Genomic DNA, 57671 nt, shown 5'->3' on the forward strand with positions numbered 1-57671 from the left:
TCGTCCGAATATGGCGGACCAACTTCTTAGCCGGTGCTTCGCCTTGATCTGCTGCTTTCTTGACTTCCGTCATCATTTGATTGGCAAACTCGTTTAATTGGTCAAATACGTTTTTCATGAAAAATTCCTCCTTGGATGTAAGTTCATTTGTGTGTTTGGGATTAAACGGTCGATTAGTGGCGTTTTTGATCGAGATCCTTCCAATCGGCTTCAAAATGCGTCGAAGTTGTCGAACGACGGCGGGCAAATAAAGTATTTAAATCAACACGTTGCATTTTCATTCGCATGTATCCGATGTAAAGAGCGAGAGCGGCAGCAATCCCGATGATGGCCCAGATGTTAGACAGAGCTAAACCGATGCCAAGAGCGGCGAGTAATCCGAATCCGATTTTTGCTAACACTTTTGATGTTTGGACAAACTTACCGATGGCATAAAATGCTATAAGCGCACCGAGCCCGAGTCCGATCATGTGTGGTAATGTACCGATGACGACAGCGAGAAGGGCGAGACCGGCAAGTGCCATCAAGACCTGTTTTCCTTTTGATTGCTTCATGATGAAGCCTCCTTTTCTTGATACTCTTATCTTACGGCAGCTGAATGTGAATCACGACGCCCTTCGGACCGTAATTCTCTCCGACTTGAGGCGGAGAGTGAAGGTCTGACTTTAGTATGCCTGCTATGTCTGACTTAAATAATATGGTAAAATTCGACTATCAGAAACGAGAGGAGTGGTGTTTGATGAGTGCGACTAGCCACGTAATGAATCAATCTATCGGAGTACAGGGAGGGGTTTCCCTCCCTTAAATCAGAGGAGGAAACCATTTGAACGAATGGGGTAAGTTACCGACAGATGAAGTCGGAACAAATGAACAGTTAGGTCGCGTCACGGCGGTCTTCCAAAAGCAATACCGTGTGATGACGGCTGACGGGGAAACATTAAGTGAGTTATCGGGAAAGATGCGGTTTGAAGCGTTGACGAAAGCAGAACTTCCGGCGGTTGGTGACTGGGTCATCCAATCAGAACGGGAAGTGGGTAAAGGACGCATCGAACGGATTCTGCCGCGAACCTCACAATTTTCCCGAAAAGCAGCGGGGACGGAAATCGAGGAACAAATCATCTGTGCGAATGTCGACGTCGCGTTACTCGTCATGGCGTTTGGACACGATTTCAACGTTCGCCGTTTAGAGCGGTATTTGACGGTCGCTTGGGAAGCGGGGGTCAAACCACTGATCGTATTGACGAAAAAAGGTTTAATCGATAACGTGGACAAACCGCTTTCAGAGGTTGAAGAGATTGTATTCGGAACACCTTATTTTGCCGTGGACTCGTTGACGGGAGAAGGATTAGATGCCTTGAAAGACGTCCTGCAACCGCGAGAGACGATTGTCCTTGTCGGGTCGTCAGGAGTTGGCAAGTCGACACTCGTGAATGCTTTAGCGGGCGAACAACTGATGGAAACGGGTGGGGTCCGAGAAGACGACGAACGGGGACGTCATACGACGACCCACCGGGAACTAAAACGATTAGCCAACGGGTTGTTACTTGTTGATACGCCGGGAATGCGTGAGCTGGGTCTCTGGGACGGGAGCGAAGGATTAGCTTCTACTTTTTCAGACATCGAGATGCTCGCAAAATCATGTCGCTTTCGGGACTGCCAACACGGAAAAGAGCCGGGGTGTGTGGTACAAGCTGCGTTAGCAGAGGGAGAGTTGGCACAAGAACGATGGGACAGCTTTTTGAAGCTGAAGCGTGAAATCGCCTATGCGGAACGTAAACAAAATATTGCCCTTCAAGTAGCGGAAAAAGAAAAATGGAAAAAAGTGCACAAACAGGCACAGGCCCGGACAAAACTAAAATACCAGAAACGCTGATATCAGAACGAATGTCAAACACAAAAGACGAACGATTCCTTTCTCTACTGGATAGAGAGGCGCCGTTCGTCTTTTTTATGAACGATTAAGAATGATCAAAGTCAATCGTTCCCGTCAAATCATCGAGGCGTCTTAGATCGTTTTGGATGGCGTGAAGGTCGCTTGGTTGTTGTTCCCGTAATTGTTTTGTACCGACAGGATGAACGGTGGGTGCTTGATCTAACGTGATTGTCCGGTTCGAGAGACGGTCGTTGAAGTAACGATCGTGTGACACGAACAATAGTTCACCCGGGAAGACGTCAAGAGCGGCTTCGATTTGTTCGCGTGTCGTTAAATCCAGATAGTTGGTCGGTTCATCGAGAATCAACAGACGTGCACCGGAAAAATAGAGGCGTAAGAAAGCAAGCCGGCATCGTTCCCCCATACTCGCTTCGGCAATTGGCTTATAGACATGGTCACGCCGAAATAAAAAACAAGCGAGAAGCGTCCGGGCATCGGTCTCGGAAATCGTCGTGTCCTGCATCAAGGCGTCAAGCAAAGAACCGGAAGTCGGAAGATTCGAAAGCGCCTGGGAAAAATATCCGATTGTCAGGGAAGGGTGGCGTTTGATCGTTCCTTGATGCGGAGCAAGCTCACCTTGAATCAGACGGAGCAACGTTGTTTTCCCGGAACCGTTCCGACCGATGACAGCAATCCGGTCTCCCTGTTGGATGGAGAAGGACAGCTGTTCAAACAGTGGGAGAGTCCCGTAAGAAAAGGAGACAGTATCTAATGAAAGTAACTGCTTTGCTGCAAACGATGTGGCTTCAAACGAAACGTGAACAGACGCGGCCGCTTCTGGTTTGGTAATTCGTTGATCAAGAACATGTTCGAGTTGCTTTTCTTTTGCTTTGAACTTCTTCGCTTGTTTGGCTGCTTTTTTCTTGGCGTAAGGATCCCGTTCACTTGCGTGGGCGACGGCTTGTTGATGCCAGTTTTGGTATCGGGTGATCATTCGTTTTAGTTCTTTGCGCGTTTTTTCCTGTTTTTCATATTGACGTTGTTGAGTCAATAGCTCTTGGTCTTTTTGATGCCGGTATGCTTGATAATTTCCTTTATACCGTGTTGCACAATCTGCTGTCAGCTCGATGACAGCATCCGCCGTTGCGTCGATGAAAGCACGTTCATGTGATACATAAAGAATCGCGGTCGACGTCTGGTGCATCCAGTCGATCAGCCAATCCAACGTGTCAGTATCCAAGTGATTAGTCGGCTCATCCAGCAGAATGAAATCTGGTTTTTGGACCAACAGACAGGCAAGTTGGATACGTGTCTGTTCGCCGCCGCTGAGTGTGTCGAAGGGGTGAGACCAGACGTGTTCGGGTAGTTGAACTTCTTTTAACGCACGTGCTGCATCCGCTTCGAGTGAAAAAGCGTCTAAATCGAGCGCAGCTTGGTAATCTTCAAGCGACGTCGACTGCATTGTCTGTTCCCGTGCCTGATAACGAAGCAGATCGGCCTGTTCGACCAGTCGGAGTGCCGAGTCATTGGAAGAAGTACGGTGTTGGGCGACGTGACCGGGATTTGTATAGACGCGGAAGATATCGCCCGAAGTCGGCTGGGTCTGCTGGAGGATGACGTGTAATAACGTCGTTTTACCCACTCCGTTGGCACCGACGAGGGCGACATGTTCACCCGGATGAATGGAAAATGAGATGTGTTGGAACAACGTCTGTTGAGGAAGATCAAAGCGTAAATCATGAATCGATAAGATTTCAGTAGGCATATTCTCAGCTCCTTAGGAGTTCATTTCAATACAGATGAAATGAAAACACACCATCCGAAAACGAGCGGATGGTGTGCAGGAGTGCAAATCAAAGAAGGTATCTTCCTCATCTAAGGAAATACCGAAAATGAGCAGACTCGTAGCGTCAGTCATCCGCAACGTATTGCGAAAGTGATGAATTCTTTTCATCATTAGACGTTAGCGAGTGTATGCTTCATTTCGGTATTGTACCTCCTGTTCGTAGACTATGTGTTCAGTGTAGCAACTTGTTACGGTCAAGACAAGTAAGAAGTGAGTAATTCTTGGGCTGCAGTTGCGTCTTCTGCGCTAGGGGGAAGGACGTCTTTTAACGGATAGTCGAGTCCGAGCGCCTCCCATTTGTAGACACCTAGTTGATGATAAGGAAGCACTTCGACCCGTTCGACGTTTCCGAGTGTCCGAATGAACTCTCCGGTCTGACGAAGAAACGTCTCCGTCATCGTCAAACCAGGTACAAGGACGTGGCGAATCCAGACCGGAATGTTCCGATCAGCTAATCGTTTCGCGAAAGCAAGTGTATTCGCATTACTTCGCCCTGTCAGAATCCGGCATGTCGCATCATCGATATGCTTGATGTCGAGCAAGACAAGGTCCGTATGGTCTAAAATTTGATCGATATTTTTAGGGACGACGGATCCGGCTGTATCAATGACAGTATGCAGACCTTTTTGTTTTGCTTCGCGTAATGCAGCTTCTAGAAATTCTGGTTGGGCGAGGGGTTCGCCACCAGAAAACGTGATGCCACCACCCGTCGCTTCAAAAAAGGAACGGTAGCCCTCGGCCTCTTCGATGATGGCTGTCGCCGAGACGGAACGACCACATCCGAATTCCCATGTATCTGCATTGTGGCAATACTGACAGCGTAATGGGCATCCTTGCGTAAAAACGATGAAACGAATACCGGGTCCATCGACCGTCCCGCAGGATTCAACAGAATGAATCGTTCCGTGTGTCATGTTCATCTTGTCCTTTCTGAATTAAAGTGCACCATGGAATGTTCGATTGATGACATCGATTTGTTGTTCTCGTGTCAACTTAATGAAGTTGACGGCGTAACCGGAAACACGAATCGTCAATTGTGGATACAGCTCTGGGTGTTCCATGGCATCGAGTAACGTTTCCCGATCAAAGACGTTGACGTTCAAGTGGTGTCCTTTTGAGACCGTTCCACCCATATACCCATCAAGCAGTCCGACGGTATTTTGAATCCGTGTCTGCTCATCTTTACCAAGTGCTTTTGGAACGATTGAGAACGTATAAGAGATTCCGTCTAAGGCATGTTCGTATGGCAATTTTCCAACAGAAGTCAGCGCGGCAACGGCTCCTTTCGTATCACGTCCGTGCATCGGATTGGCTCCTGGCGCGAACGGTTCGCCTGCTCGTCGACCGTCTGGTGTATTACCGGTCTTTTTGCCGTAGACGACATTCGATGTAATCGTCAGGACAGATTGAGTCGGCAAGGCATTTCGATAAGTCGGATGTTTCCGAATTTTTTCCATGAAGAGTTTAACAAGATCGACGGCTATCTGGTCAACACGCGCATCGTTGTTTCCGAATTTCGGGAAATCACCTTCGATTTTAAAATCAACAGCGATTCCGTCTGCATCACGAATTGGTGAGACTTTTGCATAACGAATGGCAGAAAGACTGTCCGCGACGACCGATAGTCCGGCGATGCCACAAGCCATCGTCCGTAAGATTTCCGGATCGTGCAACGCCATCTCGATGCGTTCGTAACTGTATTTATCATGCATGAAATGGATCACATTTAACGTATTGACATAGAGCTCGGCTAACCAGTCCAGTTGACGATCATAAGCTGCCATGACCGTTTCGTAATCCAACACGTCATCTAAGATTAAGTTGGTTGCCGGAGCAACTTGAATTTTAAGTTTTTCATCAATCCCACCGTTCAGGGTATAAAGTAATGCTTTGGCGAGGTTTGCCCGTGCTCCGAAGAATTGCATCTGTTTACCGATTCGCATCGCGGAGACACAACACGCGATCCCGTAATCATCCCCATAGATTGGTAACATCAAGTCATCGTTCTCATATTGAATCGAACTTGAGAGAATCGACATTTTTGCACAAAATTCTTTAAAACCACGGGGGAGTTGTGTCGACCAAAGGACCGTCAGATTCGGTTCAGGCGCCGGTCCGAGATTGACAAGTGTCTGTAAGAAACGGAACGAACTTTTCGTGACGTTCGACCGTCCATCTTCACTCATACCACCAATCGATTCGGTGACCCACGTTGGGTCGCCGGAGAACAGGTCATTGTAGTCCGGTGTCCGAAGGAATTTGACGATCCGAAGTTTCATCACAAAATGATCAACGAGTTCCTGAGCGGTTTGTTCGGTTAAGCGACCGGCTTTTAGATCTCGTTCGATATAGATATCTAAGAACGTAGAAACACGTCCGAGAGACATCGCGGCGCCGTTTTGTTCCTTGATCGCAGCCAGATAAGCGAGATAGACCCACTGGAAGGCCTCTTGAGCCGTTTCGGCAGGGCGAGATAGATCACAGTCATACCGTTTCCCGAGTTCTGTCAGTTCCTGTAACGCGCGGAGCTGCTCATTCATTTCCTCACGATCGCGGATCATTGATTCGGACAAGAAACCACCGTGGTTTTGCAAATCCTGTTTCCGTTGCTGAATCAAGTAAGCTGTTCCATATAAGGCGACACGACGGTAATCACCGATGATCCGTCCTCGACCGTAAGCATCGGGAAGTCCTGTAATGATGCCAGCTTTTCGGGCAGCACGCATTTCAGGCGTGTACGCATCGAATACCCCTTGATTGTGTGTTTTCCGGTATTCACTAAACGTCCGGGTGACGATTGGATCAGCTTCAAATCCATATGCTTCTAGTGCATCATTGACCATCCGGATGCCACCATTCGGATGAATGGAACGCTTGAATGGTTCATCCGTCTGCAATCCGACTACTTTTTCTAGAGAGCGATCGAGATAACCTGGCCCGTGTGAAAGAATCGTCGAAGGAGTAGCGGCATCGACGGCATACACACCACCTCGTGTCCGTTCTTCGCTTGTTAGATTCATGATCTGTTGCCAAAGTGTTTCAGTAGCTTCTGTTGGACCAACGAGGAACTGGTCGTCCCCTCGATATTCTGTCCGATTTCGTCGAATGAAGTCGGCTAGATCAATTTTGTCGATCCATTCGCCTGTTTCGAATTGTTGCCACGCTGGTGTTTTTTCAAGTAACATCGTGAACACTCCTTTGTTTGTAGGGGAAACAGTTCAAGGTCCATCCCTTATGTGAATAGTGTAACAAACATTTCGTGAGAAGAGTTTTACATCCCGGTGAAAGCGTAGAAGATTCCTGAAACGTTGGTACACCAGGCTTTTTTGAAATGTGTATCATTGAGAAGACTAGGGGCGAAAAACAGAGAAGAGGCAGTATGAAGCCATATTTCAGGAACTGTATCACTCGATTGATCAAAAAAGGAAAGAGACAGTTTGAAACGTGATAAAAGTCACATCAGGTTATCTTGTATTTTTATGACGTATCGTTGACAATGAAAAAGGGAATATAGACCGTGGAGGTGCATGAAATGGATTTTTCGATTTTGGAAGACCGTGCCGATTACAGAACAGGTGACTGGCTGACGCTAAAAGTATCAACTGAAGGAACACCACGAACTGGAATGATTACAGAATTTGAAGAGGATGGTTTCTGGATTCGTTTTGAAGATGATTTCGACTTTGAGGATTTCATCGGGTATAAAGAAAGATATTTGGCTCAACTGGTGCGACGTCCAAGTGATGTCAAAACAGATTACCCGGCGCTCAATCGTTTCCCGAAACTTGCGAATGAGCTTCAAGATCGGGTCATTCAAGGGTTTGAAATCTTGTCGGAACAAATAAAAAATGACAATGAAGTGGCGTATCATATCCGGCTTGTTGATGCGGGGAATGAATACACACAGACGTTACGTGGCTTACGTGACGACACGACCGATCAATTTGAATACGTCACAGAATGATGGATAAGAGAGTAGGAGAATACACGTTATGAACTTTATGAAACCTTTTATTACAGAAGCATGGGAACGCGCACGTTTCGAAAAAATGATGCCCGTTCAAGAACAGGCAATTCCGTTATTGCGTGAAAGAAAAGATGTTTTGGTCGAAGCACCGACCGGGACGGGGAAAACATTGGCATACGTCATCCCGGCGCTAGAATTGATTGATGAGAATGAACCCCATATTCAAGTCGTGATTACAGCACCAACACGCGAACTTGTCATGCAGATTCACCAAGTCATCCAATTGTTTGCGCAAGGAAGTGGCATTAAATCAGGAGCCTTCATTGGTGGAGTCGAATTAAAGCGTCAACATGAACGTCTGAAGAAAAAACCGCAGATCATCGTCGGGACACCCGGGCGTCTTGTGGAACTGATCGATTCGAAAAAGATGAAGATGCATAAAGTAAAATTGATTGTACTCGATGAGGCCGATCAAATTTACGAGAGTGGGATGAGTGCATCGGCAACTCGGATCGCGAACAGTGCCCTCCGCGATCGACAGCTGGCATTTATTTCAGCGACATTACCGGAACGAACAGCAGAATGGGGTAAAACTTTATTTGCGAATGAACCGGAACGGGTACAAGTCGAACGTGTCGTCAGTACACAAGTGAAGTTCGGGTACATCGAAATGTCACGTCGTCTAAAACCGGAGTATTTACGTCGTTTGGCGAACATGCAGGGTGCAAAAGTATTGACCTTCATCAACAATCGTTCATTCCTCGGACCGTTAAATGGAGAATTAAGTAAGTTTTCATTAAAATATCGGATTCTCGATGCGGAAAAAGGAAAACGGGAACGGATGGAGACACTTCGTTCATATAAACGGGGGGAGTTTCCGTTACTTGTCACGACAGGTCTTGCTGCCCGTGGACTTGATATCGAGGCGGTCACGCATGTCGTCCATTACGATTTGCCTGAGTCACTCGATGATTTTGTTCACCGTTCTGGACGTACGGGACGTGGAAATGCTTCCGGGATGGTTCTCGCACTTGTCACGGATCACGATTTGAGACACCTGAAAACATTAGCTAAACAAATGGGTGTGGAAATGGAAGAAATGGAAATTTATCGTGGTGAAGTGATTCCGAAACGCGAAATCACGGAACCAGAAACAATCAAACGACCGGCGAACCCACACCGGAAAGGACCGACACGATGAAAAGTGAACGAAAGATAATCCCTTTTCCGACGACTGTATCGGAAGCAGAGATGAACACGGCACTCAAGACGATGTATCAAGAAGCAGCGACAGCGAGAAGTACGGATTGGGTGGCGTTCATTGAAGAAATCGCAACGGAAGGTCGTTGGTATTTAAAAGATGCTGAACTGTTCCGCGATCTATTTGTTGACTGGGCCATCTTTTATGAAACGGATGAACAAGGAAAAACACCGCATGGTCGCTTTTTGGAACAGGTGAAAGAAAATATGTCACCAAGTCTGTATCGTGCATTAAGAGGATTGGCTGACCCCGTGCCTTCTTTATTCCTCGTCGAAGCAGAAGGCGTCGTCGACATCATGTCGAAACAGACCTACCAAACGGATTTAGCGGAGATCGAAGTCGAGACGGGTGACTTATTGATTGGGAAGTTACTTTATATCTCAGGAAAATGGCGTTTTGCGATTGCGTATATGAAGGTCGCCAAAGCACTTGTTCCAGAAGTTCGCATCTTGTTAGCGGACTTTGTAGATGAAGTCGGAGAAGATGCGTTATTACGTCAATATCCGGAATTTTGTGCCGAGCTGATTGATTTGTTGCTCGACATCGAAGAAGGAAACATCGCACCACGTCCGGAAAAATAACAAACGGAGCTGACTCAAAAGTGAGGACGTCTCTCGATTAAAATGAATGAAGGGAGGTGGATTTCCGGTGTTTGATCCGGAAATCCACCTCCCTTTTCCTTTGCGAACAATCAGAATTTGCATAGAAATGGCCGATGATCCCGTGAAAAGATGGGATCATCGGCCATTTGATTGATGGAGGACGGAAACGTTCATCCTCGACTCCTATGGGAAAAGGAAGCGCGATTAGCGCTTCCGTCAGGAATAGGTAAGACCCGGCATGACCGCATGGAATGTGGGATGCCGCGGCTTACCTTCCGCCCATGGAAAGCGAGGATGTCGAACCGTCCGTTACAAGGATTGATTTTGGCCTGACTTATGAGTCAGTCCCGTTTGTGTCGTGCCATAGTGTCACTTATTCTTCAGAATGGTAGACGGCAATCCCATTCTTATCTTGATGCTTCACCCGGTACATCGCAAGATCGGCATATTTCAGCCACTGTTCTAAATTTGTCCCCTCCACATAAGGTGCTACGCCGATGCTCGCAGAGACATGTAGTGTCTGTCCATGATGTACGTAGGAATGACATAAAAAGTTCAAAAAAAGTTTACAACGTCGTCGTAACGAAAGTTCATCCTCCGCTGACATCAATAAAGCAAATTCATCACCGCCGAGTCGATAAACGGATTCGTCGGCGACTAGTTCAGTAGAAAGACGTCTTGCGACTTCGATTAAGATGTAGTCCCCGGCTTCATGACCGTACGTATCGTTAATGAGTTTGAAACCATCCAAATCAATGAGTGCCAAGTAATTGAATGTAGATGATTGTTGATTAAACGTCCGTTCGAGAGCACGGCGATTTCCGATATCAGTCAGTCCGTCATGATAAGCATGATATTCGATTTGCTGCTGACGTTCCATTCGATCCGTCACGTCATGAAGAATTAAAAACTGACCAAAAGAGGTGTCGGCAATCATGATCGGAATCGGAATCAACTCAAATTGTTGATTCGATTGATTTTGATAATGGTTAGAATTCTGCATCAAGGCGGTCTGGAAATGACGAAATTCGGTGGTGAGTCGATCGACGCCCATATCCGAAAGGCCGAAAATTCGTTGGGCGGCTCGATTCGCATAGATCGGTTCTTTTGCTTGATTGAAACGAACGATTGGATCAGGATGTCCTAAAAACAGTGGGATGACTTGTTGCTCGCTTGCTTTAATCTGTTCCGTTCGTCGCGTGACGCGTATCGTCAATTGTTCATTTCGAGTATCCAATTGGCGGACGATTGAGCTATGTTGTCTTGTAATCAAAATTTGACGGACGATCAGTAAGAATAAAATGATGAAAATATCACGTTTCTCACCTTCTTGTTCAATGAGATAGTGAAGGAATAACGGCAAGGAAAGAAGTGGAAGCCAAGCGCGCTGGACGACGGATGATGTGCTCGTTCCTTCGACGATGTGGTCGATGTGCCATAAGATAGCCGCACTTTGGGCTAAGCGGATAAAAATAGGTGAAAAAATCAAATATGTTGTCGTGAAATCAGGGAAATAGACGGACGATATCTCATAGAGTCCTCGGATAAAGATGGACAAGAAAAGTAAAAACAAGGTAGTCCGGGAGACCCAGTGCGTGTCTTGGATAAAAGAAAAATAAAAAAAGACGAACAGACCAAGGGATGTATTGATGATGACGATCAAGGAGTATGGGAACGTGTTGACGGTCGGGTCGACGAATTCATTCAAGATGTGAAAGGCAACAAGAGCAAGGAAAGTCATTAAAATGAAGGCATCCATCGCAGCTAACACATGTTGACCAAATCCTTTTTTAGAGACGATCCGGTAAAAGATGGCGAATAAAAATAAGTAATGTGAGAGTGAAAAAAATACTAGGCTGTAGACGCCGGACACAGTGCCTGACGAACTGAATAAATGAATGGTTTCGAGAATTGAACCAAGGACGGATAAGGTAAGGGAACCGAGTGCAAGTAGCCAAAACTTTCGACGTGGGACAATCAAAGACTGCTCTTTTTTGTAGGCGACTAAGATAAAAAAAGCTAATAATAAAAGCGACATGTACTGCAATATTTGTTCGATTAAAAGATTTGAAATCGAGTCATGTGTAAATGAAATAAGGATAAGGACAGTCGAAATAATCAGTAGGGGTGGAAACCATTTTATGAAATAGGGGGATCGTTGCATCAAACTGCCTCCTGACATGAAGTGATCAAGCGAATCGTTTTATCTTTTTTTAATCATACACTGCACTTCATTCAAATCAAAAAAAGAAATCGTCTAAACACCCAAAATGAGGGGGAAAAGACGATTCCAAAGTAGTTCCGTAATTTAGTTTTTATGGTTTTCATACGCTTCGATTTTTTCAGAGAGATACGTCCAGTATTCCATCAATTGGTCGCTTTTTGTTTTTGCCTGTTCAATTTGTTGATAGATGTCATTGACTTGACTAAGATCACTACCTGCTGAAGCAAGTTGTTGTTCGAGCGACTCTAAAAGGAATTCGGCCTCTTCGATTTGAGACTCAATCGTTTTCCAATCGAGTTGCTCTTGATAACTTAATTTTTTCGGAACATCAGTGGACTTGACCTCGTTCGCTACCGGATCCGTTAAGGAAAGGGGAGTATCGATCATCGTTGGAAGTTCACGTTGTTCGAGGTAATCCGTATACTGCCCGTAATAAGAAACGATTTCACCATTTTCAAATGCCAATAACCGAGTTACGACCCGGTCAAGGAAATACCGGTCGTGACTGACGGTGATGACGGTTCCGGGGAATGAATCTAGATAATCCTCTAAGACAGATAACGTTTCCGTATCCAAGTCGTTGGTCGGCTCATCGAGGAAAAGAACGTTGGGTTCGTCCATCAAAATCGTCAATAGTTTTAACCGTCTTTTTTCGCCACCGGACAACTTACCGATTGGTTTGTATTGTGCTTCCGGTTTGAATAAAAACTGTTCGAGCATCTGACTTGCTGTGATTTCTTGTCCGTCAAGTGTCGTGATGACTTGGGCGATCCGTTCGACTTCTTCGATGACCCGTCGCTCGGGATGACTAAACTCTGCGAACTGACCATAAAAACCGACTTTGACCGTTTCACCATGAATGATTTTTCCACTCGTCGGCTCTAGATGTTTCGCGAGAATCGATAACAACGTTGATTTGCCGCTTCCGTTTCGGCCGACGATCCCATACCGTTCTTTTCGGCCAAACAACCAATTGAAGTCGCTAAATAGCATCCGGTCACCAAACTGATGGCTGACACCAACCGCCTCGATGACTTTTTTTCCCAGTCGTGTCGAACCGACCTGGACTTCGAGTGCCGCTTCATCTTCTTCGTAAGATAACTCTTGTAAGGCATCAACACGCTGAATCCGTGCCTTTTGTTTAGTAGTTCGTGCTTTTGCACCACGCCGTAACCAGGCGAGTTCCCGCCGAAGGATGTTTTGGCGTTTTTCCTCCATCGAAGCGGTTCGTTCTCGGCGCTCAGCACGTTTTTCCAAAAATGACTCATAGTTTCCGACATAAAAATAGGCCGTTCCGTTGGCGATTTCCATCATATGATTCGTGACACGGTTTAAAAAATAGCGATCGTGGGTGATGAGTAAAATCGCACCACGGTATTCCTTGATTTGTGATTCGAGCCAGGTGATGGTTTCGGCATCAAGTTCATTGGTTGGCTCATCCAGTAACAACAAGTCCGCTTCGTCGAGCAATGCCTCCGCTAACCCAACCCGTTTGCGTTGGCCACCGGATAAGGAACCGATTGTCGCTTCGAGGTCCATGATACCTAGTTTATTTAAAATCATTTTTAGGCGGGACTCGGTATCCCAGGCATTGGCAGCATCGAGTTCTGTTTGAGCGTTAATGAAACGTGTTAATAACATTTCATTCGCAGGATCTTGCTCGAGCGCGAGACGGGCAACTTCGTAGTGACGAAGGGCATTGATCGTCGGTGTATTTCCTGATAACAAGACTTGCATGACAGTCTGGTCTTCCGGATAAGCGGTTGATTGTGACAAGAGGCGAATCCGGTAATCATTTGGATGATGAAGTTCACCCGAATCAGCCGTTTCTTGTCCAGCTAGTATATGCAATAACGTTGATTTCCCGGTTCCATTGACACCGATGATCCCGATCCGGTCCCCTGGACTGACGGAAAACGTAACATCTTCGAAAACAATCTTATCGGCAAATTCTTTTTTTAGTTGATCGACTTTAAGTAACATGTCAGGCTCCTTCTACAATTTCCTTGATTTGTTGTTCGACCAGGACGACTAATTCCTTTTGAGACATCGTTGCTGGATCGATGGGTTTTAAAATCGTTACATCGACAGTCGCGGGACGGATCCGTCCGGTTTCTTCCATGACCCGGTAGCTGCCGGAAATCGCAATCGGAACGACGAGCGCACCACTTGAAGTAGCCAAAGTAAAACTACCCGCTTTAAATTCAGCGACAGGTCCACCCTTAGAGCGTGTGCCCTCTGGGAAGATGATCATCGATTGTCCGTCTTTGATTGTCTCGATTCCGGCACGGATGGCTTTTAGGGACTGACGGCGATCTTTGCGATCAATCATGACACATCCCATCAGATTCATCCAGACATTGACGATTGGAATCTTGTTGACTTCGATTTTGGAGATAAAAGCTTTTGGCTTATCGATTTTTCCGAGGAGGATCGGGACATCAAAATTGCCTTGATGGTTGGCGATGAAGACGACCGGTTGATCCGCTGGGATATGGTCTTGTCCTGTCATACGGACGCGGACACCCGCAAGGCGAAGTAATGAGTTTGCCCAGACGTGTGCGACTTTTTGTGTATAGGCATACCGTGCAGCATGCGTTCGACGTTTTGCCCCCGGAAGAAACGGTAATGTAAGGGGTAGAACCAGTCCAAAACAAATGAACCAGATGATTGTACGTAACATAGTGGCATCAGACTCCTTTTCTTGTTTCATTATTATTGTACAAAAAAAGACCGGGTATCGCACCCAGTCTTCATCATCATTCCCAATAACGAGGTTCAGATTCCTCTTCTGTTTCTCCAAGCTCAAACGTCAGACGGCGTGTGGTTGGATCAATCGAAAAAGAAGCGTTGGTATTATCGATTTGTTTGATCTCCATCGACTCTTCGTCAAGGATCAGTGTTAAGCGGACCTTGTCTTCGTGATCAACAAGCAAGACACCGTCTTCTTTTAACCAAAGATCGATGACGGGAGAATAACGAAGGGTCCAACCGTTGGATAAGGGGATTTCATTCATAGTAACTCGGTTCCTCCTAGTAAGAAGTTAAATCAGGTTCTTTATTTATCATGCTGTTCTGTCGCAGATAATGCAAGAGGAGGGCTCGATTCACGTTGTTCGTAAGAAAGTTGATACGATTGTTCCCGTTTTTTCATTCGTTCGTACTGTTTCTTGACCCGGCGATGTTGCACATATTCATGATAGGACTGGTGAGACGTCCGAAGGAGCTGTCTGAAAGAAGAGAGCGATAAACAAATGGCAAGTGTAAAGACGAATACACCAATCGAATCTGTGTAATAACCGGACGTGTAACTTAAGTATGTACTGATGAGACCCGTAAGCGTCGTGAAAAGATAAAACCACATGACATGCCCTCCTTATTTAAATGTTATACATCTTTTAAGGAATTCGTGATGAAAACTCGATTTCCTGTATCGCCCAGTAAAACTTCGGGAAAAATAAAAAAATCCACACGAGAGGTGTAGATTTTAAGGTGTATCGATATGTTGGAGTGCTGGCGTCTTCGGAGATAAGTCAGTACTGTTCGAACCTTCTGCGAAAACGATTCCGATCGTGGCAAGAAATGCAAAAAAAGCAAAGACCAATGTTTTAGTGAAGCGTCTTGCAAAAGAACGCGATTGAATGTTATGAAACATGTCTTTCCCCCATATTTAACTAAACTAAACCTTCTTTTTCCTATTGTCTTATCATATCTCTTTTTTTCAAAAAAATCACTCAAATCAGAACCGTTCACAGAAATGTCATATTTGTTCTCTTTTGCTTCATGTCAGAAAGGGGATGAAAAAGAGTATAGTATGGTAGGTGATACGTAGAAACCGGGAAAAAATGATTGAAACGACAGAAGGGAGATGACCACAAATGGCATTACGCGCAGGACAGGTTGTCACATTAAAAGTAGAACGAGAAGCGGAGTTTGGTGTTTTTTTAAGTGACGGGGAAGAAGACATCTTACTTCATAATAATGAACAGACGAAAAAACTGGAACTCGACGAAGAAGTAGAGGTCTTCCTCTATCAGGATAATGAAGGACGATTGGCCTCATCGATGACGATTCCGGAAGCATCGTTTGAAGACTATGTCAAAACGACGATTAATGGGACACGCTACAATACCGGTGTGTTTGCGAATATTGGAATCCAAAAAGATGTGCTCGTGTCGCTCGATGACTTACCACAACGTCGGACGTTTTGGCCGGAAGAGGGCGATCAACTGTATATTCGCCTCAAGCATGATCAAAAACTTCGTCTGTTAGGTGATCCGGCTCCATATGCGTATTTCAACTTACGAGCAAAACCGGCACCGGAAGAGTGGAATAACATGGATGTCGAAGGGTTAGTCTTTGCACAACGCGATCCTGGTGTAAACGTCTGGGTGAACGAGCAAACGATTGGTTTTCTCCATGAACAAGAGATGGAACGTTGGCCGCGACTTGGAGAAGTTATGAAATTACGGGTGACAAATGTGAAGCCAGATGGTACAGTATTACTTTCAGCAAGACCACGTGCTCACGAGGCAATCGACATCGATGCGGACTTAATCATGAATCACCTACTTGAACATGGTGGTCAAATGTCGTATGGTGATAAGACACCTCCTGAGACGATTGATGAGGTATTTGGCCTAAGTAAGGCTGCCTTTAAACGTGCTTTAGGTCGATTGTTGAAAGATAAAAAAATAGAAAAACATGAAACGGGTATTCGGTTGACGAAATAAGATCAACCAAGTGAGCCTACGTTTCGAATAAATAGTTAGGAATTCATCATTTTGGTGGTTGCGGCTGGTATTTACCGGCGACCATTTCCAAATAGAACCCCATCACTAGTGGGGGCAAGCGACGTATCCTTGATGCGTTGACGGTCCGGGCATTTTGCCTTTCCCTCGCCCTTATGGCAACGATTATGATGGTGACTTCCCTAAACATTATTATAATAGAAATAGCTACTATCTTTTAGGATGAGCTTCTGTTATAATAGGTAGTCGATTGTATTCGTTACGGTAGCGTCTGTTTAGTGGCAGACGCTTTTCATATGACAAAGGAGAGTATTTAGCATTGACAACATTTCGTGAATTAAATCTTAGTGAGGCACTTATCAAAGGTGTCCTAAAAATGGGCTTTGAAGAAGCAACACCAATCCAAGCAGAAACGATTCCTGTCGGTCTTAGCGGCGTTGACTTAATCGGTCAAGCACAGACAGGTACAGGGAAAACAGCAGCATTCGGTATTCCTACAATTGAACGCATTGACGCAAAATCACGTCATATCCAAGCACTTGTGCTTGCACCAACACGTGAACTTGCTATCCAAGTAGCGGAAGAATTGAATCGTATCGGTGAAGTGAAACGTGTTCACGCCTTGCCAGTATATGGTGGTCAGCAAATCGACCGTCAGATCCGTGCACTTCGTAAAAACCCACAAATCGTCGTGGCAACACCAGGTCGTTTGATGGACCACATGAACCGTAAAACATTAAACCTCGACCACGTCCAAACAGTTATCTTGGATGAGGCAGATGAAATGTTGAACATGGGCTTCGTGGAAGACATCGAGAAAATCTTGGGGACTCTTCCGGAGTCACGCCAGACACTCTTGTTCTCAGCGACAATGCCACAACAAATTCGTAAAATCGCAGATCGTTTCATGACGACTCCGACACATATCAAAGTAAAAGCAAAAGAAATGACTGTCGAAAACATCGACCAATCATTCATCGAATTAAAAGAAAACCAAAAATTCGACGTTCTTTGCCGTTTGATTGATACAGATTCTCCGGAACTCTCAATCATCTTTGGTCGGACGAAAAAACGTGTGGATGAGATGACAGAAGGACTTGTCCAACGTGGATACACGGCTGACGGTTTACATGGTGACTTGACACAAGCAAAACGTGACCAAGTTATCCGTCGTTTCAAAAAAGGAACGATTGATATCCTTGTAGCTACAGACGTAGCGGCACGTGGTCTTGATATTACAGGCGTGACACACGTCTATAACTTCGATGTCCCGCAAGACCCGGAAAGTTATGTTCACCGTATCGGCCGTACTGGTCGTGCTGGTAAAACAGGATCAGCCATCACGTTTGTTACACCACGCGAATTTGGTCAGATCAAAACGATCGAACGTGTTACAAACAAAAAAATGTCACGTCGTCATGCACCGACGCTTGATGAAATCCTAGAAGGTAACTTGAAGCTTGCTGCACAAGAATTGATCAAACGTGTAGAAGCGAAAAACTCACAAGAGTATACAACACTCGCTCAAGAACTTCTTGAAGAGTATGAAGCAGTTGAATTGATCTCAGCAGCGCTTAAAGGATTGACGAAAGAGCCGGATGCAACGCCAGTTCAAATTTCTTCAATCGAACCAATTCGTGTAAAACGTTTTGGTAGCGGTGGTGGTAGTGGCAGTGGCGGTAATCGTCGCCCTTACGGTAACAAAGGTGGATCAGGTTCTGGTTCGTCGAGCAACCGTAGCAGTGGTGGATACCGTGGCAGCAACCCACGCAGTGGAAGTGGAGAACGTCGTGAAGGCGGTCGTCCTTCTGAAGGAAACCGTAGCACGTCTTCATCGTCTTCGTCATCATCAGATCGCCGTGAAGGTGGATACGCTGGTCGTAACCGCAGTGAAAGTGATCGTAACCGTGGCGGACGCAAACCACGTTTTGAAAAGTAAGAAGGTCGAACCGATTTGTCACAGACAAGTCGGTTCTTTTTTATGGAATGTCATGCTAAAATGAGCAATGAAAGATATAGAGAGGGCGGAATTTTGTGTATACTATTTACGCTATAGCATTCATTTGTCTGATCGTGCTTGTCGTCGCGACGAAACGAATTAGTGAGCGGACGACAAAAGGGCACTTCCGTTATATTCCGTTAGCCACTTTGCTATTTGGAGGGATTATCTTTCTTGTCCTTGCGATTGGAAAGGGTGGGGCGACCGGTATCCAGTACGGGGTCCTGAGTATCATCTATCTCACGGCGACATTTGGTGTATATCTGTACATCGCGATTCGAAAAGATACGACCTTATTTTAAAGACAGGACCTCTCTGATTACAGGGAGGTTCTTTTTTTGTTAAGATGGAACAAGAGAAAAGGAGGGAGAAGAATGGATGCCTTAGATGTCATTGTTCATCCCGAACAGATTGAGGCTTGGTTTCAGCCGATTGTTGGAGCAGCGCCTTTTAAAGTGGAAGGGTATGAAATCCAGTCACATTTCCGTGGAGAACCGCTAAAACCATTTTTTCAAGAAGATGATGTACCGATTGAATACCAACTCGAAGTGATGAGTCATGTCATTCGGCACGCATTTCAGAAAGTACCGTCGGATGACCATTCGTTTGTCTTGATTCGTTGTCGGCCAGCCTGGTTATTCGAAAACGGCGGAGAAGATTTTTTAAGTATCTTACGTGATGCCCAAATTGATTTTCCGGAAGATCGTTTGTATGTGACCTTAACGGATGTTCAAGTCGATGACTTTGATCGTCTTGGTCGAATCGTCGCCTACTACCAAAACTCCGGCCTGAAAGTTGCGCTCGATCGAGCAGAAGCGACCAGTCTGGAACGGGTCTTTTCGATGTCACCGGATATGTTAATCGTCGATTTGGCCTCGATGATTGAAAAGAAAACCGTCTCTGCCAGTTACCCTCACTTGTTACAAACAATGGAACATCTCTGTGATCAGTTAGGTGCGCCATTGTTATATAAAAACATTAGTCATCTTGGTCAGTTACGGTATGCATGGCAACATGGCGGGCGGTACTATATGGGGAACTTGTTAGGGGAAACGACACCAAATTGGGTCACGACATGTCCGGGTATGGAAATTCTTCTTCATGAAGTTCCGATGTTTTATAAGTATGACCGGGAACAGATGAACCGACTGTTTCAACTGGAACAAGACTGGACGACTCGTTTTAATGAGTACTGTCAATCAGTCAGGCAAGATGAAGAATTAGATGGTTGGCTGTTGATGTTAGCGAAAAAGTTGGAACCGGAATTCATCCGTTTTTATATCACGGATGCTAACGGGTTCCAGCAGTCCTCGAACATCAGTAAGAAAAGCGGCGAGTGGAAACGCTATTCCTTTTACCAAGGGTACAATTGGAGTTTTCGTCCGTATTTCATTCGGACGACGGTGGCGATGGAACGGCGGCATACCGGTTACTTATCTGATCGCTACGTCGACTTCAGTTCAGGCGAACAGACACGGACATTCAGTATGCCGCTAAATAACGGGATGTTTTTATTTGCTGATGTTTCAGCGGAGTACTTATATCAAGAACGATTAAGCGAATAGGGAGGAAATGAACGATGTTGGATTATGATTATGAGGCACTACGTGAAATCGGACGGATTGTTGCGATTGCACGAGACGAAATGGCGAATGCAGTCAAACCAGGAATCACAACAAAAGAGTTGGATGAAATCGGTGCAAGAATCTTGAAGGAACACGGAGCAGAATCAGCGCCAATCGTCATGTATGATTTTCCAGGAGCAACGTGCATCAGTGTAAATGAAGTGGCAGCACACGGTATTCCAGGAGCTTACGTGATTCAAGAAGGGGATATCGTCAACGTCGATGTCTCCGCTGTGAAGAATGGTTATTATTCCGATACCGGGAAAACCGTCATTGCAGGCCAGGCACGTCGTCCGGAAGACGTTCGATTAGTGGAAGTATCGCTTTCTGCACTCGAAAAAGGCTTAGAAAAAGTCAAAGCTGGAACGAAAGTGAATCAAATCGGAAAAGCGATTTATGCAGAAACACGTAAAAGTGGATTTACAGTCATTCGCAATTTAGCGGGACACGGTTTAGGGAAAACACTTCATGGGGAACCGGAATCGATTTCTAATTACTTCAGCCGAGAAGAAAATGACTTACTAAAAGAAGGACAAGTCATCGCTGTCGAAACCTTTATTTCAACAGGGGATGAGTTTTGTATGGAGGATGAAAAGGATGGTTGGACGTTATACACACCAAACAAAAGTCTGGTCTCCCAATTTGAGCATAGTGTCATCGTCTTAAAAGATGGTTATGAAATTTTGACGAAAGTGGATTGACGGCGTCTCTATATGAATCATAGGAGAAAAAGAGTATCGGTGTTTCGCTGGAAAAGCGGGATGCCGATACTCTTTTTTTAGAGATACGTTCGTGATTTGGTTAGATGGTGAAGACGTTCGAGGGAAACGGGATGTTCCTGATAACGAATTCGTCCGTTTTCGACGAGGTAGTCCTGCTCGAGTACATCCTCGATGAAATAGTGGTTTGTGCCAGACATATCAATCGGGTAGGCGAGACCCGGCAATGTGGCAAATGCTAACGTTTGACGGCGGCCGATGCCACTTTCGAACATACCACCTAACCAGTAAGTCGACGATGCTCGGACATCCAGTGCCGCTGTCAGTCCACCGAGGCGGGCCGGTTTGATATTAATGATCTGCCCCGCTTGGAGTTGGTGCATCAAGGCGGCATCATGTGTCGTTTGAATCGATTCATCGAGACAAAGTGGCGTTTTGAGGATGGAGGCGGCATGCTGATGGTTTAACCACTCATTGGCTGAAAACGGTTGTTCCATCATGAGTAATGAAAATTCGTCCCACACTTGAAGCAGAGGAAGATCGGACAGATCAAAGCTGCCATTGGCATCAAACATCAAGGGCGCGTCCGGAAAAGTTTGACGAACCTGTTCAAGGATGTTCGTATCAGTTGGCGCCAGCTTCAGTTTGATTCGTTCGAACCCGTCGGTTAACGCAAGACCAACATTCTCGATCGTCTGTCGGACAGACGATCGACCAAGTGCTTTCCCACAACGAATCGCTTGGCTGTCGTCTCCTCCGAGGTAGGTCGCGAGTGATTGCTGTTCAGCTTGTGCGAACAATTCGTAGACGGCACCGTCAAACATCGCTTTTGCCATCTGATTGCCTTGAATCGGCCGGAAACGTTCAGCAACCGCTGACGGTCCTTCAAGGGGTGCTGCGATCAGCAGTTGATACAGTAAGGGCGACAACGCACGAAGTGAGTTTTGTGTCTCCGGTGTATACCAAGGGGTCTCAAAGGCAACCCCTTCTCCATAACCGACACGCCCTTCTTGATCCGTCAGCCGAAGAATCGTCGTACAGCGTTCGGATAAGACGGAGATGGCAGTATGAATCGGTTGACGAAAGGTCAGGCGAACATCAAATAGCTCGGCGCTCCGAAGGGTAATCGTCATAACGATTCCTTCAACTGACGGCGGATCAGCTTACCGTTTGCGTTACGCGGTAATGTATCACGATAGACATAGGTGACTGGACATTTGTATTTTGCCAATAACTGTTCCATCTGTTGCCGGACGGAGGACTCTTCCAGCTGGCTGACGATGAAGGCGACCGGAACTTGTCCCCATGTCGGATCAAACCGCCCGACGACACCTGCTTCCGTGATGCCTGAAATCGATAACAAAGCAGCTTCGACTTCAGCCGGATACACGTTTTCTCCACCGGAAATGATGAGATCGCTCCGTCTGTCCAACACATATAAGTAACCGTCAGAGTCGATTCGTCCGAGGTCTCCGGTTTTCAAATAACCATCTGCAGTAAAGGCAGCCGTAGTCGCTTCCGGGTTATTGAAGTAACCGTTCATGACGGTAGGTCCCTTGACTTCGATTTCCTGATGACGTGTGATTCGAATCTCCGTCGGTGCGATGGGTTTTCCTGCAGAACCGATCTTTCGAAGCGCGTCTTCCGGTAAGAGTGTTGCGATTTGAGAGGCCGTCTCCGTCATGCCGTAGGTTTGCATGACAGGAAGATCACGATCTAGCGCACGGGTCAAAATCGGTAACGGAACAGGTCCGCCTCCGGTCAGGACAACCCGCAAGTCATGACGACGTAGTCCGGCTTCGAGTAACCGATCCAACATGACGGAAACAAGTGAGATATGCGTGACCGCTTCCGTTTTGATCCATGTCATGGTCTTGTTTGGTGAAAAATGTGGTTCGAGGATTAAAGGGACACCGTAGATGACTGAACGGTAGACGACGGCTAAACCACTCATATGAAACAGTGGGGTGACGACGAGGAACCGATCATCCGGGAACGAACCGATATGACGGGCCGCATTCATTGCGCTCGAAAAATGGTTGAGCATCGTCTGTTCGACGGCTTTAGGTTTTCCGGTCGTGCCGCTCGTAAATAACATCGATTGAATATAATGTTTTGGCATATGGCGGACGAGAATCTCGGGTGCTTGATTCGGCGCATGGAACGGTAGACGTTTGACATTTGAATCGAGCAGGCGGTCCGAGATGACGTATTTGACATTTGCCTGTTTCAATTGTGCACTGACTTCACTTTGGCTAAGCCGGATGTTAATCGGAACAATTGTCAACTCAAGCAATTGCGCTGCGTGAATGGCGACGATGTATGCGGTGCTGGAAGGACCGTATAAGGCAATCCGCTCGCCGCGCGAGAGTAGTGGCGCCCAAGAGCTTGCTAGTTTGTGCGCCTTCGTGTAGAGTGCAGACCACGTCAAACGTTCCGTATCCGTGATCAGCGCAAGTTCGTCCGGTTGTTCTTTTGAGCGGGTATAAATCCAAGGGTACACAGACTGTCACTTCCTTTCTTGTGGATGATACGAAAAAGGTTCAAACGTCTTTCGACATTGAACCTTTTTGTATTATGGGAATCGTGGGAACTGTCCGAAGTCAGGATCACGTTTTTCTTTAAACGCGTCGCGTCCTTCTTTTGCTTCATCAGTCGTGTAATAAAGTAATGTTGCGTCACCTGCTAATTGCTGAATACCTGCAAGACCATCAGAATCCGCATTAAGTGCTGCTTTTAGGAAACGGAGTGCCGTTGGTGAATGCTGAAGAATTTCAGAACACCACTGGATGGTTTCTTGCTCCAAGTCAGCAAGTGGAACAACGGTGTTTATGAGTCCCATATCAAGTGCTTGTTGCGCATCGTATTGGCGGCACAGGAACCAGATTTCACGTGCTTTTTTATGACCGACGACACGTGCAAGATAACCAGAACCGTAGCCGGCATCAAATGATCCGACTTTTGGACCCGTTTGTCCGAATTTCGCATTGTCTGCTGCAATCGTCAAGTCACAAACGAGGTGAAGGACATGTCCGCCACCGATGGCATATCCTGCAACCATCGCGATGACGGGTTTTGGAATGACACGGATCAGACGTTGTAAATCAAGAACATTTAAGCGCGGGATTTCATCTTCACCGACATATCCACCATGGCCACGAACTTTTTGGTCGCCGCCTGAACAGAAGGCAAGATCCCCTTCACCTGTCAAGACAATGACACCAACGTTTTGGTCATCGCGTGCCCGTGAAAAGGCATCGATTAATTCATTTACTGTCTGTGGACGGAACGCGTTGCGTACTTCAGGACGATTGATCGTGATTTTAGCAATCCCATTCCACTTCTCATACTTGATATCTTCGTAACTACGGGCAGATGCCCATTCTGGAATGTATCTCATTTCAATTCCCCCATTTGATTAGTTAAGAATAGTTTCTCTACTATTGTAACAAACTTTTCCGGTTGGTCGATATGCGGGGCATGTGATGCACCAGGAATTAGATGAATTTTTTCCGGTGAAGCGGCTTCGAAAGCAATTTTCTTGAATTTGATGTCTTCTGCACCGACAATCCACTCAATTGAAGTCCTATCAAGCAAGTGCCAGACGGGCGGCATGTTTCCCGTGCCTTGAGCGATCAGAGAAGCGGCGAGTCCTTCAGGTGATTGTGCGAGACGCCCCTCACGGATGTGCTGTCGTGTAGCTAACGGGAGTCGGTGTTGACTGGCGAACAACGGTAATGCTTCCCAGTAATCGATGAAATCAGCCAACCCATCTTGCAACAAGCGTTCCGCAAGAGCTCGATCAGCTTTTCGTCGTAGTTGTCGTTCAAACGCCGAACGAATGCCGGGTGTCGTACTGACAGCAATCGTCTGTGTAACGCGTGTTGACATCACGGCAAGCATCAGTGCAATTCGTCCGCCCATGGAGTAACCTAGGACTGTCCAAGGTTCCGCACGGGTCGCAAGCAAGAACTCTAAATCCTTGACCTGCTCCGTCAGTCGCATTCGTTGATAGTGAGCGGCAGGCGTCTGACCATGACCCAGCAAGTCGATGCAATAGACGGTGTAATTTGACTGCAAACGTGCACTGAGAGCAGACCAGGTCGCGCTGCTTCCGGTGAATCCATGTAACAGCAAAAGAGGTGGACCGGCACCGGTAATCTCAATATGATACGCCTGTTGACGAAGCTTCATCGGAATTGTTCCTGTAAGGCCTGATTCGTCTGCTCCCAGATTAGTCGGTGCAATCTGACATTTTCCGGACGATCCGTTCGGATTTCTAAGATCCGTGTCGTCATCGTGTTTTTCTGTAAGGCTACCTTGAGCTCTCCGATAGAAGAAATATGTTGATACGCGATGCCATAACCAGCGGCAAGATGGCTGAAGTCAAGATCTTGCGCCGTTCCGAACAGTGGCTCGAACAAATCGGGATCGAGCTCGTGTTGCGGGAGGAAGCTGAAGATGCCGCCCCCTGTGTTATTGATTAAAAGAATTGTCATTGGAACTGTCCGTGCCATCATCAGTCCGTTGATGTCATGGATAAAGGCGAGGTCACCGACAAGTAAATAACGATTTTTCGCTTCATACGTCGCGCCAAGGGCGCTGGAAAGAATCCCATCAATGCCATTGGCACCACGGTTAGCAAGGATTCGAAGTGGTGTACCCGTCGGCAAAAAAGTATCTAAGTCACGAATTGGCATACTGTTTGAGACGAATAGACTTCCTTCCGTTAAGCCTTCTAAAGCCCGCACGACATTGTATTCCGTCAGTTGTCCGGAATCCAGTGAATCAAAGACGGTTTCAACCGTGTTTTCAGCCCGTTGTAGTGCCTCAAGGTAAGTGATGTCATGTTCGGTGCATGGAATTGTTTTTAATTGGCTTGGATGACCACTTAAAAAATGAGCCTGTAATTGAGGATCACGCCAGTTTCCAGCATGACCGACTACGGTCGTCGGGATTTCTTTTGACCAAAGGAGATAGGGTTTTGAAGTCGGCATCGCGCCAAACCGTAAAATATGGTCCGGACAGACATGATACTGAATCGTAGTCTCCTTTAACCACGTATCGTAATAGGCGAAAACCGTATCATTGGAAAACTGGCGTCCTTGACTGAGTGGATCGGCCAGGACCGGAATCCGTGAACGATCCGCATACTCCAGGATAATTTGTGTGTCAGCTGATGAAAGTTGTGGTCCGATGACAATCAAAAGCCGCGGAATTGATAAAATTTCAACCAATTCCGCCGTAGCATGTCCCGTGACATGTCGGATTGGACGACCGACTGGGTGACCGGTCTGCAACAAATCAAGTTCAGGAATCAAAGGTTCCCGAAGTGGAATGTTGATGTGAACAGGACCTGCGGGTTCCGTCAGCGCAAGCAGAACGGATCGTTCAGCCACGTGCCGGACATATGGAAGAGCCGTCGCTTCCGGCAATGGTAAGTCAAAGGCGTGTCTCACTTGTTTGCCGTACAAAGCGACCTGATCGATTGCTTGAGGAGCGCCGACACCCCGTAATTCATGAGGACGGTCCGCAGTCAAAACGATTAACGGCAGTTCAAAAATATTAGCTTCCGTGATCGCTGAATAATAATTAGTGGCTGCCGTCCCGCTCGTACAAATCAGAGCGACAGGGCGTAACCAATCTTCCGCCCGTGTCAGGCCGAGGGCAAAAAAACTAGCCGACCGTTCGTCAACGAGGACGTGGGTACGGCTAGACGGGTGGAGAAAGGCAGCAATCGCAAGGGGTGTCGAACGAGAACCGGGACTGATGACGAAATCCCGGACACCACTTTTGACTAAGTTATCGATTAACGTATGCATCCATTTAGTCAACATAAACATCATCCTTTTCTATCGTACAGAGGTGTGCAAGAGCTTGTAACATCGGTGATAGTTTTGTTTCGGTTTCGTCGAGTTCACTCTGCAGACGGGAGCCGTCGACGATACCACAACCTGCATAAAGCACAGCGGAACGATCGGTAAATAGTCCGGAGCGAATGGCGACGATAAACTCACCGTTTTCTTCTCCATCCATCCAACCTACCGGTGAGCCGTACCAGCCGCGCTCGAACGTCTCGATTGCTTGGATGGCGGCGACGGCGGCTTCCTTCGGCTCTCCACCTAACGCGGGTGTCGGGTGAAGTTTCTCGATCAGCTGAAAGAGGCTGACTTCAGGCAAAAGTGTCGCGGTGATCGGTGTATAAAGATGTTGGATGTGTCGGTTTTTGAGTAATATCGGTTGCTCGGGTTTCTTGATTTGAGTCGAAAGGCCTTGGAGTGTACTTTCGATTGAATCGACGACAATCGCATGTTCGATTCGATTTTTATCATCTTGTAACAGCGATTGTCCAAGTGACGTGTCCATTTGTTCTAGTTCGTGCCGAGGAGCGGAACCGGCAACGGCAGCTGTCTTGAGTTCAAGACCGGTTTTTAAAATTAACCGTTCTGGAGTCGCGCCAAGAAAAGCTTCACCGAGTGTTGGCTGAAAGAAAAAGATATAGCTACCGGGTTGAGAGGATTCCAACTCCTGCACGAGACCGGCCAAATCAACCGGTTGATCTAACTCGTAGACCACTTCACGAGCTAAGACGATTTTTTTAAGTGACGTTTTCAATAATTGTGCCGCTTGATGAAACGAAGCCTCAAAGGCGTCATTTCCATCACGGGTCATGCGAATACGTGTAACGAATTGGCTAGATTTCGGCATATGCAACTCCGCATACTCGACGGCCAACTGATTGAGAATCTTTTCTGCGTTAGACTGCGGTTCGACAAACGCAAAAACCGTTACCGTCGTATGACCATCTTGTTCCAGGTATAAATACTTCGGAATCGTCATCGACGCTTCCCCGAACGAGGACCAACGATACTCTGTATGTTTCAGTTCAGAAAAAGAGAATCCGCAAAAAGCAAATAAATCGGTTCCGACATGATCCCGATTCACATTCGACCATTTTGATTGCATTCGTAAAAAACGATCGTGTCCTGCGGTTTTCAATTGTTGCGTGATGCCGAATCCAATGGCACGCATGGACCGATCAGGTGTCGTAAAATAAAAGCGTTCTTGTGTCCCAAATGACAGCGCACTGACATCTTGAGCCTCGACATTCCACGAATATGAGGCGATTATAGGCCGTTGGTATGCATTCGCATGACCGACGGCGCGTTCAATACATTGTTTAAGCTCGTGTTGAGCGTAGGCCATACCGCTCATTGCCCCCTAGTCTATAGATACTGTGATACGTTTCACTTATTCTCAGTGTAAACTTTTTACCTGAAAAAAAGAAGGAATAAGCTATCTCTGATTGAGCATTGACAGTAAAAAACGAAACCCGATACACTTAGACAGGAAAGGGGTTTATTATATGAATAAATCAATCGCTGTATATTGGCGAATGACACGACCACATACGTTGACGGCGAGTTTTGTACCGGTCGTCGTCGGAACAGCTATCGTAGCACCACGCATCGAGTCACTGCGGATGGATCTGTTTTTTGCAATGTTGATCGCGTCGATGCTGATTCAGATCGCGACGAACTTATTTAATGAATATTATGACTACAAGCGTGGACTTGACACGGAAGAGTCGGTCGGAATCGGAGGTTCGATTGTCCGAGACGGTTTCAAACCCGGAACGATCTTAGCGTTCGCCTTATCGTTGTATGCGATTTCGGCATTACTCGGCATCTACCTGTGTCTTGAAACGACATGGTGGTTGCTGTTGATCGGCGTTATTTCGATGTTTGTCGGTTATATTTATACAGGAGGACCGTTACCGATTGCCTATACGCCATTCGGGGAAGTCGTCGCTGGTTTTTTCATGGGATATGTCATCATTGCGATCTCAGCTTATCTGCAAATCGGGTATGTGCCTACTGAAGCGGTCGCGATTTCGATTCCAGTCGCGATTTTAATCGGCTCGATTTTACTTGCAAATAACATCCGGGATCTCGATAACGATAAGGTCAATGGACGAAAGACGATTGCTTGCCTTGTGGGTCATCGGCGGGCCGTTTACGTCCTGATTGCCTTTTTCAGTGCCGCAATCCTCTCGTTACTGATGGCCGTGTTGGTCTTTAACGTGACGGGTTGGGCTTTAGTTGCGCTACTCAGCATTCCACTGATGATCAAGGCCGTGAAGTTATTTTGGCAAGATTTACCGCCTCAAGAACTGATGCCGGGGATGGCCCAAACCGGGAAAGTTAATACGATTTTTGGACTGTTACTTGCGATCAGCTTAACAATTGCGAATCTATAATGAAGACAAAAAACCTTTTTCCGAGTCAGGAAAAAGGTTTTTTTAAAAGCAGGATGTGACTGATTCGATTGGTTGTAACCATTTTGAAATTTTACTATAATAGAAGCAATGTGCCTGAAACGTTCATCAAGTCATCAGGGTTCATGAAATTTTTTTAGAGGTGGAACAGGAATGAATAAAATTGCGGTAATCGGAAAAGTATTCGTCGATATAAAAGGAACTTCGTTTGCTCCTTTGCATAAGGATGCTAAAAACGTCGGGGATATCAGTTTCTCGAACGGTGGAACAGGACGGAATGTAGCACAAAATCTCGCTGTTCTCGGAAATGATGTTCGCTTTATCTCGACGGTTACGAACGACCAGATTGGTGTAGGTGTGCTCGAAGAGTTGAAGTCATATGGCGCGAACGTCGATCATGTCGAGATGCTCGAAGACCATGGTATGGGCATGTGGCTCGCCGTCATGGATAACGAAGGAGATCTTCAGACCTCGATTTCGAAACAACCTGATGCGAAATTGTTGGAAGAAGCGATTCTTCGTCAATCCGTCTATGCACTCGATGGAGTAGATGCAGTCGCGATTGATTTGGATGTATCTGTTACGGTACTCGAACGCTTGATTCATGTCTGCCGCAAAATGGAATTGCCGTTGTATGGTGTCTGTGGTCATCTCAGCATCATTGAACGAAACCGCCATCTGTTACAAGGGTTTACCGGATTTATTTGCAGTCGGGAAGAAGCGGAAATCTTGTCCGATTTGTCGATTGTGACCGTAGAGGATGCGATTCATGTTGCGAATGAACTAGCGAAAAAAGGAGCGCCGCTCACGATCGTCACGATGAGTGAGCTGGGTGCTGTCTATGTCGATCGCCGGAATGCGACATCTGGTCATGTTGGAACGAAAAAAGTAAAAGTAGTTGATTCAACAGGTGCAGGAGATTCATTCTTTTCCGCTGTACTTTCTGAGCTAACGGACTCCAAACAAGCAGAGGATGCGTTGAAGCTTGGAATGAAGGTTGCTGCACAAGTCATTGCATCCACGGAAAATGGATTGATTCCAGAAATGCTTGATACGATCCGGTGAGTCCTCAGATCGTAATGTGAGGGGGAGGGAACGCCATGCCGATTCAACGAAGTGCCATCATCTTAATGAATGAAGCAGACGAAGTCGCCTTGATACGTCGTGATAAACCAGGCCAGACCTACTATGTGTTTCCTGGCGGTGGACGCGAAGCAGGCGCGACACTCGAAGAAACAGCGATTCGTGAAGCCCATGAAGAGCTAGGGGTCGACGTACAGCTGGAAGGAATCGCGGCCATCGTCCGTTTTAATGGATTAGATAATCCATATTACTGGGCAAGGATGATTGGTGGTGTATTTGGAACGGGAACGGGTGAAGAATTTGAGGACCAGTCTTCCGGGTATACACCGTTATGGATCAAACGCGAGGAATTAGCAGACTTACCAGTCCGACCGGCGACACTTGTTCAGGAACTGACGAAGATGACAGAACGTTTTTATGAAATTGAGTTAGAAGATAATTGAGGTTTTAGTTGAAACAAACAGGGAAAAAGTATATTAAGACAATGAGGTGGTCCTAGACTGCCTCTTTTTTATGAAGGAGAGATGAAGATGGCTCATACACGTGATCCAAAAGGGTTAGCACGCAATTTAAAGCAACGAATGGGAGACCATAACATCACAGACTACGCAGGGACGTTAGCGTACTATTGGTTTCTGTCTATTTTTCCCGGCATTATTTTTGTTATCTCAGTATTATCTTTCTTTGATATCGATCAACAGACACTCGAGTCTCAAATTCGTGATTTAGCACCGGGTGGATCGGTCAATACGTTTACTGATGTTATTTTCGAAGCAATTAAAGAACCACAAGGAGGACTTCTGTCTGTCGGGGCGATTTTAGCCATCTGGTCTGCCTCTAAAGGGGTGGATCGTCTGATTACGACTACCAATCATGCCTATGGAGATTTTTCGCCACGCGGGTTTGTCGCGTCACGCGGAATTGCTTTAATATTAACGATGATTCTTGGGATCGGGATGCTGTTATTGATTGTGTTGAACGTACTTGGAGGACCGATTATTACGTATTTAGCGAACTTCGTGATACCAATCGATATGGGGCAGAAGATTCTTTTGACTGTACTGCGATATGCCATCTCTACGGTCTTATTGATTGTGATCCTGTCAATTTTTTACCGGGTGGCACCGAAACGCCCGATCACATTTAAAGAGGCGATCCCAGGAGCAGTGTTTGGTGTCATCGTCTGGCAGTTGTTATCAGTTGGATTTGGTTTTTATGTTTCGAATTTCTCGAATTACAATCAAACGTATGGTTCACTTGGGAGTGTCGTCATCGTCTTGTTGTGGTTGTACTTTACCGGATTGATCATCTTACTTGGATCTGAATTAAACGCATCATGGGAACGATTCATGAAAAAAGCGGATCCTCAAAAAATGGAGGACAAACGTTTGAAAGAACAAGCCGATCTGGATTCGATTCCGATCAATACATTTGGATAACGAAACAATGTATGAAAAAAGCATCTGTCGTCGGATTACCGACACAGATGCTTTTTGTGATCATTAAGCTGCAGCTTGTTTTGAAAATGGAGTGGGGACATGGTGAACCGGCGTATCTTTTTGCAACAGACGTAGCCCGTTCAAAATAACAAGAATTGTTGATCCTTCATGACCGACTACCGCAAACGGCATGATCAGAAACTGTGAAAAATTAGAGATGATCAATAGTACGATGACACTGATTGCGAGCGTGATGTTCTGTTTGACGACACGGTTCATCTTGCGTGCTTTGTTGACGGCATAGGCGAGACGACCTAAATCGTTTTTCATCAGAACGACGTCTGCTGTTTCGAGCGCAGCGTCCGTTCCTTCACCCATCGCAATCCCTACGTGGGCGAGGGCAAGGGCAGGAGCATCATTGATTCCGTCACCGACCATCGCAACCGTTTTTCCTTCTGTCTGATACTGTTTGATGTAGCGCACTTTATCTTCCGGCAGACATTCTGCGACATAATCCGACAGACCGGCTTCCTTGGCGATCGCAGCAGCAGTCACTGGATTATCGCCCGTCAGCATGATTGTCGTGATACCAAGCGAGTTTAGTGATGTGATCGCTGCCTTAGCTTCAGGGCGAATGGTATCCCGTAATGCATAGAGGGCGATGATGGATTGACCATTGCTGACATAGACCATCGTGTTTCCTTGTTCTTTTAAGGATTGTTCCATCGATGCGAAAGGATCGGCCAATCCTTCATGGAATCCGTATTTACCAATCCGATATGTGGTGCCGGATACAGTGGCCTCGATCCCGAATCCCGTGACATCCTTGAATGCAGAAGGTTCGATAAGATCCGTTTTTAAATGGGTCACGATTGCTTGCGCTAACGGATGGTTCGACTGCGCTTCGATTGAAGCAACTGCTTGTTTTACAGCAAACGAATCAATCCCGTCAGCATAATGACTTTCTGTGACAACCGGCTTCCCGGTCGTCAGGGTACCGGTTTTATCGAAGACGATCGTATCGACTTGGCCAAGCGTTTCGATATGCGCACCACCTTTAAACAACACACCGTTGCGGGCGGAAGCGGCAATGGCAGATAAAGCAGCCGGTGTGATTGAAGCGACAAGAGCACAAGGCGAAGCGACGACGAGTAAAATCATTGCCCGGTAGATACTTGTTTCAAACGACCAACCGACAAGGTAATGAGGGACGATCATCATCAAAGCAACGACGAGTAACACGATTTTGACATACCGGCTTTCAAAGCGTTCGATGAATTGTGCGGAAGGTGACTGTTCGCTTTGTGCGTTTTGCACCATATGGATGATTTTCTGGAACAAGGATTCATCGGCGGCTTTTGTCATCTCGATCGTCAAGACACCGTTCATGTTGACCGTTGAATTGTAGACGGTATCACCGACTTGTTTTTCAACCGGAATCGATTCACCGGTAATCGATGCTTCTTCAATGGCCGCTTGACCGCGGATGATTGTCCCATCGACCGGAATCCGTTCGCCTGGTCTTACATACACGATATCTCCGACGGATAATCGTTCGAGGCTTACCACTTCCATTTTTCCTTCAGCATTCAGCCGTGTTGCTTCTTCTGGCTGGAGGGACATCAAACTTTGAAGCGCACGCTCATTTTTATTCATAGTGTACGTTTCGAGCGCACCGGACAGCGCGAAGATGAAAATCAAAATCGCACCTTCCATCCAGTAGCCGATTGCAGCTGCACCAATCGCAGCTAAAATCATCAACAACTCGACATTTAATGTTTTATCGTGATACGTTTCCGTCAATCCTTCTTTGGCTTTCGCGTAACCACCAATCAGATAGGCGGATAGGTAAAGTGTGACATAGGCGGTAGTCGGGACGTTCACTTTTTCGAATGCATAAGCAATTAAAATCAATATTCCACTAAAGAGTGCTAGAATCAATTCGTGATGCTCTTCCCAAGCATGACGGACCGCTGAACGTTGGTGGATATCGGTGGTAGTAGAGGTGGTCATATCAAAACTCCTTTCAAGTTCTAAATGAGAAATGAAATCATTATAGTAAAACATTGAGAATGTTGATTACCAACGTTTTTTCATCAATGATAATGAGTTTCATTGTCGCTAGATTATAATGATTATTATCTGTATGTTTACTATATCATGCTTAAGCCAAAAGGAACAGGAAAGGAATCAGCAAACATGAAAAAAATATTGACCAATCGTTTTGGAATGGTGGCTCTTGCTTTAGTGACCACCTTCCTATGGGGAAGTGCCTTCCCGTTCATCAAAAAAAGTTATACGTTACTTGCGATTACATCAAACGAATACGGAGAACAACTTTTATTTGCCAGTTACCGTTTTTTCCTTGCGGGTGTTTTATTGTTGATCCTTAGTGTTTTGGTATTCAAACAACCGATTACACTTAAAAATCGGACTCTTGCTTATAGCCGTTTAGGATTCTTTTTGACGTTTCTCCAGTATGTCTTCTTTTATATCGGTCTGTCCTTATCGACAGGTGTCCAAGGATCGATCATCGCGGGATCAACTTCATTCTTTCAGATGTTACTGGCGCATTTCCGTTATGAAGACGATCGATTGAACCGATTCAAAGGACTGGCACTTTCTTTAGGGTTCACGGGTGTAATCTTAGCGAACTGGCCGCAAGGCTCAGCGGGAGTATCATTTGGTGTCGGTGAGGTGTTACTGATCCTGGCAATGATTTCTGGAGCCTTCGGTAACTTAGTCGCGAAAGAATATTCAGCAAGCTATCCCGTCGCACCGATGACAGGATGGGCAATGGTCATTGGATCGATCGGCCTGTTCATCGTCGGAGCAGTTCTAAACGGAGAGTGGTTCCCATTCGCCTTCACGAGTACGACTGGATGGATGCTCTTATACCTTGCTTTTTTGTCCGCGACGGGCTTTACATTATGGAATTTATTGATGAAATACAACCCGGTCAGCCGTGTTTCGCTATTCATGTTTTTTGTGCCGATTTTTGGTGTGACATTGTCAGCACTTATTCTCGGAGAAGCGATTCCACCGCAAGCCTTCATCGGACTCGTGTTTGTCGTCACAGGAATTCTTGTTTCGACCTATCTGCCCATTTGGTTTCAAAAGCGGAGTTGACGAAGATTCTGAATCGTGCAAAAATAGTCTCAATTAAACCTTTTATGGGTAATCGTTCGTTGCTTAAGCCGACTTGTTCGGCTTTTTCTGTACGGTCATAAACCACCGATTCGGCCTTGTCTTAAAGGCTAGTGCAACTAAAAAATGAGAGGAGATGAGAGGAATGGAACGGAATGAGATCGTTCGAAAGATCATTGCGAATCGTCGTCCGCGGGATGAGTTTGCCCGGTTTGTCGTAACCTGTGTCAGTCAACAATTAAAAGAGACACATGGAGAGGTCGATGTGGAAATCGTGGAGGCGGAAAGAGGGTATGATTCAGTTTGGTCAATCAACGGTCGAGAGGTCGTCGTATTGCTAGAAACGGAAGAGTTGAAGCGGGCAAAAGAACAACCGTATGCGATCGATGATAAGCTCTGGCATAGTTTTCGGCAGGAAGGGATCGTTAAATAGAGGAAAGATTTCAAAACATGACGTGTAGTCGCCTAACAAAGACGGTCGTTCCCTTTTCGTGGAACGACCGTCTTTGTATATAGGGTGGCGTCAATGTGACTTCGGCTTAGATCGAAAAAGAAGATAAGCGAGTGTCGCAAGGACCAGGACAAACAAGCTGAAATAGAAGCTTGGGGGTAACACGACAAACAGACTACCGGAAATGGGGCCGAGTATCGATCCCAGGCTAAAGGAAATACCGGCAAGCAAGTTTCCGGTCGGTAGTAAATGATTCGGAAGCTGTTCTGTCATATAAGCGACACCAAGCGAATAGGTGGAGCCGAGCGCCATCCCGCTGATCGCGAAAATCGTAAACAAGGCGCCATAGCTTTGGAAGAAAAAGCAGGCCGTCAAAAAAGCGACGGCTCCGATACTGAGTACGGAAATCAACGTCCTCCGTTTTCCGAAATGATCTGCAAGGCGGCCGAGTGGTAGCTGCATCAAGAGGGAACTGACGACAAACGTTGTGATCAGCGTACTCGTTTGAGCGAGTTCATAACCATTTCGAGTGGCGAAGACGGGGAAGCTTGCGTTTAATGTAGCTTCTAAAAAACCATAAGTGAACCCTGGTAATAATGTAAACCAAGCCGTCGACAAGACGAGGCGATAGCGAGAAGCGGCAGACTGAAGTTCTTCCGGCATGATGTCAGACGGCTTTTCGTTTGGCAGTTGTCGCAAGGCAATCAAGACAAGGACAGTCAATATACCGGTCAAGACGAATGGGAGCCAACTGATCCAATCAACGAGTGGAGCAGCAAGGGGACCAAGGGCAAAACCAAGACCAAATGCCATGCCGTAAAGGGACATCGTCCGACCGAGTTTGTGATTCGGTGTGATCGATGTGACCCAGACTTGTGATCCGTAGTGGAGCGTCTGATCACCAAAACCAACGATGAATCGTAAGACCATCCAGGCCAGAACACTTGGCATGAGCGGAAAGGCAAAAACGGCAATCGCAACTAGAGCGAGTCCAAACGAGATGACAGGTACGTAGCCGTGGCGCCGTAACGGTTTTTCCATCAGTGGGGCGGCGACGATGATACCGATGTAAAGAACGGCAGCGCTTAGTCCGTTTATGTAAGCAGGAGTTCCTTGGCGTTCCAACAAAATAGATAATAAAGGAATGAGCAGTCCTTGGGTGAATCCTGAAATAAAGACGATCGAAAGAATCAAAGCAAAACGACGCGACAAAACAAACAACTGCCTTTCTTTTTTCATTAAGCATAACATGCCCCGGATATACGTTTGTATACCGGGGCATGTCCAGTCTTATGGTTCTTTTTGTTCAAAGCGTGTTGGACGAGGCATATGCAATAAATGTTCATCCCAATCCGTCTGATCGAACACTTCATCGTGTTCGATACTATGAGACACACGAATTCCAAACATCATAATCCCAAGCACCATACTGAACATCCCGATAATCGTGACAATCCCAACGAGCCATTCCATTTGAAAGCCTCCTTCAAACAAGGAAAGTGTGTCAACTTTGTGACAGACTTTTCCCGTTTTAAAAGACGCTTAAACCTTAAGTGACATTAAAGGCGACTTGTCTGTTTGAGGAAATCCACTTCCGGATAGTAGGCATTTTTGACAAGGGCATTTGGACCAAGGCACTGAACGGCAGGGCAGTGGCAGGACAAACTTTGATTAAGTTCTGTTTGTTGCCATTCTGCGTAAGCCTCGTTAAACGACGTCTCATGAATCGTTCCAAGCGATGCGAGTTCATCACCAAAATCCGTGACGATGATTTCTCCGTCAAAGATGTTGACGTTCAGGCGTGAGCGTCCATCAGGATCGTTTCGGACGGAGACGTTTGTTTCCCTTTGAAGACGACGATGGAGTGTTAAATCTTCCTCTTTCATCGAGCAGGCATAAAACGGCAGGGTACCAAACAGCATCCAGACATCTTGATCACGGGCATCAAGCAAACGGTGAATGCCGTCACGAATCTCATCGAGGCTGGCCGCTTCAATCATCGACGCAAAATCTGCAGGGTACATCGGGTGGACCTCATGCCGGACACAGCCCATATCGACGATTTCTCGATGGATGGCTTCTAAATGCGGTAACGTTCGTTTATTGATCATCGTTTCCGCTGAGACGAGGACACCACGCGCATTCAAGAGACGGGCATTTTCTTTCATCTGTTCAAACAATTTGGTACGTGCTTCCCGTGATGGTTTTCGTTCCATCATCGCAAACCCACCATCGATGAAGTCGTCTGCTGTGCCCCAGTTATGGGAGATATGTAAAACGTCAAGATAGGGGATGATCAACTCATACCGGGAAAGGGGAAGTGTTAAATTTGAGTTGATTTGGGTTTTAGCTCCACGTTCGTGGGCATACTTAAGTAAAGGGACGACATATTCCCGAACCGACTTCATCGATAACATCGGTTCACCGCCAGTAATCGAGAAGGCACGCAGGTGTTCAATCTCGTCTAGCCGTTGGATTAACAAGTCGACTGAAATGCTTGGTGTTTCGCTGCTCGATAACATATAGCCGACGGCGCAGTGTTCACAACGCATGTTGCAAAGGGTCGTCGTCGTGACTTCGATGTTCGTCAGCCGGGATTGTCCGTACTGTTCTAAATCACGATATGCTTCCCACGGATCGTTTTCAATCGTGATGGGGGATGTAAGTGACATCATTAAATTCCTCCTTTTAGTGCTCCACTACGTATCGTATGCTAAATGGACGATAGAATAAAGAAGAAGAAAGGAAGTCAGAATAATGGGAAAAGCAAGAACTGATAAACTTGGGCAGATGAATGTGCTAAAATCAAGAATGCAGCTTTTATGCCATACGATTGATTCATTGGATGAAACATCAGATATTGAGGATTTGGAACGGTTAGCCGTCTCCTTGGATCAGTTGAAAGCCAAGGTGCTTCGTTATGCAAAAGACATGAAGGAACATGAGGAATCTGAGAGCGGTTCATAACGACCGCTTTTTGATTTGGATCATGGAAAGGATGGATCAGATGACAACTAAAATTAAATTACAAGAGGGCGAAATACGTTCTGTGACCTGCTTACGGATGGGGATCAACGGGGAAGGCATCGCGACACTCGAACGACAAATCGTATTCATACCGGGTTTACTTGTTGGTGAAACGGCTCAAATCGAGATTACAGAAATCCATAACAACTTCGCGAACGCCAAAATCTTGAAACGAGATGTTCGTTCGCCGGATCGCGTGACACCATTATGTCCGATTTACAGCGAGTGTGGCGGATGTCAGCTTCAGCACATGAGTTACGAAGGACAACTTCGGTATAAGGAAGAAATGGTCCGGAACGCCTTTACGAAGTCAACGAAACTCAATGTTGAAAAAGCGGATATTCGTCCGACGATCGGCACGACGGAATGGGAATATCGGAACAAATCCCAGTTTGCGGTCGGAAAAGAAGGGACACAAATCGTCAGTGGCCTTTATTCTGCCAACTCGAACCGTTTGGTTGCGATCGAGGAATGTGTCGTCCAAAACAAAGAAACATTACGTGTCAACAACGCTGTAACCAAATTGTTGAATGACTACAACGTTCCGGTCTACAGTTCAGCGAAACAAGATGGCGTCATCCGCAATATCGTCGTCCGGACGGGGATCAAGACGGGTGAGATTCAAGTCGTCCTAGTCGCCTTCAAAGATGGCTTCAAGGATCTAGAAGGGTTATCACGTGACATCTATGACATTCCAGGTGTCATTTCGGTCGCTCTCAACATCAATGATAAATTGACGTCCCGTGTGTTCGGAGAACAAACGGAAGTCTTACGCGGCGTAGAACGGATCGAGGAACAGATGGGTGAATTCACATACCAACTTTCACCACGCGCCTTTTTCCAGTTGAATCCGGAGCAGGCAGAGCGGATGTATGGAGAAATCGTCAAAGCAGCTGCTTTGACCGGTGAAGAGCGTGTCGTTGATGCCTATGCGGGTGTTGGATCAATCGGACTTTGGATTGCTAAAGGTGCAAAAGAAGTCCGCGGGATGGAAATCGTCGAAGAGGCAGTCGAAGATGCGACGGCACACATGAAGCAGTATGGATTTAATCATGCGCAATACGTGGTCGGTAAAGCGGAAACGTGGATTCCACGCTGGGTCAAAGAAGGATGGGTTCCGGATGTCTTCATCGTCGACCCACCACGTGCCGGATGTGATACACAGTTATTAAATGCGATGATTTCTTCCAAAGCGAAAAAAATCATTTACGTCTCGTGTAATCCTCAATCATTGGCACGCGATTGTGACCACTTGATGAAAGCTGATTATAAAGTCAGCTATATCCAACCGTATGATATGTTCCCGCAGACGGCGCATGTCGAAGCGATCGTCGTCTTGGAAAAAAAGAAAAAGAAGAAATTTTAACGAAGATGCCCCATTCCTTTTACTGACGAGGAATGGGGCATTTTTCATGTTTGCTGAAGCCAGTTTTGATCTTGTTCTTGAAAACGTCGTTTCAGATCCGTGATACGTTTTGCCGGTAAAGGACCTTTTTCAAGTAAGCGAACGTTGTGCGTCAAGTGCTCCGGATTAGCGGTCCCGATGATGGCACTTGTGATGCCGGACTCGAAAATCGTAAACCGAAGGGCTGTTTCAAGCCAAGATGCTTCTTCTAGTGGGAAATCAAGCTGCTCTGCCCGTTCCCAGTAGGGTTCGACATATTGTCCGGCCGGACGTACGTCAAACCGCCAAGGTGCGTTAGCAAGCGGACGTTTGGCGATGATTCCTTTTTGTTGTCGGTGGATTTCTGGGACGGCATCGGCTAATACCCGTTGGTCATAAAGGTTGACCGACGTTTGGAAACTGTCGAAGCGTCCCGTCGTGATGGCGTAATCCAAATCATCCCGGTCACCAGAATAAGCAATCAGCCGGACTTTGCCCGCTTGTTTTGCCCGTTCAAGCGCCTCGATGACATCATCTTGAGCCAGTATCTCCTTGCTACAAGAGTGTAGATGAACGATGTCGATGTAGTCCGTCTGCATTGTTAAAAGTGCCTGATCGATACCTCCGGCTACTGCTTGGAATGTCCAATCGTCCGCGCCTGGGACATCATAACCAACTTTCGTCGACAAGACGACGTCGTGACGATGTTGTTTTAAGAAGTGACCGATTCGTTTTTCGGACAATCCATAGCCGCGAGCTGTATCAAACAAACGGATTCCCAAGTCTAGGGCTTGATGTAAGACGTAACTTGCTTCTTGATCTGATAAGGCTTCCGAACCGATATGACCGGCACCGAAACCAAGTGGTGAAACCTTTATATCCGTTTGGCCAAATGAACGTAGTTCCATTGTAGTTCCTCCTTTGTGTACCTCTTTACACTATACGAAGAAAACGGTTGCATCAATTCATATCAATTGGTCGTCTTTTTTTGACAAGAAGAAAAACGAGATAAAACATCAGGAAAACCCCTACGATTACCCAGGGGATGATTGAGTCATGCGTAATCAACTGGTTCACGGTAAATGCTTCGAGTACGAGGGCGGGTCCTTTACCGATCGTACTCGCCAGTAAGAAGACGACAGACGAAACACCACTGGTCGCACTTAAGAACGTGACGAGACCGGATGGGACAAATGGAAGAAGACGGAGGAAAAGGATTTGCCAAAACGCCCGCCATCCCGTCTGATGAGTGAGCCGGTTCGTCCATTTCAACATGCGTGGAGATTCAATCCTCGGTTGGATACGATAAAATCCACGGCGATAGACATAAAATGCAATCCAGGCACCCAGTGCCTCACCTAAGAACGACCACAATAAACCGTACCAAAAGCCGAAGTAGATGAGATTGGCTGCCGTGATGAAAGCACTTGGTAGAACACCAAACAAACTAATGAGTATACTGATCAACAGACTGATGGGTACAGCAAAAGCATCTGCTTGTTGGAACCAGTGTAAGAAAGTGGATTCGATAGTAAAACGTCCTTTCAATAAAATGAAAAGACCAAACCGATATCGTTCAATCGGTTTGGTCAACAGTCACTCAAGCAAAACCGTCCTCTTCGTCCGGCAACAACGGTAACGTAATCACGACCGCCGTCCCCTTACCAAGGGTGGAGTCAAATGAAATCGTCCCATCGTGCCGGTCGATGATATGTTTCGTGATGGCGAGTCCAAGACCGGTCCCGCCGTCTTTACGGGTCCGCGATTTATCGACCCGATAAAATCGTTTCGTCAAGCGTTCTAAATGTTCCGGTGGAATGCCTTCTCCTTCGTCACGAATCGAACAGATCGTGTGTTCACCTTCTGTGATGGTCGAAATGTAAATCTGCTTGGAGGCTGGGGTATACCGTAACGCGTTATCGAGAATATTTCCGATGACCTGTTCCAGTCGATCGTTATCCCCGAGGACAATTTGACTTGGATCAAAATCGGTCACGATCGAGACACCTTTGGCTTTAGCGATTGGTTCCATCCGATAAACGACATCCTCTAGCACTTGACTGAAAACAAGCGGTTGTTTCGTCATCGGATATGAATCCCGTTCCAGTTGGGCAAGATCCAGTAGATCGTTGACGAGTCGTTGCAGGCGTTCCGTTTCCCGCTCGATGATTTGATAATATTGTTCGCGCGTTTTTTCATCCAATGCTTGATCTTGCATCATTTCCGTGTATCCACGGATATAAGACAAGGGGGTTCGGAGTTCATGGCTGACATTGGCTAAAAATTCTTTCCGCTGTTCATCGACTTCACCAAGCGATTCTGCCATTTTATTAAGTGTTTCTGCCAGTTCGCCAATTTCATCATCGGACTGAATCGGAATTCGGTAATCAAAGTCACCTTGCGCATAAACCGTCGACGCGCGTTTCATGTCAATCAAGGGACGAATGATCGTATCGATGATTTGTCGACCGAAGATGACAAGATTGAGGACAATCAAACCGATCATAAAGAAAATCATCAGCCGAAGCGGTCGGAAAGGTTCACTGATTTGACCGAGCTCCAGGTAAAGGATCAATGTACCGACAAGACGGTTGTTTTCGATGATCGGAAACCCGGTCATTAAGATATCCGTGCCTTCAATCGGATGGCTGCGGCTCGAGACGACGGTCTCACCGTTTCGTAATTGCTCGATATCGGCATTCGTTAAAAACCTTAGACCGGCAGGGTTTTTCTTTAAAAAATCGATGAAAAAAACTTTCGATTCCGTCAATTCGTTTGTATAGGTCATCCCATCATAAAACGCACCAGATAAACCTTCCGATTCGTAAATATTGATTAGCTTCTCGCCCCGGTTCAGCAGAAGATCTTCCTGCGTTTGCAGGTAAAACCGGTCATAGAGATAAAATGTCAACAAAACGAATAGAACGGCCGAAAAAACACTGGTGAACCAAATCGTGATCCAAATTCGGCGGCGGATGGTATATCGTTTAATCATACTTCCTCGAATTTATATCCGATGCCCCAAACCGTCTGGATTGAACCACCGGCTTCCCCAAGCTTCAGGCGTAATGTTTTGATATGGGTATCCACCGTCCGAAGGTTACCGATATAATCCGCTCCCCAAATTTGATCAAGCAGTTGTTCGCGTGAAAACACCTTATCGTTGTTTTGGACAAACAAATGGAGTAAATCAAATTCCTTCCGTGTCAAACTGATTGGTTTCCCACTGACATGGACACTTCGGCTTTCCGTATCGAGTTCGAGTTTTCCAATCGTCAAGGTAGCCGACTGGTCCACCGTAAACCGGTGCGAGCGACGAAGCGTCGCTTCGATGCGTGCCAACAATTCTCGTGGACTGAATGGTTTCGTGATGTAATCATCAGCTCCGATTTTCAGACCGTGGATACGATCGAGCTCATCGGAACGAGCCGTCAGCATGATGATCGGGACATTGGAGAATTCTCGAATCCGCATGCAGGCTGTCAAGCCGTCCATTTCCGGCATCATGACATCGAGCAAAACAAGATGGAATGTATCACGCTGCATTTGATCAAGGGCCTCTTGACCGTTCGTGGCTGTCGTTGTCTGGTAATTTTCTTTTTGTAGGTTTGAGACGAGCAGGTCACGCATTTGGGCTTCGTCATCGACGACAAGTATTTTAAAGGATTGTTCCGGCATCAGTAATCGCTCCGTTTCATATAGGAAGACGTCACATCCTCTTCCAAAAGATGAATTTTCCTTATCATCATACCATTTGCAGCTTTCTTTACGCATCAAAAGAACAGCAAAAAAAGCACGAGAGGATTGTCCTCTCATGCTTCGAGTTGTTGTTCGTAGATTGTTTCGAATTCGCGTCCGTGAATATACATCTGAAAGCTGGATTTAGACACTTCATACAGCGTGAACTGGGTTTCCCCTGTGTTCAACTGTTCGAGTAGTGCCGGTCGTAACTCATCGGCACAAAAAGCATACGGCAATTTTTCCGCGGCCTTTTGTGAACGGACATTGCTCTTCCGGATTTTCATGAAGACACTTTCAAATTCAAGATCAAAAAATAGTTCCGCAAAAAATGCTTCTTTTGCGAGATTGTTGTAGCCTTTCCCATGATACGGTTTACCTAACCATGTACCGAGAAACCCATACTGTCCTTCGATATCAAGTAAACTGATTGTACCGATTGGTTGGTCAAATTCGTCTAGGATGGTACGTGAGACAAGTTCCCCACGTTCCTCCTCTTCGATTGCCTGCTTTGTAGTAAACAGAAATTCATCAAAGTACCGTGTTTTTTGGCGGACGTACGGATATACGTCTTGATGCTGCATCAGTTCGAACAAATCAGCGCAGTCGCTCAGCTCCCGTTGCTTGAGCATACTTCCATTCCTCCTTCTTAAGACCGCTAGAATGATTGTCGAAAGCTACCTGTCTGACTCGTTTGAACCGCGCATGGTATGCCTTCTTCAGTTGTCGGATAAGATAATATTACCTTCTTTTTTTAAAAAAGCAAGCAAATAATTTTTGTGAAAAAACAAACAAAAAGCTGACATTTTTTGCAAACAAAAAGTAGCCATTTTCATAACGAAAAAAGTCTTTGAATTTTAACGATTTTCCGTTAAAATCAAAGACTTTTTTTTAAGACATTGAAGTGAGATGTGTATGTTCAAAGATTACTTTCCCGTCAATCATCGTCATCAACGGCTTCGCAAGATAATCGAGCGGGAAATGACTCCACAAGACAAGGTCGGCATCTTTACCGACTTCGATTGAACCGACTCGATCGGCGACACCAATCGATCGGGCTGGATTGATCGTGATGGCACGAAGCGCGATGTCGACGGGTAATCCTTCACGAGCAGCAAGACCGGCACATAAATTCAAATACTGGACAGGTGTATAAGGGTGATCCGTCGTAATCGAGACTTCTAACCCATGTTCGTGCAGAACACGGTACGTTTCCCAGGTCTTATTTTTAAGTTCAATCTTAGATTTTCGTGTAAACGTCGGACCGACTGTCACGTGCTCGATCGGTAATCGTTGAAGTTCTTTTGCGACGAGGTGGCCTTCTGTACAATGTTCAATCCGGACATCGAGATTAAATTCTTCCGCAAAGCGGATGGCAGACAAAATATCGTCCGCACGGTGGGCATGGACACGGAGTGGCATCTCTTTGTTCAAGACCCGTTCGATCATCCGATGGGCGAATGTATCCGCTGTTCGTTGCATTTTTACTTCGAGGAAAGCTTCGCGCAACATTCCCATGATCCCCATTCGTGTCAGTTCCCCGGCACGTCCGGCACTATGGACACGTTTCGGATTTTCTCCAAGGGCGATTTTTAATCCAGCGTATTTCCGTAAAATCATATCGTCGATGAACCGTCCGTGTGTCTTGATGACACTTGTGACACCACCGATGATGTTCATGCTGCCCGGCATGACTTGAACCGTCGTAACGCCGTGTTCGATCGCTTCTTTGAAACCTTCGTCTAACGGATAGACGCCATCAATTGCCCGTAAATGAGGGGTCATCGCAAAAATCGTTTCATTGGCATCATTTCCGACCGTCCCGGTTCCTTCATCATAAAGTCCGAGATGAGTATGGGCATCGATGAACCCGGGGAGTAAAAAACGTCCTTCGGCTTCGATGACCCGCTCATCTTCTCGGGCATCCAATAGTTCATTGATTTCATTGATTTTACCGTCTTTGATTCGAATATCTCCATAAAAATTATCTGATGTAATCGGGAAGATATGTGCATTGCGTATTAAAACATCCAACATGTGTCAGCCCCTGTATTAGTTTGTATGCTCCAGATTTTGAAGTGCATCCTTTAGTTCAGCATACCGAAATTTGTAACCATTTTCGAGTGCTTTTTTCGGAATGACTCGAGCTCCTTCAAGAACGATGACACTTTTTTCGCCAAGGGCGAGTTCGAGTGCGAAGCGTGGAGCGGGTAACCAGTGAGGACGATGTAATACATTCCCGATTGTTTTTCCGAACCGTCGCATCGTCTCAGGGTGAGGTGCCGTGATGTTGAGGGGACCGTTCACGGAGTCAGTCGTCAAGGCGAACAGGAACAGTTCAACGAGATCATCGATATGAACCCAGGAGACCCATTGTTTTCCGTCGCCCATCGTTCCTCCGCCAAACAGTTTGTAAGGAAGACGCATCAATGGATAAGCACCACCGTCCGTACTCAGGACGACACCGATTCGTGGATGGACTAAGCGGATACCGAGCTCGGCAATCGGTTCGGCTAAGTTTTCCCAAGCAACACACACATGGCTCAGAAAATCGGCAGTTGGTGGAAGAGAGGTGTCTTCGGAAAAAGTCTGATGGCGGTCTTGTCCATAAATTCCGACGGCAGATGCCGATAAGACGACAGCTGGTTTTGAATCCAGGGCTTGAATGATCCGGACCAATTCTTTTGTCCCATCAATCCGGCTGTCAAGAATGACTCGTTTCCGTTCCTCCGTCCATCTTCCATCGTTGATTGAGGCACCGGCTAAATGGATGAAGGCATCCACATCGTTTAATTCCTGTTCGGGTGCCGCTTTATCCGTCAGCCATTCAACGTAGGAGACGGCGCCTTCTGCTGCCTTCGGTGAACGGGTTAAAATCACAATCTGATGTCCTTCGTTAAGTAATCGTTTCGTTAGTGCCTGTCCAATCATTCCGGTTCCGCCTGTAATCGCGATTTTCATAGCTTAAGTCATCCTCTCGTTCTATCTATATTAATCCTTGTACATATGTTCCCGTTTGTCCATTTCACTCAAACCTCATTCAACATGTTATCGTTGCAGAAGAAGACGAAAAAGGAGGAACAGACTTGAAAATCAAACGAATCTCAACCCAAAAGAAAAATACGGAACGTTTTAATATTTACATTGAACGCGAGGGCAAAGAAGAATATGCATTTGCCGTCGATGTCGATATTTTAATCAAATATAATCTACAGCGCGACAAAGAGCTAGAGGATGATTTCGTCAAGGAAGTACTCACGGCAGAAGAACAACAAAAAGCCTACCGGTTGTCGCTTAACCATCTGTCATACCGGATGCGGGCGACGAGTGAAGTCGAAACCTATTTGATGGAAAAGGAAACACCGGAGCATGCGATTAAACATGCGATCAAACGGTTGACCGATCAAAAGTATTTGAATGATCAACAATTTGCTCAAGCGTATACGGCGACGAAAAAAGCGACGACGCCGCAAGGTCCCGGACGGATTCGACGGGATTTAGAAGCTTTGAAAATTCCGAAGAAGGATATTGATGAAGCACTCGCACAGTTCACAGAAGAAGAAGAACTCGAAAAAGTGTTGAAGTTTTTACGGCAAAAACAAAAAGAACTGGCGAGAAGATCGGTTCGTGAGCTGAAACAGAAACTACAGCAAACACTGATGCAACGCGGTTTTTCAACGGAAGTCTCAAAACAGGGACTTCAACTTGTGTTCGAAGAGATCGAAGCGGAAACGGAAGAATCAGCTGCGTTGTACCAAGCGCGAAAATATTATCCGAAATACCGGAACTTGGAGCCGTTCGCCCGTGTGCAAAAAACGCAGCAGGCGCTCGTCCGGAAAGGGTTCCCGTATGCGCTCATCGCAGAAGCAATCGAGCAAGTGAAACAGGAAGAAGAAGAAGGAATATGACGAGAAATAGATTCACGCTAAAAAATGGACACAAAATTGACAATTGTTCGACAATTATGTTATTCTACGCTCAGATTAAGAAAAGGAGGAACCGTCACATGAAACAGCCACTTGTTATCTCATCTATCAAACAGCTAAATATGGCGGAGACTCTCGAACTCGTATAAACACTCATTCAGTGTGCGATTGACAGGGAATCCGTTCCCCGAGCACGCAGACCATATCGTCGATTCAAATCGTCTTTAGAAAGGCAGATTGATTCTCGGACTGCTCCGGAAATCAGTGTGCCTTTTTTGCGTGCTTGGAAACTAGGTAACACCAATATGAACGACAAAGGAGAGAACGATCGTGCGACTATTTCGCCAACTCAGTTGGTTTTTGAAGGAACATAAAAAATCATATTTGATTGCCGTCGTCTTATTGATTGTGACGGGCTTCATCGACTTGACGCCCCCATGGCTGATCGGAAAAGTAATCGACGGATTACGTTCCGGTTCCATGGACCGGACGACTCTGATGCAATACGTCATCGGTCTGACTGTCATCTCGATCACGTCCTTTATCTTGACGTATTTATGGCTTGCGAAATTATTTGGAACGGCTTTTTTACTTGAACGCACATTGCGGAGCCAGTTTTTTACACATTTATTAAAACTGACGCCGACATTTTACCAACGGAATCGAACAGGGGATTTGATGGCGCTCGCGACCAATGACTTGAAGGCAGTCGAACGAACGGCTGGCTTTGGTGTCCTGACACTCGTCGATTCACTCAACATGACAGCGATTACGTTAGTCGTGATGGGGGTCGCGATTGATTGGAAACTGACGCTTGCGGCACTGTTGCCGATGCCGATTCTTGCCTATGCGATGAACAAACTTGGCAGTCAGATTCATGGGCGTTTCATGACGGCGCAGGATGCTTTTGGGACGATGAACGACCAAGTCGTGGAGTCGATTTCTGGTTTACGGGTCATCCGCTCATTTGTACAAGAAGATATCGATGTAAAAAAATTCGACCAAGTCACGACCGATGTTTTCGATAAAAACATGCATGTCGCAAAAATCGATGTCTTGTTTGAACCGATCATCAAATTATTAGTCGGGATCAGTTACTTGATTGGTTTATCGTTCGGGACGTACCTCGTCTTCACGAACGACATCACGCTCGGGCAACTCGTTGCCTTTAATATTTACCTCGGCATGTTGATTTGGCCGATGTACGCCTTTGGTGAATTGATCAACGTCATTCAGCGCGGGACAGCAAGCCTCGATCGGCTTCAATCGACGATGCGGGTCAAACCATTGATTACATCGACGCCGAACGTCGACATCGATGTCCCGGAAACGTTTGAACTGTCAGACTTGACGTTTACGTATCCGGAGACAAAACAACCGGCGTTACTGGGCGTGAACGTAACGGTTGAACAAGGGAAGACGATTGGGATCGTCGGTCCGACCGGTGCCGGGAAAACGACGCTCCTTCGTCAGTTCTTACGCGAATATCCGGTCGGGCGTGAGATGTTGAAAGTCAACGGGGTTCCGTATGAAGATGTGGCACTTGAAACGGTCCGAGGTTGGACAGGATATGTTTCGCAAGAACATCTGTTATTTTCAAAAACAGTTCGGGACAATATTCTGTTTGGTGCCGGAACGGCAACGGATGAGGAGCTGCACGAAGCAATTCGTCTTGCTTCATTTACGACGGATATCACGATGCTCGATCAAGGACTGGAGACACTGGTCGGGGAGCGCGGGGTCACGTTATCGGGAGGTCAGAAACAACGACTGTCGATTGCGCGGGCCATGTTGAAAAAACCGAAGTTATTGTTACTCGACGATTCGTTGTCAGCAGTTGATGCGAAAACGGAATCGCAAATCATCGATGCAATCCGCACGAACCGGGAACAGTCGACGACGTTGATTGTCGCCCACCGCTTATCCGCGGTTGCCCATGCGGATGAAATTCTTGTCTTACAAGACGGTCGAGTGACAGAACGTGGGACACACGAACAATTGATGGCACTCAAAGGCTGGTACGCTGAACAGTTTGAACGCCAAAGTGAAGAAACGTAAGTGAGGAGGTGTGAACCATGAATGAAGAAGAACTTTATGTATTAGATCCGGTTCGCCGGAAAACAACCATCCGCTCGCTCGTCCGGTATGCAATGCACGAGAAACGAGCGATCTTCTTAGGATTGTTTTTGTTGATTCTGGCAGTCGGAGCAGAACTGACCGGACCGTATATTGCTAAAGTCATCATTGATGAACATATTGTCGCAATCGAAAAAGATTGGGTCGAAGTGACGGAAGGAGGGGCCGTCGAGTATGCGGACCGACAGTTTGCGAAGACGGCTGATGTACCGGCGTCAGCAGTCTTGAGACCGATCGCGATCGTTCAATCGAAAGACGGCTATTATTTTGTTCCGGAAAAAGTCGTCAGTGGGGGGGAACGGAGTGTGACGGATGGAACGTTGACGGTCACACGTGGAACCGACACGTATCGTTACCCGGATGTCACGCAGCTGACGCAAGGTCAAGTGTATGATTTTTATGCCTCAGATCTGAAAGCAATTGGATGGTTGTCGTTGTTCTACATCATCTTACTGTTGCTTGCAGCAGGCTTAAACTGGATCCAACAGATTTTGCTTCAGCGTTCGGCCCATAAAATCGTCAAACGGATGCGGTTGGATGTATTTTCACATTTACAACGGTTGCCGGTCCGGTATTTTGATCAGACGCCAATCGGTAAAATCGTTAGTCGGGTGACCAATGATACGGAAACGATTCGTGATCTGTACCTCGGTGTGTTGGCACGCGTCTTTTCCGGACTCATCACGATGGCAGGAATCCTCGTGGCGATGTTTTTCCTTGATGTTCGTTTAGGGTTGGCCTCACTCGTCATCATTCCGATTGTCTACTTTTGGATTCAATTGTTCCAAAAACTAGCGACGGAAAACAACTTTAAGGTCCGATCACTTGTCGCCGATATGAACGGTCAATTAAATGAAAATATCCAAACGATGCCCATCATTCAAGCATATGCCCGGGAAAAAGAAGTCCTCGCGGAGTTTGAACAGAAAAACGAAGAAAACTATCAGACACGCTCGAAATTACTCCGACTGGAAGCGTTGATGTCGCATAACTTGTCATACTTCTTAAAAAACTTGACGCTCGCCTTATTGATTTGGGTCGTCGCCGGAAAAAGTTTGACGGACGGAACGTTTTTATCGCTTGGTATCCTATATGCCTACATCGATTATGTCTCCCGTCTATTTGAACCGGTCACTCAAATCATGAATCAGTTGTCCCCGCTTCAACAAGCCCTTGTCTCAGCAGACCGGATGTTCCAACTGCTGGATGAGAAGGGGGAAGATGTCGAAAAAGGACGTTTGCCGCGTTTTGCGGGTCGTGTCCAGTTCAAGCAAGTGGAATTCAGTTATGATCCCGGTCACCCGGTGTTGCAACAGATTGAGATCGAGGCGCGACCCGGTGCGACGATTGCTCTGGTCGGTCATACCGGCAGTGGGAAAAGTTCGATCATGAACCTGTTGATGCGTTTTTATGATCCGTCAGCAGGACAACTACTGATTGACGGACAAGATGTCACGACGTTGCCCAAACAAGCTGTCCGTGATCATATGGGGATCGTCTTACAAGATCCATTTTTATTCACGGGGACGATTCGGACGAACATCACGCTCGGTAATCCATCGACTTCGGACGAACGCATCCGGGAAGCGATCGTCGCGGTGGGTGCGGACCGATTCATCGACCGGCTCCCCAAAGGACTGGACCAACCGGTCATCGAAAAGGGAGCGACCTTGTCGGCCGGAGAACGGCAGTTGATCAGCTTTGCCCGTGCCCTGGCCTTCGACCCGGCAATTTTAGTGTTGGATGAAGCAACGGCCAGTGTCGATTCTGAGACGGAAGCGATGATTCAAGAAGCGTTGCTGACATTGACGAAAGGGCGGACGACGTTCATCATCGCCCACCGGCTATCAACGATCAAAGACGCGGATGAAATCATCGTCCTGGACCGCGGACAGATTGCTGAACGTGGGACACACGAAGAGTTATTAGGGAAACACCAGATTTATGCGAAAATGTATGCCTTACAAAGCAAACGGAATCTCGAACTGAAATCGAGCTAACAGGACCATTTTACTTCCTCTTTTCGTATATACTAATGACGAAGAGGGGGAGTTTTTTGATGGACACACGAATGAGTCAACTGTCGAAATATGAATTAGAGATGCTCGTGACGAAGTTGAACGAGCAAAAACGAAAAGCCGAGCAACATGGCAACATGAGTGAGGTTGAGGTCATCATCCGTAAAATCGCGATTGCCCAGAGTTATCTCGTCGATGCGAGTCGCTTCGAGACAGGACGGTTTTACCGGATTGATGGAGAAGAACTACGTTTCGAACTGCATTTCGTAAACGGGGTCATGGGCTGGGGACATTTTGAAGGGACAGTAAACGAAGTGGCGATTCCACTCGCCTTGATTCGAGAAGAGGAGGAATGACGATGGATCAAAATCGTTCAGAAGCACTAAAAGGACTGGCTGCAGAATTACAAAACGTCAACGAGACGTTGACACCACTCGAAGCTTTGACGTGGGTTGAAGTACTTTGGGAAGATTTCGAAGCGACACTTGCGCGGGCAGGAGAGAAATACCAAGGCGAAGCGGTTGCCGTTCGTTTCGTCCAACAACAAATCAAACAACACGGTGCGATGTTGCATCGTTTCAACACGACAAATGAAAAGTTCAAGCATCTGATGATTGGGCGCGACAGCCAGTCGTTCAACTAAATAAAGGACTCGCTCTTCGGAAGGATTTTTCCGAACAGAGCGAGTCCTTTATTCATAAGGCGGGAACAACTAGTTTTTTTTGTAACGTCCGTTCGCTGAAAACCCAACCCGTGTAAGAGCTGACGATTTGATGCGACGTCGCATCAATTCGGACGACCGCGACGAAGGGATACACTTCTTTCGTGAAATACCGTAAATTCGTGAAGCGATATTCGACGATGCCATCTTTTCGTGAAACGGTATACGTATGAATCTTCGAAAACTCAAGGAAAGCCTGCAAATCAGCGTTTTCTTTGACGAATTCATACAACTCGTCCCCATGAGGTTCCTCTTTGATGCGGAAGTTTCCGCACTCGACGACGTTTCCAGAATTGATTTTAACGACAGCATATTCGTTACGGAGGCGTGCCGCGACATGCCATTCATCCCATTTCATTCCGGGAGAAATAAACAATTTGTGGGCACCGCCGTAATAGCGGGCTGCCGTCGCTAGCGCATCATTCCGCAGTTTAAACTGGACGGCGTAGTAGATGATAACGATGGCGATCAGGATCGGAAAGATGACGATTGTCGCCCGGGTCAGTAACCAGATGCCAAACGCGCTATAATACATCGTGAACAGGTAGGGATCAAACGTATTGATGACGCCCCACCCAATCCAGGTTTTCTTGAACGGATGAAGTGCTTGTGTCCCGTAAGCATTAAACAGATCGACGAAGACATGAAGGGCGACAGCAATCTGTGCCATCAGCCATAATGAAGTAGGTGGAACACCAAACAAGGCGCCGATGACGATGGATAACAATAACGGCCAAGCGATCAAAGCAATCAATCCGTGTGATTTTCCACGGTGCTGTCTGAGATAGGCACTATTTCCTTTAAATTTAAATACAGTATCAAAGTCCGGAGCATGGGAACCGACCAGGGCCGTGGTTGTGACGGCGGCAAACAGCGTAGCGCTCGCGGCGACGTCAGGTTCAAGCGTAGAAATGGCGGCGAGGCAAAGTCCCATTCCGATATGCGTACCAGTATCCAATGCGAATTCGCTCCTCTATAAAAAATAATGAAAAAGTAATGAATCTCATTCATGATTTGAAAAATCAGTTACCTGCAAGTTGCATTTACTATAACGTATCAGACAGAAAAGAGGTAGAATTTTGACTCTCGTTAAAGAATATTTCACAAACTTCAATAAACAACATTTTACGACGGAACTGGTTCAATGGTTCTTACGTGAGCAACGACAATTGCCATGGCGGGAAACGAAAAACCCGTACCATATCTGGATCAGTGAAATCATGTTACAACAGACGCGGGTCGACACGGTAATTCCTTATTACCATCGTTTTACGGAACGTTTTCCGACACCACACGATTTAGCATCGGCCGATCAAAGTGAAGTCTTAAAATACTGGGAGGGTCTAGGGTACTATTCCCGAGTTAAGAATCTTCAAATCGCCGTTCAAGAAGTTGTTGAAAAATATGATGGAATCGTACCGGATGAGAAAGAACGATTTGAGAGTTTGCGTGGCGTGGGTCCTTACACGACAGGTGCCGTCCTTTCAATTGCGTACGGTCATCCGGAGCCGGCTGTCGACGGGAACGTCATGCGTGTATTATCCCGGGTTCTCGGGATTTATGACGACATCGCCGCACCAAAAACACGGAAAGTATTTGAAGCTGCTGTTCATGAATTAATTGACCATGCGGATCCGTCCAGCTTCAATCAAGGCTTGATGGAGCTTGGTGCGATGGTCTGTACACCAAAATCACCGATGTGTGGACTCTGTCCGGTCAACGATGTCTGTTTTGCCTATGACCGGTCCGTTCAAGCAGAGCTTCCTGTCAAAACAAAAAAAGGGAAGACACAGACAATTCAATATGATGCATTAGTGTATAAAGAAGACGGACGTGTGGCCGTCATGAAACGTCCGGATACTGGATTACTCGCAGGCATGTGGCAATATCCTTTAGTAGAGACGATGGACGACCAACCGGGAACGCTTGTCGGTAGTATTAAACATATCTTTTCACACCGGATTTGGGACATTACGGTTTACCGCGTCGAGACACAACCAACAGAAACTGTTTTGATGGACGAATCGACGTATGCCAAACAACCGATTTCTGTCGCGCAAATGAAAATTGATCGATTATTGAAAGGGGAATGAAGATGAAGCATTTTTTGACGGAAACGCGTGTGCCGACGACAAAGGACCAAGCCTGGTTATTTTTGAGCGATGCGAAAGCATTGACCGGTATGACGACTTTCCCAAAAGTACAAACGAGTGGCGATACGAGGACGTATGCCGGGAATACGATTCAGCTGAAGGTCGGTCTTCCGCCGATCTATGTGAAGTGGGATTCAATCATCCCGATGGTCGGCAGAGACGTGTTTGTCGACGTCGGAGTCAAGGTTCCGTTTCCGTTTTCGGTCTGGTGTCATACGCACCGTGTCGAGGAGCGGGTGGACGGTGTCTATATGGTGGATGATTTGATTTATAAATCGTATTTGCCGAAATGGTTCGTCGATCTCTTCATCCTGGGACCGATGTTCCGCCAACGGAAGCAAGCGATTTTACATCATTTTTCAAAATAAATACCAGTCATTTTCTTGAAAAAGTAGCCTTTCGTTTTTCATGTGTTCTGAAAATGGGTATAATAAGCACGAGAGTATAGAAAAAACTGAATAAAAAGCTTCAGAAAGGAGTAGCACATGAGTCGATTCCCAAAAGAAAGTAGCAAGATTGAGATTCAAAGTTTCAAACATAACGGCAGCTTACACAGAGTTTGGGAAGAAACGCTCGTGCTTAAATCGACGGAAGAAGAATTGATTGGATTCAATGACCGGATCATGGTCAGTGAATCGGATGGTCGTCAGTGGCGGACACGAGAACCCGCGATTTGTTATTTTTCGACAGAACTTTGGTTCAACGTAATTTGTATGATTCGCGAAGATGGAATCTACTATTACTGTAACTTAGGGTCACCTTCGACGTTTGATGAAAAGGATCGAGCAGTCAAGTACATTGATTATGATTTAGACATCAAAGTTTATCCAGACATGTCTTACATGATTTTGGATGAGGATGAGTACGAGAAACATCGCCGGGACATGAATTATCCGAAAGCGATTGATCGTATTCTCAAGGACAACGTCCAGATTTTGATTCAATGGATTCGGAGTCGCAAGGGTCCGTTTAATCCAGCATTCGTTGAAACGTGGTATCGTGAATACGAAACAAGATATCGGAGATGATGGTTCGCCATCGTCTTTTTTTAGTGGAAAGAAGGGAAACACATGAGTAGAAGTAGAAAAAAACAGATACCTTTAAAAGAAAGAGGTTCGATTCGGCGGTACATGGAATTCGTCAAACCCTATAAAAAGCAAATCCTTTTAACGGTGTTTGTCGGGATCATCAAGTTTTCGATTCCATTAGGGTTGCCACTGCTCTATAAATACATCATCGATAATCTTTTGGACGAAACGACGACGGTTCCATTGGCGGAACGCAGTAAAGAATTGGCCTATTTGATCGGAGCCGGATTCTTCGTCTTCCTTGTCGTTAAACCACCACTGGAATACATTCGGCAATACCTTGCTCAGTGGTCCGCATCGAAAATTCTATTTGATGTCCGAAATCGATTGTTTGATCATGTCCAGAAATTATCCTTACGATTTTATTCGAATTCCAAAACGGGGGAAGTCATCTCGCGGATCATCAATGACGTCGAACAGACAAAAGATTTTGTCGTGACCGGTTTGATGAACCTCTGGCTCGATATGATCACCATCTTGATTGCGATTGCCATCATGTGGACGATTGATCCCAAACTGACACTCGTTGCCATCATTCCGTTACCCTTTTACGCACTTGCCGTTAAATTCTTTTATGGGCGCCTTCGTAGTCTGACACGTGATCGTTCCGCGGCACTGGCCGAGTTGCAAGGACATTTGACAGAACGCGTCAACGGAATGGCCGTCATTCGGAGTTTTGCCCTCGAACCACATGAAAACCGGGCGTTCAAAAAACAAAATGATGGTTTTTTAAATGCCGCTTTACGGCAAACCAACTGGAATGCCCGAACGTACGTCGTCGTTTCGACGATTACCGACTTTGCACCGATTTTGATTTTTGGAGCAGCTGCCTTCCTTGTCTTGAATGGTCAAGAGTCCCTTGGGACGATGGTCGCCTTCATCGCCTATATTGATCGTCTGTACGCACCACTCGGCCGACTCGTCAACTCATCGACGACATTGACGCAATCGATTGCCTCGATGGACCGGATGTTTGAGTTTTTGGATGAACCGTATGACATTACAGAAAAAGCGACAGCTAAAAATCCGGGTGCTGTCAAAGGAAACGTCCAATTTGAAGATATCAGCTTTTCGTATGAAGAAGGGGGCGAACTGGCGATCAACCGGCTGACGCTAGATGTCCAAGCAGGTGAACGGATTGCCTTCGTCGGAATGTCGGGAGGCGGGAAATCGACACTCGTCAGTCTGATTCCCCGTTTTTATGATGTCTCATCCGGACGAATCACGCTTGACGGTGTCGACATCCGTGACTTGAAGTTGCGAGGACTGCGCGACCAAATCGGGATGGTCATGCAAGAATCGATTCTGTTTAGTGAATCGGTTGAAATGAATATCAAGATGGGGAATCCGGAGGCGACAGATGAACAGGTCATTGCTGCAGCCAAAGCCGCCAATGCCCATGAGTTCATCGAACGTTTGCAAGATGGCTATAAAACACCGGTCGGCGAACGGGGTGTCAAGTTATCGGGCGGACAAAAACAACGTCTCGCGATTGCTCGCGTGTTCCTCAAGAATCCACCGATTTTGATTTTGGACGAAGCAACGAGTGCGCTTGATCTAGAAAGCGAGTCCATGATCCAAGATTCATTGGCACGTCTTGCCAAAGGACGGACGACGTTTACCGTGGCCCACCGTCTTTCGACAATCACCGATGCCGATAAAATCGTCGTCATCGAAAATGGACAGATCACGGAAATGGGACGCCATGAAGAATTGATGCGTAAACGTGGCGCTTACTTCGAACTGTATGCGATTCAGAACTTAGAGCTCGTCGAATGAAAAAAAGGCTATTCCGAAAAAACGGAATAGCCTTTTTGTATTGGATTATAGTTGAGAAAAGGCACGATTCACGGCAACAATCGTCTCATCGATATCCGCTTCCGTATGAGCCGTCGTCAAGAACCACGCTTCATATTTCGAAGGGGCAAGATTGATGCCTTGTTCGAGCATTAATTTAAAGAAGCGGCCAAACAGTTCACTGTCAGCACGCTCAGCTCCTAAATAATCGACGACGGTCTCATTCGTGAAGTAGACCGTCAAGGCTCCTTTGAGACGGTTGATCGTAATCGTCACAGCATGCGTTTTGGCTGCTTCGAGGATACCTTGTTCGAGTTTTGCACCCAGTCGGTCGAATTCTTCGTAAACTCCGGGTTGTTCGAGTAATTCGAGGCAGGCGATTCCGGCTGCCATCGAAGCCGGATTTCCGGCCATCGTT

Annotated in this window: 56 protein-coding genes (2 of these 56 running past the window's edge); 26 read left to right on the plus strand and 30 right to left on the minus strand. The window is 46.4% G+C overall.

The genetic code is table 11. The annotated features are described in order from the left end of the window. Together P404_RS0112170 and P404_RS0112175 are read right to left on the minus strand one after the other, a co-directional pair. Nucleotides 1-118 carry the start of a PspA/IM30 family protein gene (locus tag P404_RS0112170; protein ID WP_014969602.1) on the minus strand. It extends 506 nt beyond the left edge of the window, so the window shows 118 of its 624 coding nt (coding positions 1-118); it begins with the start codon at nt 116-118; its stop codon lies beyond the left edge, outside the window. A gap of 55 nt (nt 119-173) precedes the next feature. After that, complete coding sequence (locus P404_RS0112175; protein ID WP_026830922.1) at nt 174-554, minus strand: lmo0954 family membrane protein; 381 nt, start codon at nt 552-554, stop codon at nt 174-176. 269 nt (nt 555-823) lie between these two features. Between P404_RS0112175 and rsgA the strand changes: the two genes are divergently transcribed. Further along, nucleotides 824-1873 (plus strand): ribosome small subunit-dependent GTPase A, encoded by a 1050-nt coding sequence (gene rsgA / locus P404_RS0112180; protein WP_014969604.1) that lies wholly within the window; start codon nt 824-826, stop codon nt 1871-1873. 85 nt (nt 1874-1958) lie between these two features. Here the strand turns inward: rsgA and abc-f are convergent, their stop codons facing one another. The 3 genes from abc-f to pflB form a co-directional block, all read right to left on the minus strand. After that, nucleotides 1959-3638, minus strand: a complete 1680-nt coding sequence (abc-f, locus tag P404_RS0112185; protein ID WP_026830923.1) for a ribosomal protection-like ABC-F family protein — start codon at nt 3636-3638, stop codon at nt 1959-1961. Between the two features lie 275 nt (nt 3639-3913). Further along, a complete protein-coding gene (gene pflA, locus P404_RS0112190; RefSeq protein ID WP_026830924.1) occupies nt 3914-4633 on the minus strand; it encodes a pyruvate formate-lyase-activating protein in 720 nt (239 codons plus the stop codon). 21 nt (nt 4634-4654) lie between these two features. Then, the gene (gene pflB, locus P404_RS0112195; RefSeq protein WP_014969607.1) at nt 4655-6904 is read right to left on the minus strand and encodes a formate C-acetyltransferase; all 2250 of its coding nucleotides are present in this window, start codon (nt 6902-6904) and stop codon (nt 4655-4657) included. A gap of 347 nt (nt 6905-7251) precedes the next feature. Between pflB and P404_RS0112200 the strand changes: the two genes are divergently transcribed. The 3 genes from P404_RS0112200 to P404_RS0112210 are packed head-to-tail and all read left to right on the plus strand — an operon-like array spanning nt 7252 to nt 9528. Continuing rightward, entirely contained in the window at nt 7252-7683 is a 432-nt protein-coding gene (locus P404_RS0112200) for a hypothetical protein (protein ID WP_014969608.1), read from the plus strand. A gap of 28 nt (nt 7684-7711) precedes the next feature. After that, entirely contained in the window at nt 7712-8887 is a 1176-nt protein-coding gene (locus P404_RS0112205) for a DEAD/DEAH box helicase (protein WP_014969609.1), read from the plus strand. Further along, complete coding sequence (locus P404_RS0112210; protein ID WP_026830925.1) at nt 8884-9528, plus strand: hypothetical protein; 645 nt, start codon at nt 8884-8886, stop codon at nt 9526-9528. Before P404_RS0112205 ends, P404_RS0112210 begins: the two co-directional genes overlap by 4 nt. Before the next feature lie 394 nt (nt 9529-9922). Here the strand turns inward: P404_RS0112210 and P404_RS0112215 are convergent, their stop codons facing one another. The 6 genes from P404_RS0112215 to P404_RS18610 all read right to left on the minus strand — a co-directional run bounded on the left by P404_RS0112215 (nt 9923) and on the right by P404_RS18610 (nt 15428). After that, nucleotides 9923-11587, minus strand: coding sequence for a GGDEF domain-containing protein (locus P404_RS0112215; RefSeq protein WP_276525058.1), 1665 nt, complete (start codon nt 11585-11587; stop codon nt 9923-9925). A 270-nt stretch (nt 11588-11857) separates the two neighbouring features. After that, nucleotides 11858-13756, minus strand: a complete 1899-nt coding sequence (locus P404_RS0112220; protein WP_026830927.1) for an ABC-F family ATP-binding cassette domain-containing protein — start codon at nt 13754-13756, stop codon at nt 11858-11860. A gap of 1 nt (nt 13757) precedes the next feature. Further along, the gene (locus tag P404_RS0112225; RefSeq protein WP_014969614.1) at nt 13758-14456 is read right to left on the minus strand and encodes a lysophospholipid acyltransferase family protein; all 699 of its coding nucleotides are present in this window, start codon (nt 14454-14456) and stop codon (nt 13758-13760) included. Nucleotides 14457-14532: 76 nt separating this feature from the next. Beyond that, nucleotides 14533-14790 (minus strand): hypothetical protein, encoded by a 258-nt coding sequence (locus tag P404_RS0112230; RefSeq protein ID WP_012369519.1) that lies wholly within the window; start codon nt 14788-14790, stop codon nt 14533-14535. Between the two features lie 41 nt (nt 14791-14831). Continuing rightward, the gene (locus tag P404_RS0112235) at nt 14832-15137 is read right to left on the minus strand and encodes a hypothetical protein (RefSeq protein WP_014969615.1); all 306 of its coding nucleotides are present in this window, start codon (nt 15135-15137) and stop codon (nt 14832-14834) included. Between the two features lie 123 nt (nt 15138-15260). Further along, the gene (locus tag P404_RS18610) at nt 15261-15428 is read right to left on the minus strand and encodes a hypothetical protein (RefSeq protein ID WP_012369521.1); all 168 of its coding nucleotides are present in this window, start codon (nt 15426-15428) and stop codon (nt 15261-15263) included. A gap of 223 nt (nt 15429-15651) precedes the next feature. Here P404_RS18610 and P404_RS0112245 point away from each other — a divergent pair, with 223 nt between their 5' ends. The 5 genes from P404_RS0112245 to map all read left to right on the plus strand — a co-directional run bounded on the left by P404_RS0112245 (nt 15652) and on the right by map (nt 20849). Next, complete coding sequence (locus P404_RS0112245) at nt 15652-16506, plus strand: S1-like domain-containing RNA-binding protein (RefSeq protein WP_014969616.1); 855 nt, start codon at nt 15652-15654, stop codon at nt 16504-16506. A gap of 337 nt (nt 16507-16843) precedes the next feature. Beyond that, nucleotides 16844-18463 (plus strand): degradosome RNA helicase CshA, encoded by a 1620-nt coding sequence (gene cshA, locus P404_RS0112250; protein ID WP_014969617.1) that lies wholly within the window; start codon nt 16844-16846, stop codon nt 18461-18463. Between the two features lie 95 nt (nt 18464-18558). Continuing rightward, nucleotides 18559-18825, plus strand: coding sequence for a hypothetical protein (locus P404_RS0112255; RefSeq protein ID WP_026830928.1), 267 nt, complete (start codon nt 18559-18561; stop codon nt 18823-18825). Between the two features lie 72 nt (nt 18826-18897). Next, nucleotides 18898-20088, plus strand: coding sequence for an EAL-associated domain-containing protein (locus P404_RS0112260; protein ID WP_014969619.1), 1191 nt, complete (start codon nt 18898-18900; stop codon nt 20086-20088). Between the two features lie 14 nt (nt 20089-20102). Continuing rightward, nucleotides 20103-20849 carry a type I methionyl aminopeptidase gene (gene map, locus P404_RS0112265; protein WP_014969620.1) on the plus strand — a complete coding sequence of 249 codons (747 nt, stop codon included), beginning with the start codon at nt 20103-20105 and terminating at the stop codon, nt 20847-20849. Between the two features lie 77 nt (nt 20850-20926). Here map and menC read toward each other — a convergent pair whose 3' ends face one another. The 6 genes from menC to P404_RS0112295 all read right to left on the minus strand — a co-directional run bounded on the left by menC (nt 20927) and on the right by P404_RS0112295 (nt 28073). Then, nucleotides 20927-22000 (minus strand): o-succinylbenzoate synthase, encoded by a 1074-nt coding sequence (gene menC / locus P404_RS0112270; RefSeq protein ID WP_026830929.1) that lies wholly within the window; start codon nt 21998-22000, stop codon nt 20927-20929. Continuing rightward, nucleotides 21997-23370: an o-succinylbenzoate--CoA ligase gene (gene menE, locus P404_RS0112275; protein WP_026830930.1), complete on the minus strand. Its 1374-nt coding sequence runs from the start codon at nt 23368-23370 to the stop codon at nt 21997-21999. The genes menC and menE overlap by 4 nt, the downstream gene beginning before the upstream one ends. Before the next feature lie 72 nt (nt 23371-23442). After that, the gene (gene menB, locus P404_RS0112280) at nt 23443-24267 is read right to left on the minus strand and encodes a 1,4-dihydroxy-2-naphthoyl-CoA synthase (RefSeq protein ID WP_014969624.1); all 825 of its coding nucleotides are present in this window, start codon (nt 24265-24267) and stop codon (nt 23443-23445) included. Beyond that, nucleotides 24264-25061, minus strand: coding sequence for a 2-succinyl-6-hydroxy-2,4-cyclohexadiene-1-carboxylate synthase (gene menH / locus P404_RS0112285; protein ID WP_026830931.1), 798 nt, complete (start codon nt 25059-25061; stop codon nt 24264-24266). The genes menB and menH overlap by 4 nt, the downstream gene beginning before the upstream one ends. Next, entirely contained in the window at nt 25058-26704 is a 1647-nt protein-coding gene (gene menD / locus P404_RS0112290; RefSeq protein ID WP_014969626.1) for a 2-succinyl-5-enolpyruvyl-6-hydroxy-3-cyclohexene-1-carboxylic-acid synthase, read from the minus strand. The genes menH and menD overlap by 4 nt, the downstream gene beginning before the upstream one ends. After that, nucleotides 26694-28073 carry an isochorismate synthase gene (locus P404_RS0112295; RefSeq protein ID WP_026830933.1) on the minus strand — a complete coding sequence of 460 codons (1380 nt, stop codon included), beginning with the start codon at nt 28071-28073 and terminating at the stop codon, nt 26694-26696. The genes menD and P404_RS0112295 overlap by 11 nt, the downstream gene beginning before the upstream one ends. Nucleotides 28074-28233: 160 nt before the next feature. Here P404_RS0112295 and P404_RS0112300 point away from each other — a divergent pair, with 160 nt between their 5' ends. The 4 genes from P404_RS0112300 to P404_RS0112315 all read left to right on the plus strand — a co-directional run bounded on the left by P404_RS0112300 (nt 28234) and on the right by P404_RS0112315 (nt 31667). Continuing rightward, a complete protein-coding gene (locus P404_RS0112300; protein WP_014969628.1) occupies nt 28234-29127 on the plus strand; it encodes a 1,4-dihydroxy-2-naphthoate polyprenyltransferase in 894 nt (297 codons plus the stop codon). A gap of 171 nt (nt 29128-29298) precedes the next feature. Beyond that, nucleotides 29299-30210, plus strand: a complete 912-nt coding sequence (locus P404_RS0112305) for a guanosine-inosine kinase (protein ID WP_014969629.1) — start codon at nt 29299-29301, stop codon at nt 30208-30210. A 35-nt stretch (nt 30211-30245) separates the two neighbouring features. Beyond that, nucleotides 30246-30671, plus strand: a complete 426-nt coding sequence (locus P404_RS0112310) for an NUDIX hydrolase (protein WP_026830934.1) — start codon at nt 30246-30248, stop codon at nt 30669-30671. A gap of 87 nt (nt 30672-30758) precedes the next feature. Next, nucleotides 30759-31667, plus strand: coding sequence for a YihY/virulence factor BrkB family protein (locus P404_RS0112315; protein WP_014969630.1), 909 nt, complete (start codon nt 30759-30761; stop codon nt 31665-31667). Nucleotides 31668-31730: 63 nt separating this feature from the next. Here P404_RS0112315 and P404_RS0112320 read toward each other — a convergent pair whose 3' ends face one another. Further along, nucleotides 31731-33680: a heavy metal translocating P-type ATPase gene (locus P404_RS0112320; protein WP_026830935.1), complete on the minus strand. Its 1950-nt coding sequence runs from the start codon at nt 33678-33680 to the stop codon at nt 31731-31733. A gap of 186 nt (nt 33681-33866) precedes the next feature. On the opposite strand from P404_RS0112320, the gene P404_RS0112325 reads away from it, so the two are divergent. Both P404_RS0112325 and P404_RS0112330 read left to right on the plus strand, forming a co-directional pair. Beyond that, the gene (locus tag P404_RS0112325) at nt 33867-34796 is read left to right on the plus strand and encodes a DMT family transporter (protein ID WP_014969632.1); all 930 of its coding nucleotides are present in this window, start codon (nt 33867-33869) and stop codon (nt 34794-34796) included. A 163-nt stretch (nt 34797-34959) separates the two neighbouring features. Continuing rightward, complete coding sequence (locus tag P404_RS0112330; protein ID WP_014969633.1) at nt 34960-35247, plus strand: hypothetical protein; 288 nt, start codon at nt 34960-34962, stop codon at nt 35245-35247. A 90-nt stretch (nt 35248-35337) separates the two neighbouring features. Here the strand turns inward: P404_RS0112330 and P404_RS0112335 are convergent, their stop codons facing one another. From P404_RS0112335 to yfkAB, 3 genes are all read right to left on the minus strand, one after another. Then, on the minus strand, nt 35338-36504 hold the full coding sequence (locus P404_RS0112335) for an MFS transporter (protein ID WP_014969634.1): 1167 nt from the start codon (nt 36502-36504) through the stop codon (nt 35338-35340). A gap of 51 nt (nt 36505-36555) precedes the next feature. After that, nucleotides 36556-36738 (minus strand): hypothetical protein, encoded by a 183-nt coding sequence (locus P404_RS0112340; protein WP_014969635.1) that lies wholly within the window; start codon nt 36736-36738, stop codon nt 36556-36558. 86 nt (nt 36739-36824) lie between these two features. Beyond that, nucleotides 36825-37937 carry a radical SAM/CxCxxxxC motif protein YfkAB gene (gene yfkAB, locus P404_RS0112345; RefSeq protein ID WP_026830936.1) on the minus strand — a complete coding sequence of 371 codons (1113 nt, stop codon included), beginning with the start codon at nt 37935-37937 and terminating at the stop codon, nt 36825-36827. Between the two features lie 85 nt (nt 37938-38022). Here yfkAB and P404_RS0112350 point away from each other — a divergent pair, with 85 nt between their 5' ends. Both P404_RS0112350 and rlmD read left to right on the plus strand, forming a co-directional pair. After that, nucleotides 38023-38232 (plus strand): SE1561 family protein, encoded by a 210-nt coding sequence (locus P404_RS0112350; protein ID WP_014969637.1) that lies wholly within the window; start codon nt 38023-38025, stop codon nt 38230-38232. 40 nt (nt 38233-38272) lie between these two features. Further along, entirely contained in the window at nt 38273-39658 is a 1386-nt protein-coding gene (gene rlmD / locus P404_RS0112355) for a 23S rRNA (uracil(1939)-C(5))-methyltransferase RlmD (protein WP_026830937.1), read from the plus strand. A 44-nt stretch (nt 39659-39702) separates the two neighbouring features. Here rlmD and P404_RS0112360 read toward each other — a convergent pair whose 3' ends face one another. From P404_RS0112360 to P404_RS0112390, 7 genes are all read right to left on the minus strand, one after another. Then, entirely contained in the window at nt 39703-40584 is an 882-nt protein-coding gene (locus P404_RS0112360; protein WP_026830938.1) for an aldo/keto reductase, read from the minus strand. Nucleotides 40585-40636: 52 nt separating this feature from the next. Continuing rightward, on the minus strand, nt 40637-41269 hold the full coding sequence (locus P404_RS0112365; protein WP_236624400.1) for a TVP38/TMEM64 family protein: 633 nt from the start codon (nt 41267-41269) through the stop codon (nt 40637-40639). Between the two features lie 7 nt (nt 41270-41276). Beyond that, on the minus strand, nt 41277-42671 hold the full coding sequence (locus tag P404_RS0112370) for a sensor histidine kinase (RefSeq protein WP_051004044.1): 1395 nt from the start codon (nt 42669-42671) through the stop codon (nt 41277-41279). Further along, the gene (locus P404_RS0112375) at nt 42668-43354 is read right to left on the minus strand and encodes a response regulator transcription factor (RefSeq protein WP_014969641.1); all 687 of its coding nucleotides are present in this window, start codon (nt 43352-43354) and stop codon (nt 42668-42670) included. Before P404_RS0112375 ends, P404_RS0112370 begins: the two co-directional genes overlap by 4 nt. Before the next feature lie 134 nt (nt 43355-43488). Continuing rightward, nucleotides 43489-44046, minus strand: coding sequence for a GNAT family N-acetyltransferase (locus P404_RS0112380; protein ID WP_014969642.1), 558 nt, complete (start codon nt 44044-44046; stop codon nt 43489-43491). A gap of 259 nt (nt 44047-44305) precedes the next feature. After that, the gene (locus tag P404_RS0112385) at nt 44306-45451 is read right to left on the minus strand and encodes an amidohydrolase (RefSeq protein WP_014969643.1); all 1146 of its coding nucleotides are present in this window, start codon (nt 45449-45451) and stop codon (nt 44306-44308) included. Nucleotides 45452-45466: 15 nt separating this feature from the next. Beyond that, nucleotides 45467-46375 (minus strand): TIGR01777 family oxidoreductase, encoded by a 909-nt coding sequence (locus P404_RS0112390; RefSeq protein ID WP_014969644.1) that lies wholly within the window; start codon nt 46373-46375, stop codon nt 45467-45469. 125 nt (nt 46376-46500) lie between these two features. On the opposite strand from P404_RS0112390, the gene P404_RS0112395 reads away from it, so the two are divergent. The 5 genes from P404_RS0112395 (at nt 46501) to P404_RS0112420 (ending at nt 52137) form a co-directional block, all read left to right on the plus strand. Continuing rightward, a complete protein-coding gene (locus P404_RS0112395; RefSeq protein WP_014969645.1) occupies nt 46501-47322 on the plus strand; it encodes a RecX family transcriptional regulator in 822 nt (273 codons plus the stop codon). Between the two features lie 348 nt (nt 47323-47670). Beyond that, nucleotides 47671-49398: an ABC transporter ATP-binding protein gene (locus P404_RS0112405; protein WP_014969646.1), complete on the plus strand. Its 1728-nt coding sequence runs from the start codon at nt 47671-47673 to the stop codon at nt 49396-49398. 17 nt (nt 49399-49415) lie between these two features. Next, nucleotides 49416-51476: an ABC transporter ATP-binding protein gene (locus P404_RS0112410; RefSeq protein ID WP_026830941.1), complete on the plus strand. Its 2061-nt coding sequence runs from the start codon at nt 49416-49418 to the stop codon at nt 51474-51476. Between the two features lie 59 nt (nt 51477-51535). After that, nucleotides 51536-51850: a DUF1811 family protein gene (locus tag P404_RS0112415; RefSeq protein WP_026830942.1), complete on the plus strand. Its 315-nt coding sequence runs from the start codon at nt 51536-51538 to the stop codon at nt 51848-51850. A gap of 2 nt (nt 51851-51852) precedes the next feature. Further along, entirely contained in the window at nt 51853-52137 is a 285-nt protein-coding gene (locus P404_RS0112420; protein WP_014969649.1) for a YfhJ family protein, read from the plus strand. Between the two features lie 52 nt (nt 52138-52189). Here the strand turns inward: P404_RS0112420 and P404_RS0112425 are convergent, their stop codons facing one another. Continuing rightward, on the minus strand, nt 52190-53173 hold the full coding sequence (locus P404_RS0112425; RefSeq protein ID WP_014969650.1) for a metal-dependent hydrolase: 984 nt from the start codon (nt 53171-53173) through the stop codon (nt 52190-52192). Nucleotides 53174-53294: 121 nt separating this feature from the next. Between P404_RS0112425 and mutY the strand changes: the two genes are divergently transcribed. From mutY to P404_RS0112445, 4 genes are all read left to right on the plus strand, one after another. Beyond that, on the plus strand, nt 53295-54308 hold the full coding sequence (gene mutY / locus P404_RS0112430) for an A/G-specific adenine glycosylase (RefSeq protein WP_034774504.1): 1014 nt from the start codon (nt 53295-53297) through the stop codon (nt 54306-54308). A gap of 2 nt (nt 54309-54310) precedes the next feature. After that, nucleotides 54311-54736 carry an SRPBCC family protein gene (locus P404_RS0112435; RefSeq protein ID WP_014969652.1) on the plus strand — a complete coding sequence of 142 codons (426 nt, stop codon included), beginning with the start codon at nt 54311-54313 and terminating at the stop codon, nt 54734-54736. A gap of 117 nt (nt 54737-54853) precedes the next feature. Next, the gene (ntdP, locus tag P404_RS0112440; protein ID WP_014969653.1) at nt 54854-55396 is read left to right on the plus strand and encodes a nucleoside tri-diphosphate phosphatase; all 543 of its coding nucleotides are present in this window, start codon (nt 54854-54856) and stop codon (nt 55394-55396) included. Between the two features lie 102 nt (nt 55397-55498). Further along, nucleotides 55499-57235 carry an ABC transporter ATP-binding protein gene (locus tag P404_RS0112445; protein WP_034774507.1) on the plus strand — a complete coding sequence of 579 codons (1737 nt, stop codon included), beginning with the start codon at nt 55499-55501 and terminating at the stop codon, nt 57233-57235. Nucleotides 57236-57280: 45 nt separating this feature from the next. On the opposite strand, the gene P404_RS0112450 is transcribed toward P404_RS0112445, so the two are convergent. Then, a protein-coding gene (locus P404_RS0112450; protein WP_014969655.1) for a glutamate-1-semialdehyde 2,1-aminomutase crosses the window boundary here: on the minus strand, nt 57281-57671 show its 3' end. 908 nt of this gene lie beyond the right edge of the window; only the last 391 of its 1299 coding nucleotides appear in the window; its start codon lies beyond the right edge, outside the window; its stop codon occupies nt 57281-57283.

It is taken from the genome of Exiguobacterium antarcticum DSM 14480, assembly GCF_000685865.1.
In the GTDB taxonomy this organism is placed as follows: domain Bacteria; phylum Bacillota; class Bacilli; order Exiguobacteriales; family Exiguobacteriaceae; genus Exiguobacterium_A; species Exiguobacterium_A antarcticum.

Bases quoted from the DNA above. Each gene is read 5' to 3' on its own strand.
- pflA (WP_026830924.1), bottom strand. From the start codon at position 4,633: ATGACACACGGAACGATTCATTCTGTTGAATCCTGCGGGACGGTCGAT.
- P404_RS0112350 (WP_014969637.1), top strand. From the start codon at position 38,023: ATGGGAAAAGCAAGAACTGATAAACTTGGGCAGATGAATGTGCTAAAA.
- P404_RS0112215 (WP_276525058.1), bottom strand. From the start codon at position 11,587: ATGTCGCTTTTATTATTAGCTTTTTTTATCTTAGTCGCCTACAAAAAA.
- P404_RS0112385 (WP_014969643.1), bottom strand. From the start codon at position 45,451: ATGTTGGATGTTTTAATACGCAATGCACATATCTTCCCGATTACATCA.
- yfkAB (WP_026830936.1), bottom strand. From the start codon at position 37,937: ATGTCACTTACATCCCCCATCACGATTGAAAACGATCCGTGGGAAGCA.
- P404_RS0112375 (WP_014969641.1), bottom strand. From the start codon at position 43,354: ATGCCGGAACAATCCTTTAAAATACTTGTCGTCGATGACGAAGCCCAA.
- P404_RS18610 (WP_012369521.1), bottom strand. From the start codon at position 15,428: ATGTTTCATAACATTCAATCGCGTTCTTTTGCAAGACGCTTCACTAAA.
- ntdP (WP_014969653.1), top strand. From the start codon at position 54,854: ATGAGTCGATTCCCAAAAGAAAGTAGCAAGATTGAGATTCAAAGTTTC.
- P404_RS0112305 (WP_014969629.1), top strand. From the start codon at position 29,299: ATGAATAAAATTGCGGTAATCGGAAAAGTATTCGTCGATATAAAAGGA.
- P404_RS0112370 (WP_051004044.1), bottom strand. From the start codon at position 42,671: ATGATTAAACGATATACCATCCGCCGCCGAATTTGGATCACGATTTGG.
- menH (WP_026830931.1), bottom strand. From the start codon at position 25,061: ATGAAGCTTCGTCAACAGGCGTATCATATTGAGATTACCGGTGCCGGT.
- P404_RS0112235 (WP_014969615.1), bottom strand. From the start codon at position 15,137: ATGTGGTTTTATCTTTTCACGACGCTTACGGGTCTCATCAGTACATAC.
- rlmD (WP_026830937.1), top strand. From the start codon at position 38,273: ATGACAACTAAAATTAAATTACAAGAGGGCGAAATACGTTCTGTGACC.
- P404_RS0112295 (WP_026830933.1), bottom strand. From the start codon at position 28,073: ATGGCCTACGCTCAACACGAGCTTAAACAATGTATTGAACGCGCCGTC.
- P404_RS0112175 (WP_026830922.1), bottom strand. From the start codon at position 554: ATGAAGCAATCAAAAGGAAAACAGGTCTTGATGGCACTTGCCGGTCTC.
- P404_RS0112210 (WP_026830925.1), top strand. From the start codon at position 8,884: ATGAAAAGTGAACGAAAGATAATCCCTTTTCCGACGACTGTATCGGAA.
- menD (WP_014969626.1), bottom strand. From the start codon at position 26,704: ATGTTGACTAAATGGATGCATACGTTAATCGATAACTTAGTCAAAAGT.
- P404_RS0112435 (WP_014969652.1), top strand. From the start codon at position 54,311: ATGAAGCATTTTTTGACGGAAACGCGTGTGCCGACGACAAAGGACCAA.
- P404_RS0112225 (WP_014969614.1), bottom strand. From the start codon at position 14,456: ATGTTACGTACAATCATCTGGTTCATTTGTTTTGGACTGGTTCTACCC.
- P404_RS0112390 (WP_014969644.1), bottom strand. From the start codon at position 46,375: ATGAAAATCGCGATTACAGGCGGAACCGGAATGATTGGACAGGCACTA.
- P404_RS0112220 (WP_026830927.1), bottom strand. From the start codon at position 13,756: ATGTTACTTAAAGTCGATCAACTAAAAAAAGAATTTGCCGATAAGATT.
- P404_RS0112380 (WP_014969642.1), bottom strand. From the start codon at position 44,046: ATGCTCAAGCAACGGGAGCTGAGCGACTGCGCTGATTTGTTCGAACTG.
- P404_RS0112230 (WP_012369519.1), bottom strand. From the start codon at position 14,790: ATGAATGAAATCCCCTTATCCAACGGTTGGACCCTTCGTTATTCTCCC.
- P404_RS0112340 (WP_014969635.1), bottom strand. From the start codon at position 36,738: ATGGAATGGCTCGTTGGGATTGTCACGATTATCGGGATGTTCAGTATG.
- map (WP_014969620.1), top strand. From the start codon at position 20,103: ATGTTGGATTATGATTATGAGGCACTACGTGAAATCGGACGGATTGTT.
- P404_RS0112415 (WP_026830942.1), top strand. From the start codon at position 51,536: ATGGACACACGAATGAGTCAACTGTCGAAATATGAATTAGAGATGCTC.
- P404_RS0112245 (WP_014969616.1), top strand. From the start codon at position 15,652: ATGGCATTACGCGCAGGACAGGTTGTCACATTAAAAGTAGAACGAGAA.
- P404_RS0112300 (WP_014969628.1), top strand. From the start codon at position 28,234: ATGAATAAATCAATCGCTGTATATTGGCGAATGACACGACCACATACG.
- P404_RS0112315 (WP_014969630.1), top strand. From the start codon at position 30,759: ATGGCTCATACACGTGATCCAAAAGGGTTAGCACGCAATTTAAAGCAA.
- P404_RS0112260 (WP_014969619.1), top strand. From the start codon at position 18,898: ATGGATGCCTTAGATGTCATTGTTCATCCCGAACAGATTGAGGCTTGG.
- menC (WP_026830929.1), bottom strand. From the start codon at position 22,000: ATGACGATTACCCTTCGGAGCGCCGAGCTATTTGATGTTCGCCTGACC.
- P404_RS0112330 (WP_014969633.1), top strand. From the start codon at position 34,960: ATGGAACGGAATGAGATCGTTCGAAAGATCATTGCGAATCGTCGTCCG.
- pflB (WP_014969607.1), bottom strand. From the start codon at position 6,904: ATGTTACTTGAAAAAACACCAGCGTGGCAACAATTCGAAACAGGCGAA.
- P404_RS0112420 (WP_014969649.1), top strand. From the start codon at position 51,853: ATGGATCAAAATCGTTCAGAAGCACTAAAAGGACTGGCTGCAGAATTA.
- abc-f (WP_026830923.1), bottom strand. From the start codon at position 3,638: ATGCCTACTGAAATCTTATCGATTCATGATTTACGCTTTGATCTTCCT.
- P404_RS0112410 (WP_026830941.1), top strand. From the start codon at position 49,416: ATGAATGAAGAAGAACTTTATGTATTAGATCCGGTTCGCCGGAAAACA.
- P404_RS0112445 (WP_034774507.1), top strand. From the start codon at position 55,499: ATGGAATTCGTCAAACCCTATAAAAAGCAAATCCTTTTAACGGTGTTT.
- menB (WP_014969624.1), bottom strand. From the start codon at position 24,267: ATGAGATACATTCCAGAATGGGCATCTGCCCGTAGTTACGAAGATATC.
- P404_RS0112205 (WP_014969609.1), top strand. From the start codon at position 7,712: ATGAACTTTATGAAACCTTTTATTACAGAAGCATGGGAACGCGCACGT.
- P404_RS0112310 (WP_026830934.1), top strand. From the start codon at position 30,246: ATGCCGATTCAACGAAGTGCCATCATCTTAATGAATGAAGCAGACGAA.
- P404_RS0112200 (WP_014969608.1), top strand. From the start codon at position 7,252: ATGGATTTTTCGATTTTGGAAGACCGTGCCGATTACAGAACAGGTGAC.
- P404_RS0112335 (WP_014969634.1), bottom strand. From the start codon at position 36,504: ATGAAAAAAGAAAGGCAGTTGTTTGTTTTGTCGCGTCGTTTTGCTTTG.
- P404_RS0112325 (WP_014969632.1), top strand. From the start codon at position 33,867: ATGAAAAAAATATTGACCAATCGTTTTGGAATGGTGGCTCTTGCTTTA.
- P404_RS0112360 (WP_026830938.1), bottom strand. From the start codon at position 40,584: ATGGAACTACGTTCATTTGGCCAAACGGATATAAAGGTTTCACCACTT.
- P404_RS0112320 (WP_026830935.1), bottom strand. From the start codon at position 33,680: ATGACCACCTCTACTACCACCGATATCCACCAACGTTCAGCGGTCCGT.